This is a genomic window from Pseudomonas extremorientalis (genome assembly GCF_001870465.1).
Classification (GTDB): Bacteria; Pseudomonadota; Gammaproteobacteria; order Pseudomonadales; family Pseudomonadaceae; genus Aquipseudomonas; species Aquipseudomonas extremorientalis.
In genome coordinates, this window is the sequence record NZ_MDGK01000015.1 from 565,357 (window position 1) to 620,351 (window position 54,995).

At 62.3% G+C, this 54,995-nt stretch carries 58 protein-coding genes (1 of these 58 running past the window's edge); 34 read left to right on the forward strand and 24 right to left on the reverse strand.

The window, feature by feature from the left end; genetic code table 11:
* The first annotated feature begins 110 nt into the window (after nt 1-110).
* Entirely contained in the window at nt 111-1,013 is a 903-nt protein-coding gene (locus tag BFN10_RS06380) for a LysR family transcriptional regulator (protein ID WP_071489105.1), read from the forward strand.
* Here BFN10_RS06380 and BFN10_RS06385 read toward each other — a convergent pair.
* Together BFN10_RS06385 and tcuC are read right to left on the reverse strand one after the other, a co-directional pair.
* A complete protein-coding gene (locus tag BFN10_RS06385) occupies nt 1,005-1,763 on the reverse strand; it encodes a substrate-binding domain-containing protein (protein ID WP_071488950.1) in 759 nt (252 codons plus the stop codon). The genes BFN10_RS06380 and BFN10_RS06385 overlap by 9 nt on opposite strands.
* Complete coding sequence (gene tcuC / locus BFN10_RS06390) at nt 1,760-3,067, reverse strand: MFS transporter (RefSeq protein ID WP_071488951.1); 1,308 nt, start codon at nt 3,065-3,067, stop codon at nt 1,760-1,762. The genes BFN10_RS06385 and tcuC overlap by 4 nt, the downstream gene beginning before the upstream one ends.
* A gap of 197 nt (nt 3,068-3,264) precedes the next feature.
* Here tcuC and BFN10_RS29410 point away from each other — a divergent pair, with 197 nt between their 5' ends.
* From BFN10_RS29410 to BFN10_RS06430, 9 genes are all read left to right on the forward strand, one after another.
* Entirely contained in the window at nt 3,265-3,408 is a 144-nt protein-coding gene (locus tag BFN10_RS29410; RefSeq protein ID WP_165447906.1) for a hypothetical protein, read from the forward strand.
* Nucleotides 3,409-3,556: 148 nt separating this feature from the next.
* Nucleotides 3,557-4,279, forward strand: a complete 723-nt coding sequence (locus BFN10_RS06395; protein WP_058425125.1) for a GntR family transcriptional regulator — start codon at nt 3,557-3,559, stop codon at nt 4,277-4,279.
* A complete protein-coding gene (locus BFN10_RS06400) occupies nt 4,276-5,064 on the forward strand; it encodes an SDR family oxidoreductase (protein ID WP_071488952.1) in 789 nt (262 codons plus the stop codon). Before BFN10_RS06395 ends, BFN10_RS06400 begins: the two co-directional genes overlap by 4 nt.
* A gap of 67 nt (nt 5,065-5,131) precedes the next feature.
* Nucleotides 5,132-6,064, forward strand: a complete 933-nt coding sequence (kce, locus tag BFN10_RS06405) for a 3,5-dioxohexanoate:acetyl-CoA acetone transferase (protein WP_071488953.1) — start codon at nt 5,132-5,134, stop codon at nt 6,062-6,064.
* 65 nt (nt 6,065-6,129) lie between these two features.
* Complete coding sequence (locus BFN10_RS06410) at nt 6,130-7,008, forward strand: SMP-30/gluconolactonase/LRE family protein (RefSeq protein WP_071488954.1); 879 nt, start codon at nt 6,130-6,132, stop codon at nt 7,006-7,008.
* A 73-nt stretch (nt 7,009-7,081) separates the two neighbouring features.
* Nucleotides 7,082-8,404 (forward strand): MFS transporter, encoded by a 1,323-nt coding sequence (locus tag BFN10_RS06415; RefSeq protein WP_071488955.1) that lies wholly within the window; start codon nt 7,082-7,084, stop codon nt 8,402-8,404.
* Nucleotides 8,405-8,459: 55 nt separating this feature from the next.
* Nucleotides 8,460-9,776 carry an MFS transporter gene (locus BFN10_RS06420; RefSeq protein WP_071489106.1) on the forward strand — a complete coding sequence of 439 codons (1,317 nt, stop codon included), beginning with the start codon at nt 8,460-8,462 and terminating at the stop codon, nt 9,774-9,776.
* A gap of 57 nt (nt 9,777-9,833) precedes the next feature.
* Nucleotides 9,834-10,757, forward strand: a complete 924-nt coding sequence (locus tag BFN10_RS06425) for a LysR substrate-binding domain-containing protein (RefSeq protein WP_071488956.1) — start codon at nt 9,834-9,836, stop codon at nt 10,755-10,757.
* Nucleotides 10,758-10,812: 55 nt separating this feature from the next.
* Entirely contained in the window at nt 10,813-11,175 is a 363-nt protein-coding gene (locus tag BFN10_RS06430; protein WP_071488957.1) for a 5-carboxymethyl-2-hydroxymuconate Delta-isomerase, read from the forward strand.
* Between the two features lie 3 nt (nt 11,176-11,178).
* On the opposite strand, the gene BFN10_RS06435 is transcribed toward BFN10_RS06430, so the two are convergent.
* From BFN10_RS06435 to BFN10_RS06450, 4 genes are all read right to left on the reverse strand, one after another.
* Complete coding sequence (locus BFN10_RS06435; protein ID WP_071488958.1) at nt 11,179-12,114, reverse strand: LysR family transcriptional regulator; 936 nt, start codon at nt 12,112-12,114, stop codon at nt 11,179-11,181.
* Between the two features lie 137 nt (nt 12,115-12,251).
* The gene (locus BFN10_RS06440; protein WP_071488959.1) at nt 12,252-13,439 is read right to left on the reverse strand and encodes a cyanate transporter; all 1,188 of its coding nucleotides are present in this window, start codon (nt 13,437-13,439) and stop codon (nt 12,252-12,254) included.
* A 128-nt stretch (nt 13,440-13,567) separates the two neighbouring features.
* Nucleotides 13,568-15,010: an aldehyde dehydrogenase family protein gene (locus BFN10_RS06445; protein ID WP_071488960.1), complete on the reverse strand. Its 1,443-nt coding sequence runs from the start codon at nt 15,008-15,010 to the stop codon at nt 13,568-13,570.
* Nucleotides 15,007-16,632: a 5-guanidino-2-oxopentanoate decarboxylase gene (locus BFN10_RS06450; RefSeq protein ID WP_071488961.1), complete on the reverse strand. Its 1,626-nt coding sequence runs from the start codon at nt 16,630-16,632 to the stop codon at nt 15,007-15,009. Before BFN10_RS06450 ends, BFN10_RS06445 begins: the two co-directional genes overlap by 4 nt.
* Before the next feature lie 111 nt (nt 16,633-16,743).
* On the opposite strand from BFN10_RS06450, the gene BFN10_RS06455 reads away from it, so the two are divergent.
* Nucleotides 16,744-17,616, forward strand: a complete 873-nt coding sequence (locus tag BFN10_RS06455) for a LysR substrate-binding domain-containing protein (protein ID WP_071488962.1) — start codon at nt 16,744-16,746, stop codon at nt 17,614-17,616.
* 44 nt (nt 17,617-17,660) lie between these two features.
* Here BFN10_RS06455 and BFN10_RS06460 read toward each other — a convergent pair whose 3' ends face one another.
* Together BFN10_RS06460 and BFN10_RS06465 are read right to left on the reverse strand one after the other, a co-directional pair.
* Nucleotides 17,661-18,275 (reverse strand): NAD(P)-dependent oxidoreductase, encoded by a 615-nt coding sequence (locus BFN10_RS06460; RefSeq protein WP_071488963.1) that lies wholly within the window; start codon nt 18,273-18,275, stop codon nt 17,661-17,663.
* 34 nt (nt 18,276-18,309) lie between these two features.
* Nucleotides 18,310-19,176 (reverse strand): MBL fold metallo-hydrolase, encoded by an 867-nt coding sequence (locus BFN10_RS06465; protein ID WP_071488964.1) that lies wholly within the window; start codon nt 19,174-19,176, stop codon nt 18,310-18,312.
* A gap of 104 nt (nt 19,177-19,280) precedes the next feature.
* Here BFN10_RS06465 and BFN10_RS06470 point away from each other — a divergent pair, with 104 nt between their 5' ends.
* Both BFN10_RS06470 and BFN10_RS29415 read left to right on the forward strand, forming a co-directional pair.
* Nucleotides 19,281-20,186, forward strand: coding sequence for a LysR family transcriptional regulator (locus tag BFN10_RS06470; RefSeq protein ID WP_071488965.1), 906 nt, complete (start codon nt 19,281-19,283; stop codon nt 20,184-20,186).
* A gap of 98 nt (nt 20,187-20,284) precedes the next feature.
* Nucleotides 20,285-20,461 (forward strand): hypothetical protein, encoded by a 177-nt coding sequence (locus BFN10_RS29415; protein WP_165447907.1) that lies wholly within the window; start codon nt 20,285-20,287, stop codon nt 20,459-20,461.
* Here the strand turns inward: BFN10_RS29415 and BFN10_RS06475 are convergent.
* Nucleotides 20,454-21,332, reverse strand: coding sequence for a helix-turn-helix domain-containing protein (locus BFN10_RS06475; RefSeq protein ID WP_071488966.1), 879 nt, complete (start codon nt 21,330-21,332; stop codon nt 20,454-20,456). The genes BFN10_RS29415 and BFN10_RS06475 overlap by 8 nt on opposite strands.
* A gap of 189 nt (nt 21,333-21,521) precedes the next feature.
* Between BFN10_RS06475 and pobA the strand changes: the two genes are divergently transcribed.
* Together pobA and BFN10_RS06485 are read left to right on the forward strand one after the other, a co-directional pair.
* Nucleotides 21,522-22,706, forward strand: coding sequence for a 4-hydroxybenzoate 3-monooxygenase (gene pobA, locus BFN10_RS06480; protein WP_173668617.1), 1,185 nt, complete (start codon nt 21,522-21,524; stop codon nt 22,704-22,706).
* A gap of 66 nt (nt 22,707-22,772) precedes the next feature.
* Nucleotides 22,773-24,290, forward strand: coding sequence for an MDR family MFS transporter (locus BFN10_RS06485; protein WP_071488968.1), 1,518 nt, complete (start codon nt 22,773-22,775; stop codon nt 24,288-24,290).
* A gap of 15 nt (nt 24,291-24,305) precedes the next feature.
* Here BFN10_RS06485 and BFN10_RS06490 read toward each other — a convergent pair whose 3' ends face one another.
* From BFN10_RS06490 to BFN10_RS06500, 3 genes are read right to left on the reverse strand one after another with little or no spacing between them, the layout of a single operon-like run.
* The gene (locus BFN10_RS06490; RefSeq protein ID WP_071488969.1) at nt 24,306-25,145 is read right to left on the reverse strand and encodes a cache domain-containing protein; all 840 of its coding nucleotides are present in this window, start codon (nt 25,143-25,145) and stop codon (nt 24,306-24,308) included.
* Nucleotides 25,146-25,199: 54 nt separating this feature from the next.
* The gene (gene cynS, locus BFN10_RS06495) at nt 25,200-25,670 is read right to left on the reverse strand and encodes a cyanase (RefSeq protein ID WP_071488970.1); all 471 of its coding nucleotides are present in this window, start codon (nt 25,668-25,670) and stop codon (nt 25,200-25,202) included.
* Nucleotides 25,671-25,697: 27 nt separating this feature from the next.
* A complete protein-coding gene (locus tag BFN10_RS06500; RefSeq protein WP_071488971.1) occupies nt 25,698-26,327 on the reverse strand; it encodes a carbonic anhydrase in 630 nt (209 codons plus the stop codon).
* Nucleotides 26,328-26,438: 111 nt separating this feature from the next.
* On the opposite strand from BFN10_RS06500, the gene cynR reads away from it, so the two are divergent.
* Nucleotides 26,439-27,305, forward strand: a complete 867-nt coding sequence (gene cynR / locus BFN10_RS06505) for a transcriptional regulator CynR (protein ID WP_071488972.1) — start codon at nt 26,439-26,441, stop codon at nt 27,303-27,305.
* On the opposite strand, the gene BFN10_RS06510 is transcribed toward cynR, so the two are convergent.
* On the reverse strand, nt 27,280-28,050 hold the full coding sequence (locus BFN10_RS06510) for a transporter substrate-binding domain-containing protein (RefSeq protein WP_071488973.1): 771 nt from the start codon (nt 28,048-28,050) through the stop codon (nt 27,280-27,282). The genes cynR and BFN10_RS06510 overlap by 26 nt on opposite strands.
* A 344-nt stretch (nt 28,051-28,394) precedes the next feature.
* On the opposite strand from BFN10_RS06510, the gene BFN10_RS06515 reads away from it, so the two are divergent.
* From BFN10_RS06515 to BFN10_RS06540, 6 genes are all read left to right on the forward strand, one after another.
* Nucleotides 28,395-29,765 (forward strand): glutamine synthetase family protein, encoded by a 1,371-nt coding sequence (locus BFN10_RS06515; protein ID WP_071488974.1) that lies wholly within the window; start codon nt 28,395-28,397, stop codon nt 29,763-29,765.
* A 101-nt stretch (nt 29,766-29,866) separates the two neighbouring features.
* Entirely contained in the window at nt 29,867-30,466 is a 600-nt protein-coding gene (locus BFN10_RS06520) for a class I SAM-dependent methyltransferase (protein ID WP_071488975.1), read from the forward strand.
* Between the two features lie 122 nt (nt 30,467-30,588).
* Nucleotides 30,589-31,722 (forward strand): ribonuclease D, encoded by a 1,134-nt coding sequence (gene rnd / locus BFN10_RS06525; protein WP_071488976.1) that lies wholly within the window; start codon nt 30,589-30,591, stop codon nt 31,720-31,722.
* Nucleotides 31,719-32,012, forward strand: a complete 294-nt coding sequence (locus BFN10_RS06530; RefSeq protein WP_071488977.1) for a YcgL domain-containing protein — start codon at nt 31,719-31,721, stop codon at nt 32,010-32,012. The genes rnd and BFN10_RS06530 overlap by 4 nt, the downstream gene beginning before the upstream one ends.
* A 108-nt stretch (nt 32,013-32,120) precedes the next feature.
* Complete coding sequence (locus BFN10_RS06535) at nt 32,121-33,053, forward strand: D-2-hydroxyacid dehydrogenase (protein WP_071488978.1); 933 nt, start codon at nt 32,121-32,123, stop codon at nt 33,051-33,053.
* Between the two features lie 139 nt (nt 33,054-33,192).
* Entirely contained in the window at nt 33,193-36,213 is a 3,021-nt protein-coding gene (locus tag BFN10_RS06540) for an OspG family effector kinase (RefSeq protein ID WP_130898100.1), read from the forward strand.
* A 40-nt stretch (nt 36,214-36,253) separates the two neighbouring features.
* Here BFN10_RS06540 and BFN10_RS06545 read toward each other — a convergent pair whose 3' ends face one another.
* On the reverse strand, nt 36,254-36,838 hold the full coding sequence (locus BFN10_RS06545) for a nitroreductase family protein (protein WP_071488980.1): 585 nt from the start codon (nt 36,836-36,838) through the stop codon (nt 36,254-36,256).
* 154 nt (nt 36,839-36,992) lie between these two features.
* On the opposite strand from BFN10_RS06545, the gene BFN10_RS06550 reads away from it, so the two are divergent.
* Entirely contained in the window at nt 36,993-37,442 is a 450-nt protein-coding gene (locus tag BFN10_RS06550; protein WP_003172524.1) for a YcgN family cysteine cluster protein, read from the forward strand.
* Between the two features lie 13 nt (nt 37,443-37,455).
* On the forward strand, nt 37,456-38,676 hold the full coding sequence (locus tag BFN10_RS06555; RefSeq protein WP_071488981.1) for a hypothetical protein: 1,221 nt from the start codon (nt 37,456-37,458) through the stop codon (nt 38,674-38,676).
* Here BFN10_RS06555 and BFN10_RS06560 read toward each other — a convergent pair.
* From BFN10_RS06560 to BFN10_RS06570, 3 genes are all read right to left on the reverse strand, one after another.
* Nucleotides 38,673-39,023 carry a YgaP family membrane protein gene (locus tag BFN10_RS06560; RefSeq protein ID WP_071488982.1) on the reverse strand — a complete coding sequence of 117 codons (351 nt, stop codon included), beginning with the start codon at nt 39,021-39,023 and terminating at the stop codon, nt 38,673-38,675. The two genes, BFN10_RS06555 and BFN10_RS06560, sit on opposite strands and share 4 nt — an antisense overlap.
* A gap of 68 nt (nt 39,024-39,091) precedes the next feature.
* Nucleotides 39,092-39,559 (reverse strand): RNA methyltransferase, encoded by a 468-nt coding sequence (locus BFN10_RS06565; protein ID WP_003189607.1) that lies wholly within the window; start codon nt 39,557-39,559, stop codon nt 39,092-39,094.
* 170 nt (nt 39,560-39,729) lie between these two features.
* Nucleotides 39,730-40,104, reverse strand: a complete 375-nt coding sequence (locus BFN10_RS06570) for a YajD family HNH nuclease (RefSeq protein ID WP_025858458.1) — start codon at nt 40,102-40,104, stop codon at nt 39,730-39,732.
* Between the two features lie 98 nt (nt 40,105-40,202).
* Between BFN10_RS06570 and BFN10_RS06575 the strand changes: the two genes are divergently transcribed.
* The gene (locus BFN10_RS06575) at nt 40,203-41,123 is read left to right on the forward strand and encodes a ParB/Srx family N-terminal domain-containing protein (protein WP_071488983.1); all 921 of its coding nucleotides are present in this window, start codon (nt 40,203-40,205) and stop codon (nt 41,121-41,123) included.
* 4 nt (nt 41,124-41,127) lie between these two features.
* On the opposite strand, the gene BFN10_RS06580 is transcribed toward BFN10_RS06575, so the two are convergent.
* Complete coding sequence (locus tag BFN10_RS06580) at nt 41,128-41,808, reverse strand: spermidine synthase (RefSeq protein WP_071488984.1); 681 nt, start codon at nt 41,806-41,808, stop codon at nt 41,128-41,130.
* Nucleotides 41,809-41,886: 78 nt separating this feature from the next.
* On the opposite strand from BFN10_RS06580, the gene BFN10_RS06585 reads away from it, so the two are divergent.
* On the forward strand, nt 41,887-42,165 hold the full coding sequence (locus BFN10_RS06585) for a hypothetical protein (protein WP_071488985.1): 279 nt from the start codon (nt 41,887-41,889) through the stop codon (nt 42,163-42,165).
* On the opposite strand, the gene BFN10_RS06590 is transcribed toward BFN10_RS06585, so the two are convergent.
* Both BFN10_RS06590 and BFN10_RS06595 read right to left on the reverse strand, forming a co-directional pair.
* On the reverse strand, nt 42,162-42,635 hold the full coding sequence (locus BFN10_RS06590; RefSeq protein WP_071488986.1) for a cyclic nucleotide-binding domain-containing protein: 474 nt from the start codon (nt 42,633-42,635) through the stop codon (nt 42,162-42,164). The genes BFN10_RS06585 and BFN10_RS06590 overlap by 4 nt on opposite strands.
* 68 nt (nt 42,636-42,703) lie before the next feature.
* Nucleotides 42,704-44,746, reverse strand: coding sequence for a S9 family peptidase (locus tag BFN10_RS06595; RefSeq protein WP_071488987.1), 2,043 nt, complete (start codon nt 44,744-44,746; stop codon nt 42,704-42,706).
* A gap of 25 nt (nt 44,747-44,771) precedes the next feature.
* Between BFN10_RS06595 and BFN10_RS06600 the strand changes: the two genes are divergently transcribed.
* Genes BFN10_RS06600 through BFN10_RS06610 form a run of 3 tightly spaced genes read left to right on the forward strand, consistent with a single transcriptional unit; the run spans nt 44,772 to nt 46,669 of the window.
* Nucleotides 44,772-45,308, forward strand: coding sequence for a hypothetical protein (locus BFN10_RS06600; RefSeq protein ID WP_058425328.1), 537 nt, complete (start codon nt 44,772-44,774; stop codon nt 45,306-45,308).
* Nucleotides 45,309-45,338: 30 nt separating this feature from the next.
* On the forward strand, nt 45,339-46,115 hold the full coding sequence (locus tag BFN10_RS06605) for a class II glutamine amidotransferase (protein WP_071488988.1): 777 nt from the start codon (nt 45,339-45,341) through the stop codon (nt 46,113-46,115).
* Between the two features lie 11 nt (nt 46,116-46,126).
* The gene (locus BFN10_RS06610) at nt 46,127-46,669 is read left to right on the forward strand and encodes a DUF2937 family protein (RefSeq protein WP_071488989.1); all 543 of its coding nucleotides are present in this window, start codon (nt 46,127-46,129) and stop codon (nt 46,667-46,669) included.
* A 49-nt stretch (nt 46,670-46,718) separates the two neighbouring features.
* On the opposite strand, the gene BFN10_RS06615 is transcribed toward BFN10_RS06610, so the two are convergent.
* Entirely contained in the window at nt 46,719-47,642 is a 924-nt protein-coding gene (locus BFN10_RS06615; protein ID WP_071488990.1) for a LysR family transcriptional regulator, read from the reverse strand.
* Between the two features lie 176 nt (nt 47,643-47,818).
* Between BFN10_RS06615 and BFN10_RS06620 the strand changes: the two genes are divergently transcribed.
* Genes BFN10_RS06620 through BFN10_RS06630 form a run of 3 tightly spaced genes read left to right on the forward strand, consistent with a single transcriptional unit; the run spans nt 47,819 to nt 50,171 of the window.
* Nucleotides 47,819-48,559 (forward strand): 5-oxoprolinase subunit PxpA, encoded by a 741-nt coding sequence (locus BFN10_RS06620; RefSeq protein WP_071488991.1) that lies wholly within the window; start codon nt 47,819-47,821, stop codon nt 48,557-48,559.
* Nucleotides 48,556-49,260, forward strand: a complete 705-nt coding sequence (locus BFN10_RS06625; RefSeq protein ID WP_071488992.1) for a 5-oxoprolinase subunit B family protein — start codon at nt 48,556-48,558, stop codon at nt 49,258-49,260. The genes BFN10_RS06620 and BFN10_RS06625 overlap by 4 nt, the downstream gene beginning before the upstream one ends.
* Nucleotides 49,257-50,171 carry a 5-oxoprolinase subunit C family protein gene (locus BFN10_RS06630; RefSeq protein WP_071488993.1) on the forward strand — a complete coding sequence of 305 codons (915 nt, stop codon included), beginning with the start codon at nt 49,257-49,259 and terminating at the stop codon, nt 50,169-50,171. The genes BFN10_RS06625 and BFN10_RS06630 overlap by 4 nt, the downstream gene beginning before the upstream one ends.
* A 76-nt stretch (nt 50,172-50,247) precedes the next feature.
* Here the strand turns inward: BFN10_RS06630 and BFN10_RS06635 are convergent, their stop codons facing one another.
* The 3 genes from BFN10_RS06635 to BFN10_RS06645 all read right to left on the reverse strand — a co-directional run bounded on the left by BFN10_RS06635 (nt 50,248) and on the right by BFN10_RS06645 (nt 53,447).
* Nucleotides 50,248-51,426, reverse strand: a complete 1,179-nt coding sequence (locus tag BFN10_RS06635; RefSeq protein ID WP_071488994.1) for a vWA domain-containing protein — start codon at nt 51,424-51,426, stop codon at nt 50,248-50,250.
* Complete coding sequence (locus BFN10_RS06640) at nt 51,426-52,271, reverse strand: AAA family ATPase (RefSeq protein WP_003189627.1); 846 nt, start codon at nt 52,269-52,271, stop codon at nt 51,426-51,428. Before BFN10_RS06640 ends, BFN10_RS06635 begins: the two co-directional genes overlap by 1 nt.
* A gap of 99 nt (nt 52,272-52,370) precedes the next feature.
* On the reverse strand, nt 52,371-53,447 hold the full coding sequence (locus BFN10_RS06645) for a DUF748 domain-containing protein (protein WP_071488995.1): 1,077 nt from the start codon (nt 53,445-53,447) through the stop codon (nt 52,371-52,373).
* A 126-nt stretch (nt 53,448-53,573) separates the two neighbouring features.
* Between BFN10_RS06645 and cysK the strand changes: the two genes are divergently transcribed.
* Both cysK and BFN10_RS06655 read left to right on the forward strand, forming a co-directional pair.
* Nucleotides 53,574-54,548: a cysteine synthase A gene (gene cysK, locus BFN10_RS06650; protein ID WP_071488996.1), complete on the forward strand. Its 975-nt coding sequence runs from the start codon at nt 53,574-53,576 to the stop codon at nt 54,546-54,548.
* Between the two features lie 109 nt (nt 54,549-54,657).
* Nucleotides 54,658-54,995, forward strand: partial view of an aspartyl/asparaginyl beta-hydroxylase domain-containing protein gene (locus BFN10_RS06655; protein WP_071488997.1) — the 5' end (the start) only. The gene runs 601 nt beyond the window's last position; only the first 338 of its 939 coding nucleotides appear in the window; its start codon is at nt 54,658-54,660; its stop codon lies off the right edge, out of view.

A 54,995-nucleotide genomic window follows, 5' to 3' on the forward strand; every position in this document is an offset into this window, starting at 1 on the left:
TTGTTTAGCCAGTGAAGCGGGTCATTTAACGGCCTGCCGGTCACCCACATATGGCGACGCTGCGACTCGCGTACGATAATGCCCGCCACTTCGACCACATTGGCCCTCCCGTGATCATCAACTTCGACCTCAATGACCTCCAGGCCTTCCGCGCCGTGGTAGACAAGGGCAGTTTCCGTGGCGCCGCCGAGGCCATCCGCATCTCGCAACCGGCCCTCAGCCGGCGCATCGAAAAGCTCGAAACCGCCCTTGATGTGAAGCTGTTCGAACGCACCACCCGGCGGGTCAGCCTGACCATGGTTGGCCGTACGTTTTTGCCACAAGTCGAACGCATGCTTGACGACCTCGACGTGGCGCTGATGGGCATCAGCAACGTCGCGTCCACGCGCATGGGCAATGTCACTGTCGCCTGCGTGCCGTCCACCGCGTACTACTTCATGCCCCACGTGATCTCCGAATTCCGCAAGCTGTATCCGAAGATCCGCTTGCGGGTGCTGGATACCAGTGCCGGCGAGGTGTGCAGTGCGGTGGAGAGTGGCGAAGCGGATTTCGGCTTGAGTTTCAGCGGCAGCCTGGCCGAGGAAGTGGAATTCGAACTGTTGTTGCAGGAGCGCTACGTGCTGGCCTGTCGCCGCGATCACCCGCTGGCCCAGCGCGACAGCGTGAGCTGGGCCGAAGCCTGCGAACATGATTACATCACCCTGGACAAGACCTCCGGCAACCGCCTCCTGCTTGACCAGGCCTTGCGCGGCATACGGGTGAAAAAGCCGAGTGTCTGCGAGACGCACCACGTGACTACCATGATCGGCCTGGTGGAGGCGGGATTGGGCGTGGCGATGGTGCCATCGATTGCGATGCCGGCCCTGGAGCACACGGTCCTGGTCAGCGTGCCCCTGGTGGAGCCGCAGGTGATGCGCAACGTGGGCTTGATAAAACGCCGCGGGCGGACATTGCCGCCAGCGGCGCTGGAGTTGGAGCGGTTATTGCGGGAGATGCCGTTTCGCTCAGCGTGACACCGAGTCCAGGCCGGTGGATTGCACCACCGGTTGCGCCTGGGGTGAGGCCAGGAATTGCAACAACGCCTTGGCCTGCTCCGGGTGTTGCGCGTTGACTGGAATGCCGGCGGCAAAGCGCGTCACCGATTGCACATCTTCCGGGATCTTGCCGACGAAGGTCACACCTGGCACCGGCAACAATTCCGCCACCTGTTGCAGGCCGACTTCGTAGTCACCCTTGGCCACCTGTTCGGCCACCGGCTGGCGTTCGATCATGGTGCCTTTGGCGGGCATGCCGAGCTTCTTGAACAACTCTTTCTCGACGTATACACCGCTGGCGCTGTCCGAATAGGCGACCGACTTGGCTTTGCTCAGGGTGGCTTTCAATTCGGCATCGGTGCCGATGGCCGGTTTGACGGCGCCGGCTTTTACCACCAGGCCGATGCGCGAGTCTGCCAGTTCCACGCGGGAGGCCGGGTCGACCTTGCCCTGCTTGATCAAATCATCCAGGGCGTAGCCGACCATGATCACCACGTCAGCGGGTTCGCCTCGGGCCAGGCGGTTGGGAATCGCTTCCGGCGCCTTGCCCATCGACGGGCCGAGGATAGTGTCGAGGGTATCGCCGCTTTGCTTGGCATATTGCGGGCCAAGCAGTTTATAGGCGGCAGTGAAGCCACCCGATGTCATTACCTTCAACTGCTCGGCCTGGGCCGACAATGCCAGTGCGCCCATGGCCAGGGCCGTCAGGGTCTTGAGCAAAGCCTTCATTGTGCGGCCCCCTGCATCACTTGCCCACGGGCGTTGGCACGACGATACAGCGCGAGGGTCGAGCACAGCGCGCATGCTGCGGCGAACATCATCCAGTAGGCCGGCGAGGCCTTGTCTTCCGTGATGTGGATGAACCAGGTGGAGATCGCCGGGGTGAAACCGCCGAAGATCGCGGTGGCCAGGCTATAGGCCAGGGAGAAGCCCGCCACGCGCACTTCCACCGGCATGATTTCGGTGAGGGCCGGGATCATCGCGCCGTTGTACATGCCATAGAGGAAGGAGAACCACAGCAGGGTTTCCAGCATATGGGCGAAGCTTGGCGCGTTCACCACGTAGGACAGCGCTGGGTAAGCCGTGAGAACGGTCAGTACGGTCATCGCGATCAGCACAGGCTTGCGACCGAAACGATCGCTCAAGGTGCCGCCGATCGGCAGCCAGACAAAGTTCGAAACGGCTACCAGCAAGGTCACCAGCAGCGCATCGGACGTGCTCAATTGCAGCACGGTCTTGCCGAAAGTCGGCGCATACACGGTGATCAGGTAGAACGCGGTAGTGGTCATGGCTACCATCAGCATGCCGCCGATGACCACGGTCCAGTTTTTCACCAGGGTCGCCATCACTTCACGCATGGTCGGGCGATGTTTGCGGTTGGCGAACTCTTCGGTTTCCTGCAGGTTGCGGCGCAGGATGAAAATGAACGGGATGATCACACAGCCGAGGGCGAACGGAATGCGCCAGCCCCAATCGGCCACCACGGCCGGCTCCATCCACACGTTCAGGCCATAACCCAGTGCGGCGGCGACCACGATGGAGATCTGCTGGCTGCCGGATTGCCAGCTGGTGTAGAAGCCTTTGCGGCCTGGCGTGGCCATTTCGGACAGGTACACCGACACACCGCCCAGTTCCGCACCGGCCGAGAAGCCTTGCAGTAAACGACCGAGCAGCACCAGCAGCGGTGCCCACAAGCCAATGGTGTGATAGCCGGGCACCAGCACGATCAGCAGGGTGCCGCTGGCCATGATCGACAAGGTCACGATCAGCCCTTTGCGGCGACCGACGTCATCGATATAGGCACCCAAGATGACCGCGCCCAAAGGACGCATCAGAAACCCTGCGCCGAATACGGCGAAGGTCATCATTAATGACGCAAACTCATTAGCGGCAGGGAAGAAGGCGGCAGCGATGTAGGTGGCGTAGAAACCGAACAGAAAAAAGTCGAACTGTTCGAGGAAGTTGCCCGAAGTAACGCGAAATACCGCCCCCACTTTCGAACGGGTAGAGTCGGGCCGGGTAGGGCTAGTCATGGTTTTATGTCTCCAGCGTTCTTTTTGAATGTGCTTGTTTCGCTTAAGACCTGGAATAGTGGCTGACACATTTAGAAATGTTAAGTGACAATTTTGGATAGATTGATGTTCATTGGCTATCAATCGGTAATGCAGTCGGAAATGCGTTCGCTGTCTATCCTGAAGATGTGACCAATTCTTACGGATGGGAGGTGGCAATGACGGATCAACAGAAACGGCGGGACGAGCCGGAACGTGAGCAGCCCCAGCGGCGGGAGGAAGAAAAACCGCAGACCTGGAAACATCCCGATGATGGCACCGAGCTTTCAGAGCGGGATCAGGAGCGTCCGCTAAAACCCTGATATCAGGTTAAATGCGCTGCAACTGTGGGAGTGGGCAAGCCCACTCCCACAGTTGTATGTGCAACTCTCAAAACTAGGAAACTATTTGACATATTTGATTTGTGATCACATATTGAGGCCATAAGAACGACAACACAGGTTTTGCCTCATGACAGATGGTCCGCTCCTCCTGCCCACCCTGCGCCAGGTGTCCCGCGATACCTTGCAAGACCAGGTCTACCGCCAGATCCGCGAAGCGCTGATGAGTGGCCGTTTCCAGCCTGGCCAGAAACTCACCATCCGCGGCCTTGCCGAAGCCCTCGGTTCCAGCCCGATGCCGGTGCGCGAAGCCCTGCAACGCCTCAGTGCCGAAAACGCCTTTGAAGTCACCGAGACCTCTCGTCTGCGGGTGCGCTTGATGACGGTCGAACGCCTGCGTGAAATTCGTGATGCACGTGTCGCCCTCGAAGGGCTGCTGGCGGAAAAAGCCGTGCTGCGCCTGCAAAAGGCCGACCTCGACGAAATCACCGACCTCTGCCAGCAAATGCAGCACGCCGCCGACGAAGTCGACGTGTCGCGCTACCTGTGGACCAACTTTGCGTTTCACCGGCGCATCTACGCCGTGGCCCAGGCCGAGTTGACCATGGCCGCCGTGGAAAACTTCTGGCTGCACATGGGCCCGTGCTTTGCGCTGGTCGCCCCGGATAAAGCTCACCTGCAACGCTCGATGGAGGCGCACACGCGCATTGTCGAAGCCCTGGCGGCCCGCGATGGCGCCGGTGCACGCGCAGCGGTGACCGATGACATCATGCAGGCCGCCGATTCCCTGGCGCGCCTGCTCGTCAAGAACGACCGTTCGCGGTCGTCTGCTTCAGGAGGTAAACGTGCATGAGTGTCTTACAGCGGCTGCAGCCCTATCCTGGGTTACGTGTGTTGATTTCCGGCGGGGCTGCCGGCATTGGTGAAGTGCTGGCGGCGGCGTATCTGGAAGCCGGTGCCCAGGTGCATGTGTGTGACGTCAGCGAGCCGGCCCTGGCCGCGTTTCGCGACAAGTACCCGGGCACCGTCGCCACCCGCGCCGACGTCAGCGATGCCGTGCAGATCGAGGCGGTATTCAAGGTGCAGCGCGAGCACTTCGGCGGTCTCGATGTGCTGGTCAACAACGCCGGGATCGCCGGGCCTACCGGCGGCATCGATGCGATCAGCGACGCCGAGTGGCAGGCCACCATCAACATCAATCTCACCGCGCAATACCGCTTTGCCCACCATGCGGTGCCGATGCTCAAGGCGTCGTCCCACGGCCACCTGCTGCATATCGCCTCGGTGGCGGGACGCCTGGGCTACGCGTGGCGCACGCCGTACGCGGCGACCAAATGGGCGATTGTCGGCCTGATGAAATCCCTGGCCTCGGAGCTGGGCGAGAGCGATATCCGCGTCAACGCCTTGCTGCCCGGCATTGTCGAAGGCCCGCGCATGGACGGCGTGATCCGTGCCCGTGCCGAGCAGGTCGGCGTGCCCGAAGCCGAGATGCGCCAGGAATACCTCAACAAAATTTCCCTCAAACGCATGGTCACCGCCGAAGACGTGGCCGCCATGGCGTTGTTCCTCTGTTCGCCCGCCGCACGCAACGTGACCGGCCAGGCGATCAGCGTCGACGGTAACGTCGAGTACCTGTAAGCCACGCAAGAACATAGCGCGCTGCACCCAGGATTTTTTTCATAAGAATAAAAGTCGGAGAGTCGTCATGCCCAAAAATCGTCCTGTCATCATCACCTGCGCCGTTACCGGTGCGATTCATACGCCGTCGATGTCGCCGCATTTGCCGATCACTGCGCAGGAAATCGCCGACGCCGCCATCGGTGCCGCCGAAGCCGGCGCCGCGATTGTCCACCTGCATGCCCGCGATCCCAACGATGGCCGCCCAAGCCAGGACCCGGCGTTGTTCGCTGAATTCCTGCCGCAGATCAAGGCCGCCAGCGACGTGGTAATCAACATCACCACCGGCGGCGCGCCGACCATGGGCGTGGAAGAACGCCTGCAACCGGTGATGCAGTTCAAGCCGGAACTGGCCTCGCTGAACATGGGCTCGATGAACTTCGGCCTGTATGAAATGCTCAACCGCTTCACCGACTTCAAGCACGACTGGGAGCGGCCGTACCTGGAAGAAAGTGACGACCGGATCTTCCGCAACACCTTCCGTGACATCACCCATATCCTCAATTCCTGTGCCGAGAACCGCACGCGGTTCGAGATCGAGTGCTACGACATCGGCCACCTGTACACCGCCGCGCATTTCCTGGAACGCGGCCTGCTCAAGCCGCCGTTGTTTATCCAGTCAGTGTTCGGCTTGCGTGGCGGTATCGGTGGGCACCCCGAAGACCTGGCGCACATGCGGCGTACTGCCGACCGCTTGTTTGGCGACGACTATGTGTGGTCGATCCTCGGCGCCGGGCGTGGGCAGATTCCGCTGGCGACCATGGGCCTGTCCATGGGCAGCAATGCGCGTGTTGGTCTGGAGGATTCGCTGTGGGACGGCCCGGGCAAATTGGCCGCGTCCAACGCCGACCAGGTGCGACGTATCCGTACGGTGATCGAGGCGCTCGGCCATCGCGTCGCCACGCCGGATGAAGCGCGGGAAATCCTCGGGCTCAAGGGGCGCGATCAGGTCAATTTCTAACCCAACCAACTGCCGCGTCACGGCGCGGCCTGCATCCCGCACAACAACAATAAGGGGATCACACCATGCGTATCGAAGTGCTCGTCGACGTCAAGACCACCCTGGGCGAAGGCCCGGTGTGGGACGTCGAACAACAACGCTTGTATTGGATCGACAGCGCCGACGGCCGCATCCTGCGCTGCACCGACGACGGCCGCGAACTGCGTGCCTGGGAGGTCGGCCAGAAAATCGGCTCCATGGCCCTGCGCCATAACGGTGAGTCGGCGATTGTCGCCCTGCAAAACGGCGTACACACCCTCGACCTCAACAGCGGTGAGCTCAACCTGGTCATCGACCCGGAACCGCACCTGCCGGATAACCGCCTTAACGACGGCAAGGTCGACCGTCAGGGCCGCTTCATCTTCGGCTCCATGGACACCTTGGAGGACAACGCCAGCGCCAGGCTTTACCGCCTGGACGCCGACCTGAGCCTGCACAGCCTGGACGAAGGCATCATCGTGTCCAACGGCCCGTGCTGGAGCCCGTCCGGTGACACTTTCTATTTCTGCGACACCTGGTCCGGCGAGATCTGGGCCTACGACTATGACCTGGCCACCGGCAATGTGAGCAACCGCCGCACCTTCGCCAGGGTCGACACCTCGGGCGGCGGCGCTGCCGACGGCTGCACGGTGGATGCCGAGGGCTGCCTGTGGCAAGCCTTGGTCTATGCCGGAAAACTGGTGCGTTACACTCCCGACGGCCACGTCGACCGCATCATCCCGATGCCGGTGAAAAAGGTCACCAGCCTGACCTTTGGCGGGCCGAACCTGGACACCCTGTTTGTGACTTCCATGGCCAAGCCGCCGCTGCCGCGTTTTCCGGAGGACGGCCAGCAGCGCGGAGCGCTGTTCGCCATTACCGGGTTGGGCGTGCAAGGAATAGCCGAGCGACGGTTCGCCAGCTAGCGCGTGTGTGTGACAAGGCATATTCCTTCGCAACCTTGTGTCAGTGCGCGCCCTCGCGCGCCTGGAGAGGCCCATGGCAACTATCAAAAAAGCGTCGCTGCGCAGCATTCACCGGCATTCCTGGGTGTCGCTGCTGGTCTGTTGGATGATCTGGATTCTCAACGCCTACGACCGTGAGATCGTGTTGCGCCTGGGGCCGACCATCTCCAAGCACTTCGATTTATCCGCCGACCAATGGGGCACCGTGGCCACGGTGGTCATGCTGGCCCTGGCGTTGCTGGATATACCCGGCTCCATGTGGAGCGACCGCTACGGCGGCGGCTGGAAACGTGCACGTTTCCAGGTGCCGCTGGTGCTGGGCTACACGGCGATCTCGTTTCTGTCCGGCTTCAAGGCCCTGAGCGGCAACCTTGCCACCTTCATTGCCCTGCGCGTCGGGGTCAACCTCGGCGCCGGCTGGGGTGAGCCGGTGGGGGTGAGCAACACCGCCGAATGGTGGCCGGTGGAGCGACGCGGCTTCGCCCTGGGTGCGCACCATACGGGCTATCCGATTGGTGCGATGCTCAGCGGTATCGTCGCCAGTTTCGTCATCACCGTGTTTGGCGAGGACAACTGGCGCTACGTGTTCTTCTTCGCCTTCGTGGTGGCGTTGCCACTGATGATTTTCTGGGCGCGTTATTCCACCGCCGAACGCATCACCGCGTTGTACGTCGACATCGCCGCCAAGGGCATGACGCCACCGGACAACGCGCCGGCCAGTTCGGTGAAGGGCGAGGCCTGGCGCACTTTCGTCGCCACCTTGCGCAACCGCAATATCGCCCTCACGGCGGGCAATACGATGCTCACCCAAGTGGTGTACATGGGCGTCAACATCGTGTTGCCGGCCTACCTCTACAACATCGCCGGACTGTCACTGGCCGAGTCGGCGGGGATGAGCGTGGTGTTCACCCTCACCGGCATTCTCGGGCAACTGGTGTGGCCGTCGCTGTCGGACATCATCGGCCGACGCACCACCCTGATCATCTGCGGGGTGTGGATGGCGGCGAGTGTCGGCGCGTTCTACTTCGCCAACACCCTGACCCTGATCATCGTCGTGCAACTGTTGTTCGGCCTGGTGGCCAACGCGGTGTGGCCGATCTACTACGCGGTGGCCTGCGACTCGGCCGAGCCGTCGGCGACGTCCACCGCCAACGGCATCATCACCACCGCGATGTTTATCGGCGGCGGCGTGGCGCCGGTGCTGATGGGCAGCCTGATCGCCATGGGCGGCGGCTGGACCACGCTGCACGGCTACACCGTGTGTTTCTTCGTGATGGCCGGCTGTGCCCTCGGCGGCGCGCTGCTGCAACTGTTTTCCCATCGCCCCCAGGCGTTGGCCCTGCAACTCGACTCCTAGAACAACACCGATGCGCCCCCCAGCCCGCCTGGCGGGGCGCCAAGAGGAACTGCCGATGACTACCGCCACCGCCGCCCGCACCCCGCAGGCGTTGAACAAACTGATGTTCGTCAAACTGATGCCCTTGCTGATCATCGCCTACATCCTGAGCTTCCTGGACCGCACCAACATCGCCCTGGCCAAGCATCACCTGGACGTCGACCTGGGCATTTCCGCCGCCGCCTATGGCTTGGGCGCGGGGCTGTTTTTCCTGACGTATGCGCTGTCGGAAATCCCCAGCAACCTGATCATGCACAAGGTCGGCGCGCGGTTCTGGATCGCGCGGATCATGGTGACCTGGGGCCTGATCTCGGCGGCCATGGCCTTTGTGCAGGGCGAAACCTCGTTCTACGTGTTGCGCCTGTTGCTGGGCATCGCCGAAGCGGGGCTGTTTCCTGGGGTCATGCTGTACCTGACCTACTGGTTCAACCGTGAGCAACGGGCGCGGGCCACCGGGTATTTCCTGCTCGGCGTGTGCTTTGCCAACATCATCGGTGGCCCGGTGGGGGCGGCCCTGATGCGCATGGACGGCCTGCTCGGCTGGCACGGCTGGCAGTGGATGTTCCTGCTCGAAGGCTTGCCAGCCGTGGCGTTTGCCTGGGTGGTATGGCGCAAACTGCCGGATCGCCCGAGCAAGGCGTCGTGGTTGTCGGCCGAGGAGGCGCGCGGTATCGAACAGCGCATTGCCCGGGAAACCGAAGAGGGCGCGGGCGAGGGCGGTCACTCGTTGAAAAACTGGCTGACCCCGCAAATCCTGCTGGCGATTTTCGTGTACTTCTGTCACCAGATCACCCTCTACACCGTGATCTTTTTCCTGCCGAGCATCATCAGCAAGTATGGCGAACTGAGCACCATGAACGTCGGCCTGCTGACTTCATTACCGTGGATCGCGGCGGCACTCGGTGCCTTGCTGATTCCGCGTTTCGCCACGACGCCCGGACGCTGCCGGCGGTTGCTGGTCACAGGGCTGCTGACCATGGCGCTGGGCCTGGGCATCGCGTCGATATCGGGGCCGGTGTTCAGCCTGCTCGGTTTTTGCCTGTCGGCGGTGATGTTCTTCGTGGTGCAGTCGATCATTTTTCTGTACCCGGCTTCCCGTCTCAAGGGCGTTGCGCTGGCCGGCGGGCTGGGATTTGTCAACGCCTGCGGGCTGTTGGGCGGTTTTGTCGGGCCGTCGGCGATGGGTGCGATCGAGATGAGCACCGGCAATGCAATGAACGGCTTGAAAGTCATTGCGCTGGTGCTGGTGGTGGCGGCCGTGGCGGCCCTGCGCTTGCGCATGGGGCACGAACCTGAGCGTGGTGCGCAGGCCAGCGAAGCGTCCTACACGTAGACGCCGGCTACGGGGCTTTCTAAACTGCGGCTTGTCTTGGGAAAAGGGCAGGCGCCGATGAATCGCAATGAACTACGCAAAGCCGACATCAACCTGATGGTGGTGTTCGAAGCGTTGATGCTGGAGCGCAACGTGACGCGGGTGGCGGAGAAGCTGTTTCTCGGCCAGCCGACCATCAGCTCGGCCCTCAACCGCTTGCGTACCTTGTTCAACGACCCGCTGTTCATCCGCGTCGGCCACCGCATGGAGCCCACCGCGCGGGCCGAGGAGATCATCCAGCACCTGTCGCCGGCCCTGGATTCGTTGTCATCGGCCTTGAGCCTGACCCACGATTTCGACCCGTCGATCAGCACCATGACCTTTCGCATCGGCCTCTCCGATGACGTGGAGTTCGGCCTGTTGCCGCCCTTGCTGCGCGCCTTGCGCCAGGAAGCGCCGCAAGTGGTATTCGTGGTACAGCATGTGGACTACTGGCGCATTCCCGACCTGCTGGCCTCCGGCGATATCACCGTCGGCATCACCCAGACCCGTGGCCTGCCGGCGAATGCCAAGCGCAAGCTGCTGCGCCATATCCGTCCGCGTATCCTGCGCGCCGATGCGTCTGAAACGCCGCTGACCCTCGATGAATATTGCTCACGGCCCCACGTGCTGGTGTCCCACACCGCCAACGTGTCGGGGTTTGCCGATGAGTGGCTGGCGGAGATCGGACGCAAACGCCATGTGGTGCTGTCGGTGCCGCAATACAGCGCGCTGCCGGCCTTGCTCGCCGGCACTGACCTGATCGCCAGCCTGCCGGACTACACCGCCGAGGCCATGGCAGTGTCGGGCCACCTGTTCTGTGAGCCGTTCCCGTTCGAAACGCCAACCCTGGATTTGTCGATGGTCTGGCTCAGCCACGTGGACACCGACCCGGCTGAACGCTGGGTACGTTCGCGGCTCGAAGCGTTTATGAGCGACAGAGGGCTGGCCAGCAAAGCCTGATGCTTTTATCCGTGGTATATCTAGGAATCTTCCTACCAAAGACTCGGAGCCATCCATGCCACACCTGCACCTGGAATACACCGCCAACCTGACGGGCCTTGCTGTCGAGAAGACCCTGTTGCGGCTCAACAACGTGCTGATGGCGTCCGGGCAGTTCGGTTCCGAGTTCGACATCAAAAGTCGTGCGGTCAAGGTCGAGACGTTCCAGGTGGGCACCTCCCTCGACGCACGCGGGTTTATCGCGGTGAAGCTGTCGCTGCTCAGCGGGCGCCCACCCCAGGTCAAGAAGCAGCTGTCGGACAGCCTGCTGGCAGCCCTGCAGGACATGGGTGATTGGCCGGAGGGTATCCAGGTTCAACTCAGCGTCCAACTGGTCGACATGGATCGCGACTGTTACAGCAAAGTCGCCATCGGCTGAGGTTTACAACAAACCCTGATCCGCGCACACCTTCACCACCTGCTCACGAAACCAGGTATTGGCGCTGTCCTGTTCGCTGGTTTCGTTCCACTGCATCTCCAGGGTGAATCCCGGCAACCCATTGGGCACTTCGCAGTGGCCGAACGTCGTGGCGGGGGCCAGCAACTTTTGTACGCGACGCGGCAGGGTGACGATGAAGTCGGTGCCGGTGATCATCTTCAACGCTGCGCTGTAGCTGTTGGCGCGGGCGATCACCTGGCGCTTGTGGGCCTGGCGCGCCAGCCAGCCGTCGATCATGTTGGTGTCGGAGGTCCACGGCGTGGGGAACACGTGGCGCCGTTCGACGAAGGACTGCAGGCTGAACGCCGGTTCCCGTGGCGCCGAGCGCTTATCGAACACGCACACCAGGTCGTCTTCGAGCAGCATCTGGGTACGCAAGTCCTTGTGGGCGCGGTGGAAGTTGGGGCCGAAACAGATCACCAGGTCGAGGCGACCTTCGCGCAGGTCGTCGGCGGGGATGTCGGTTTCCAGCTTTTGCACGTTGACGATCACCGGCAGGTCGGCACGGTCGAAGTGCTTCAACAGGCGTGGCAGGATCAACTGTTCGAAGTATTCCGGCGCGCACACGTTGAAGGTCACGGCCTTCTGGGTCGGGTCGAAGGCCTGGCCACCGGCGTGGCACAGGTTGATGCTTTCGAGGATCTTCTGCACATGCCCGTACATGGTGGTGGCCTTGTACGTTGGGCGCATGCCCGCCCGGGTGTTGATGAACAACTCGTCTTCAAAGCTGGTGCGCAGCTTCTTCAGGCTGTAGCTCACGGTGGACTGGCTGACAAACAGCGTTTCGGACACCTCGGTAACACTGCTCTGGTCGTAGACGGCGATAAACACCATCAAGTCCTGCATATCGAGCTTTCTGAGCAAGTTACTGTTTAGCATCGGTTTCGTCCGTAAACCCTTTGTACCGAACTCAGTACAAGACAGCACAAAAGCTTAACGGAACGAACGTGCCATTAGAAAGCTCTGTAGGGCGTTTCTATGTTTGGCGTGAGACAAATACTGTTTGCAATACGACGTCAGCGGATATGTCGTGCGTAATGCCTGGGGTTGAAGCGCGTGACGATCAGCAGCATCACCCCGATCACCGCTGTCAGCGACCACCAGGCCCATTCGAAGCTGCCCAGTTGATCGCGGATCATCCCGGCGATCAGCGGCGACAGCCCGGCGATCAGGTAGCCGATACCCTGCACAAAGGCGGTGAGACCACCGGCGCGGCGCGGGTTGTCCAAATGGTCGAGGGACAGGATCAGGCTCATCGGGAACAGGCCGCCAATGCCCAGGCCCAGCAGGCACGGCCACAACAGGCTCAGGTGGTGCGGGCTGAGAATCAGGCCGCAGAAACCGAGGATGATCAGCACCAGCAGCACCGCCACCACACCGCGTTTATCCTGGCGGCGGTTAGCGATGGCGGGAGTGACCAGGCCGGACACCACTTCCATGGCCGTCAAGAAGCCCAGCAGCAGGCCGGCATTCTGCTCGCTCCAGCCTTGCTCCACGTAGTACGGCGCGAGCCACGCCAGTACGCAGGTGTAGGACGCGGTACCCAGGCCGAAAAACACCGCCAGCAACCAGGCCCGGCCATTGCCGAAAAACGACGCCTGTTGAGCTGTGCCGGCTTGCGGCAACGGTGGCAGTACCGAGCGTTGCGCGTACCAGAACACCAACGCCAGCACTGCCAACACCGCCCAGATTGACAGGCCGATGCGCCAACTGCCGGTCTGCACTTGCACGAACGGCGAGAACGACGCCGCCAGTGCTGCGCCGCCCATGATCGCGGTGACGTACACACCCATGAACAGCGCAACATTGTCACTGAACCGCGACTTGATCAGCGCCGGCATCAACGCCTGGATCATCGCGATCCCCACGCCGGCCGCGATGGCGCTGACGATCAACTCCAGCGCCGAATCGAGGAACAACCGCGACAGCGTGGCCACGCCGATCACCAGCAGGGACACCACGATGCTGCGGTGCTCGCCAAAGCGTTTGGCCAGGCCCATGCCGAAGAACATCGCCAAGCCCATGGCCATCACCGGCAACATGGTCAGCAACGCGGCGCTGCTGAAACTCAGCGACACATCGCCGCGAATCGATGACAACAACGGGCCGACCGCCGCCATCGACGGACGCAGGTTAAGGGCGACCAGCACGACGCTGGTCATCAACCAGAGGGCGGTGGTGGGTTTTGCGTGAACGGTTTCCATGGGAGGCCCTTGAGTGATCAAGGGCGAATCAGGCCATGGGTGGGAGCAGGGGGCAAATGAGAAAGTCGCTAGGTCTATCTAAAAATTGCGCTGGTCAAAATGTGAGAGGTGGCAAGCCCCCTCCCACATTAGATAGACCGGATCACATGCTTGATCTCCTGGAAAGCCGCCAACCCCCACGGTCCCAGCTCGCGGCCGATGCTGCTCTGCTTGTAACCGCCCCACGCGGTCTGCGGGAAGATCACTTGCGGCGCGTTGATCCACACCAGCCCGGCCTGCAAGGCATTCGCCACACGCTCGGCGGTTTCGGCATGGCCGCTGACCACACTCGCCACCAGGCCGAAGTCGCTGTCGTTGGCCAGGGCGATGGCTTCTGCCTCAGAGGTAAAACGCCGGACACAGAGCACCGGGCCGAAGATCTCTGCGTTCCACAACGCACTGTCCAGCGGCACGTCGGTGAACACCGTGGGGCGAATGAAAAAGCCCTTGGGCAAGTCCGCCGGGCGTTCACCGCCGCACAGCAAACGGGCGCCGTCCGCGATTGCGCGCTGGATATGCCCCAGCACTCGCTGATACTGGGTACGGTTGATCAGCGCACCCATTTCCACGTCATCGGCAAACGGGTCCGCCACGCGAATCGCTTCGGCCCGCGCCTGCACACGCACCAGGAATTCATCGGCGAGCGTGTCAGCCACCAACACGCGACTGGTGGCTGAACACATCTGCCCGGCGTTGAAAAAACCGCCACCACAGGCCAGTTCCACCGCCAGGTCCAGGTCGGCATCCGCCATTACCAGCAGCGAAGACTTGCCGCCCAGTTCCAGGCTCACGCCCTTGATGGTTTCGGCCGCGCGCTGCATCACCTGCACGCCAACGGCGTTGCTGCCGGTAAAGGAAATCTTCGCTACTCGACGGTCCGCCGCCAACGGCGCGCCGACATCCAGGCCTGTGCCGCACACCAGGTTGAACACGCCAGCGGGCAAGCCTGCCTCGGCGATAATCCGCGCCAACTGCAACTCGGCCAACGGCGTGACTTCCGAGGGCTTGAGCACCACGCAGCAACCGGCCGCCAGGGCCGGGGCGAGTTTCCAGGCGGTGGTCACCATCGGGAAATTCCACGGCACGATCAGCCCCACCACGCCGCAGGGCTCACGACGCAGGCGTGCGCTGAAGTCATCGCCGGGCAACGCCACCGGCTGGTTCTGAGCGGCGTCCATTTCTTCGGCCACGCTGGCGTAGTACTCGAACGTGGCGATCACATCGTCCACATCAATTGCGGCTTCAAACAGTGGCTTGCCGTTGTTGCTCGATTGCAGGTGCATCAGCTGTTCGCGCTGCTCGCTCACGCCCTGGGCGATCTTGCGCAGCAGGGCGGCGCGATCACGGCCGGTGCTGTTCGACCACTCGCTGAAGGCCGCGCTGGCGGCGTCGACCGCCCGGGTCACCGCCGTCGCATCGCCGACGCTGACCCGGGCCAATACCGCCTCGGTGGCCGGGTTGATCACCTCGAGTACGGCTCGGCCGGCTCGCCACGCGCCGCCGATGTAGATCCCGTTCGACACCGCGCTCATACCGCCACCTCTTTCATCCACAGGCCCTGGTGGATTTCGATCAGCGTCGGCCCTTGGCGATCAGCGGCGCTGCGCAGTGCCGTCCGCAGATGCGCGATGCCCTGGATGCTTTCAGCGGCACAGCCCAACGCCTTGGCTACGCCGATAAAGTCCGGCGTATAGATGTCCACACCCACCGGCTCGATGGCGCGGTTGACCATGTATTTCTTGATCTCTTCATAGCCCTGGTTATTCCACAGCAGCACGATGATCGGCGTGCGCGCCTCCACGGCGCTGGCCAGTTCCGGCAGGCTGAATTGCAGGCCGCCGTCACCGATCAGGCACACCACCGGTTGCCCGTCGCCACGCCCCAGCCACGCCCCGATAGCGGCGGGCAGGGCGTAGCCCAGGGTGCCGTAGCCGGTGGACGAGTTGAACCAGCGGCGCGGGTGGTCGAGGTTCAGGGTCAGGTTGCCGCTGTACACCGGTTGGGTCGAGTCGCCGACCAGCACGGCGTTGGGCAACTCCTCCAGGACGGTGTCGAGGAACCGGGTTTGTGCGCGGGTGGCGGCGTCCCAGCCGGGGTTCAGTTCGGCCCACAAGCGTGCAACACGCGCCGCGCCCCACGCGCAATTGCGGGGCGGCAAGGGTTTGCTGTTCAACTCGAGCAGCAGCGCTTCGGCGGCGATTTGTGCATCGGCCACCAAGGCAACCTGCGGCGGATAGTTGCGCACGGTCTGGTCCGGGTCGATGTCGATTCGCAGCAACGCACCGGGAATCCCGAAGCCGCCGGCGAAGGTGACGTCGTAGTCGGTTTCCGCCAGCTCGGTGCCGATGGCCAACACCACGTCCGCTTCTGCGACCAAGGCGCGGGTGGCGACCAGGGTCTGGGTCGAGCCGATCAACAGCGGATGGTTGGCAGGCAGCATGCCCTTGGCATTGATCGTCAGGGCCACCGGCGCGCCGAGGGCCTCGGCCAGTTGCGTGAGTTCTGCGGCTGCATCGATGGCGCCGCCACCGGCCAGGATCAAAGGCTGCCTGGCGGCTGCGAGCAACTGGCTCATCTGCTTGATCGCCGATGGCGCGGCACCGGCGCGCGCCACGCTGACCGGTTGACTGCCCAGCAGTGCGTCGGCCTTTTCTACCAGTACATCCAACGGGATTTCGATATGCACCGGGCGTGGTCGTCCGGCCTGGAACAACGCAAAGGCACGCGCCAACACGCCGGGCAACTCGGCCGCCGACATCAGCGTATGGGAGAATGCCGCCACGCCGGCGATCATCGCGCCCTGGTTCGGCAGCTCATGCAGCTTGCCGCGCCCGCCGCCCAATTGGCTGCGCGACTGTACGCTGGAGATCACCAGCATCGGGATCGAGTCAGCGTAGGCCTGGCCCATGGCGGTGGTGATATTGGTCATGCCGGGGCCGGTGATGATGAAGCACACGCCGGGCTTGCCGCTGGTGCGCGCATAACCGTCGGCCATGAAGCCGGCGCCCTGTTCGTGGCGCGGGGTGACGTGACGGATGCTGGAACGGGCCAGGCCGCGATACAACTCCACGGTATGCACGCCGGGGATGCCAAACACCTGGTCCACGCCATAGCCTTCCAGGAGGTTGACCAATACTTCGCCGCAGGTCGCCATAAACGTCGCTCTTGTTGTTGAGATAAGGCGTTATTGGACCGGCTGGCCGGTAGCGGCAACAATCGATAAAAAGTCATACTAGCCATGTCCTCACGTCATGGCTGCGCCCCGATGAAACGCCTCCCGCCGCTGCCCGCGTTGCACACCTTCTGGGTCACGGCCCAATGCTGCAACTTCACCCGCGCCGCCGAGCAACTGCACATCACCCAGGGTGCCGTGAGTCGGCAGGTTGCCGGGCTGGAAAGCCACCTGGGCTACGCGCTGTTCCAACGCCAGGCGCGGGGCTTGAGCCTGACCGAGGAGGGCCGCGAATGGTCGTTGCGCGCGCAGCAGGTGTTTGGTCTGATCGGCGAGGCGGTGGAGCAGATCGGCAGTCGCCGCCAGGTCCTGCAGCTCAAGGCCTCCACCTGTGTGATGCGCTGGCTGTTGCCGCGCTTGATGCAGTGGCAGAAGGAGCGTCCGGATGTGCCGGTAGCGCTCACTACCACCGTGGCCTACACCGTGGACTTTCGCCGCGAGCAATTCGATGCGGCGGTGATCTATGCGCCCATCGCCGAGCAGTCGGCCGAGGCGCGGCATCTGTTCGATGAACAACTCACCCCGGTCTGCACGCCCGCGCTGCTCGGTGTGCTGCACAGCCCGGCAGACTTGCAGCAACAGGTGCTGCTGCACCCCACGCGGGATGAACGGGACTGGGCGTTGTGGCTGAAAGCGGCGAAGACGCGACTGAGTAACCTGAGCCAGGGGCATCATTTTGAGACGCTGGATTTGGCGATGACGGTGGCGTCGCAAGGCTCCGGTGTGGCGATAGGCGACCGCGCGTTGATTGGCGACGATTTGAAGGCCGGGCGGTTGGCGACGCCGTTTGAGCTGCGGGTGCCGACGGGGATGGGCTATTACCTGGTGTATCCACCGGGCACCGAGCCTTCGGCGGGGCTTGAGGCGTTGATGAACTGGCTGGTCATCAACGCCAGAATCTCCTGACGCTCACATTTCAAATGTGGGAGGGGGCAAGCCCCTCCCACATGTCAGTAGCCGACGGTGAAACGCTGACGCGAGTGCTTCGGCGATTCGACTTCGTCGATCAAGGCGATGGCGTAGTCGGCAAAGCTGATCCAGCTGCGACCTTCACTGCTCACCAGCAGATCGTCCTGGCCCACGCGGAATTGACCGGTGCGCTCGGTCTCGACGAACTCCGCCGAAGGCGACAGGAACGTCCAGTCCAGTTCCTTTTCCTGACGCAGCGTGTCGAGAAACGCGGCACCTGCACTGGCTTCGGCTTTGTACTCAGCCGGGAAACCTGCGCTGTCGATCACCCGACCGCCACCCGGCAACAACAGCGAACCGGCACCGCCCACCACCAGCAGGCGTTTCACCCCGGCTTTCTTTACCGGCCCGATCACGGCGCTGGCCGGTAGGGTGGCGAAGTGCGCGGCGCTGATCACCACGTCACTGCCGCTGATGGCCTGTTGCAGGGCCTCTGCGTCCAGGGCATCAACCTGCTTGACGGTGACGCCAGGGCGCGCCGCCAGTGTGTCGGTGTTACGTGCAATGGCCACAACGCTATGCCCGCGACGCAGGGCTTCTTCCAGCAGTTGGCTACCGGCACGGCCGGTGGCCCCAATGATTGCGATCTTGCTCATGACGTTCTCCAGTACGGTTAAGGTTTGAAACGGTTCACCACTTCATTTCGCCCTTGGCGACTTTGGCGCTGAGTTCCAGCGAGCTTTCGTCGGCGAGGGTCGGGTAACGCTGTTTCATGGCCGCGATCAGGGCCGCGGAATCCTTGGCCTTGGCGGTTTCGGCGTCGAAGGCCTTGATGTAGTCGGCGGTAAATTTCACGGATTGAACAGACGGCGTACCCAGGTAATGGCCCGGGATCACGGTGCGCGGTTGCAGGTCTTCAATGCGTTGCAGGGTGGCCAGCCAGTCTTTGTGGGACTGCGCGCTCTGGGTGTCGGCCATCCACACATGAATGTTTTCGGCGACGACCACGCCACCGACCACGGCCTTGATCGAAGGGATCCACACAAAACTGCGATCCGGCTGTGGGCCGTCCAGGCCGATTACCTCCAGTTGCTGGCCTTCCAGGCTCAAGCTGTGGCCTTCGAGGACCTGCGGCACGATAGTTTTGGCTGGCTTGTCCGCAGCCATTTTCGGGCCCCAGAACTCAAGCTTGCCGGCGACGGTGGCCTTGATGTGATCGACCACCGGTTGCGGCGCCAGCACCTTGGCGTCGGGGAAGGCGGTGGTGAGGGTGTCGAGGCCGAAGTAGTAGTCCGGGTCGCCGTGGCTGATGTAGATGGTGGTCAGGTGTTTGCCGCTGGCGCGGATCTTCTGCACCAGTTGTTCGGCCTGGCCTTTGCCGAACTGGGCGTCGACCAGGATCGCATCCCTTGCGCCGCTGACCAGCACCGAGGTGACCGGGAAGATCGCGGCGTCGCCAGGGTTGTACACGTCCAGCTTCAGCTCGGCGGCGGCCGCGTGGGCGGCGAAGGCCAGGGCGGCGGTGGCCAGGGTCAGGCGCTTGAGGGTTGGGAACATCGGGCAGCTCCAGCATCGGTAAAGGATGCACAGAGCTTAGTTGCACAAAACTAGACTAAAAATGCGATGCTGGGACATAGTTTGTTTCTGAAATCGGGCAAATCATGGACCGTCTCCAAGCAATGCGCGTGTTTGTCACCGTGGTGGACCTGGGCAGTCAGTCCGCCGCCGCCGATCATCTGGACCTGTCGCGCCCGGTGGTGTCGCGCTACCTGGCCGAGCTGGAAGACTGGGTCGGCGCACGCCTGCTGCACCGCACCACGCGCAAGCTCAGCCTTACGGCGGCCGGCGGCGAAACCTTGCCGCGCTGCCGACAATTGCTGGACCTGTGCTGCGATATGCAAGCCGCCGTCAGCGAGCCGGATGACGCGCCCCGTGGCCTGCTGCGCCTGAGCGTCAGCACCTCGTTCGGCCAGGCGCAATTGGCCGCAGCCATCGCCGAGTACGTCAAGCGTTACCCGTTGGTAACCGTCGATCTGCAAATGCTCGACCGCACGGTGAACCTGGTGGATGAGCGCATCGACCTGGCCATCCGCACCAGTAACGACCTGGACCCCAATCTCATTGCGCGCCGCCTGACCCTGTGTCGCTCGGTGGTGTGCGCCTCGCCGGCGTACCTGCTGGAGCATCCAGCCCCGCAGAAAGTCGAAGACCTGGCCGGGCACAACTGCCTCACCCATTCCTATTTCGGCAAGAGCCTGTGGCATTTCGAAGAGCGGGGCGAGCAGGTCTCGGTGCCCATCACCGGCAACATCACGTCCAACGAGGCCAGCACCTTGTTGCGCGTGACGCTGGCCGGGGCCGGCGTGTCGATGCTGCCTACTTACCAGGCCGGCGATTACCTCCGCCGTGGCGAACTGGTGCGCCTGCTGCCCGACGCCGAGCCCCGGCAGATGAACATCTACGCGGTGTATGCGTCGCGCAAGCACATGCCGTCGGCACTGCGCAGCCTGTTGGATTTTCTGGTGCTGAGGTTTCCGGAGGAGCCTGCGTGGGACGTCGGTCTGTAGGGCGACATAAACCTGTTGAATGTCGCCCGATAATGGCAACTCGCCCTGGTTGACCTATGCTTTAAACAGCACCGTTTAGATCCGCAGAGGTCTGTGCCATGAGCATTAAAACCAGAAAATACCTGATGATTGTCACCCTGTGCGCCATCGCCAGCGCGCTTTACGGGACCGCTGCCTACCGTGTTGAACTGACCCGCATGCAGCCGACTTTTGCGATCAGCTGCCATCAGGACCAATGCGTGCCGCATACCGGCAGTTTCAGTGCGCTCAGGTAATCGGCTGTTGAGCCTTGAGTTGCTCGCGAAACGCCTTGGGTGAGAACCCGACCCGTCGGCGGAACAGCCGCGAGAAGTTGGTCGGGTCGGAAAAACCCAGCACTTCCGACATTTCATTGATGGTCATGCTGGTGTAGGTCAGCAGGCGCTTGGCCTCCAGCAATTGGCGGTCGTGCATGATCTGCAGCGCAGGCTGACCCCCCAGTTCCCGGCATGTGCCGTTGAGGTGTGACACCGAGATGCCCAGCTTGTGGGCCAGATCCTCGATCTTCGGGTGTTCGCGGTAATGCTGCTCGACCAGTTGGGTGAAGCGGCGGAAGTATTCACGCCCCCTCGGCGCCCGTGGGTGGCGCTTCTGGATGGCCTGGCGGCTGATCCACACCAGCAGCACGCTGACCAGCGCGTGCATCATCATGTCCCTGGCCGGTTGTGCGTCGGCGTATTCATCCTGCAAGCGGGCGAACTGGCTGTTCAGGTAATCACTGTCCTTGCCCGCCGGGTAACTGCCCAGGGACTGCAGACCGTCCACCGTCGCCCCCAGTTGTGTCTGCAGGTGGCTGACCAGCGGCGCCGCGAGGGTTACCACGTAGCCTTCGACATCCTCGGGAAACCGAAAACCGTGCACGCACAGCGGCGGCAGGACTTGCAGCGTCGCTTCGTTCAGCGTGGTGCGCTGCCCTTCGATTTCCAATTGTGCCTGACCTTTGTGCACATACAGCAACTGGCACAGATCCGCGTGCCGGTGGGGCTGGATTTCCCACTGGTATTCCCGACTGCGCCGGGAAATGGTTTCGCAGTGCAACAAATCGGGCGTCGGCCATTGCTGGTGTTCCCCGTAAAGCTTGAAGACCGGAATCGCGGTTTTGGTCATGGTTTCAATCCGATACTCAGGAGAGTGGTGCGGTAATCGCCCCGATTGGCAAAAAGCGCAGGCTTTGGCTCAGTTTTCACCTTCTTATGCCGGCCACTCAAGTGAAAAATGTCAGCAACAAGACCAATGACAACTCTTTCACTCAATCCGTTCGAGTGGAACTTGCGGGCCATAAAAATAATGAAAACGCTGAAAACCCAAGTCGCCATTATTGGCGCCGGTCCCTCCGGACTGTTGCTCGGCCAACTGCTGCACAACGCCGGTATCCAGACTCTGATCCTGGAACGCCAGAGCGCCGATTACGTACAAGGCCGCATCCGTGCCGGGGTGCTGGAACAAGGCATGGTCGACCTGCTGCGGCAGGCGGGCGTCAGCCAGCGCATGGACAACGAAGGCCTGGTGCATGAGGGCTTCGAGCTGGCGCTCAATGGCCAGTTGACCCACATCGACCTCAAGGCGCTGACCGGCGGCCAGACGGTCATGATCTACGGCCAGACCGAAGTCACCCGCGACCTGATGGCCGCCCGTGCTGCCGCGGGCGCCATCACCCTGTATGAAGCCCATGACGTGCAACCGCACGACCTCAAAAGTGATCGACCCTGGCTGACTTTCGAACATCAGGGCGAAGCCTTTCGCCTGGAGTGCGACTATATCGCCGGTTGCGATGGTTACCACGGTGTTGCGCGCCAATCGATCCCGGCTGAATCACTGAACGTCTTCGAACGGGTCTACCCTTTCGGCTGGCTCGGTATCCTCGCCGATACGCCGCCGGTTCACCCTGAACTGGTGTACGCCAAACATCCGCGTGGCTTCGCCTTGTGCAGCATGCGATCGCCGACGCGCAGCCGTTATTACCTGCAAGTGCCGGTGGAAGAGCCGCTTGATGAATGGTCCGATGCGCGCTTCTGGGACGAACTGAAAACCCGTCTGCCCAGCCACCTCGCAGCCGACCTGGTGAGCGGTCCGTCGATCGAGAAGAGCATCGCGCCGCTGCGCAGCTTTGTGGTGGAGCCGATGCAGTACGGGCGTCTGTTCCTGCTCGGCGATGCCGCGCATATCGTGCCGCCCACCGGGGCCAAGGGCTTGAATCTGGCGGCCAGTGACGTGAGCACCCTCTATCGGATTCTGCTCAAGGTCTACGGTGAAGGCCGGGTGGATTTGCTGGAGCGCTATTCGGCCATCTGCCTGCGGCGGGTGTGGAAGGCCGAGCGGTTTTCCTGGTGGATGACCTCGATGCTGCATCAGTTTCCCAAGGCGGATGGCTTCAGCCAGCGCATCGCCGAGAGTGAACTCGATTACTTCATCCACTCCGAGGCCGGGCGCAAGACCATCGCCGAAAATTACGTCGGGCTTCCTTACGAAGCTATCGAATAGCCTGCTATCGTATCGAGCATTCCCGCGGGCCGCCTTTCCCCGCGGGCCCTGCTCGAAGGTCTTGCCGTGACGCACCTCAATCAGCCCGTTCCGCCGCTGCCCGCCGTGCGCAGCATCCTCGCCTCACTGATGATGGCGATCTTCCTGGGGGCCTTGGACCAGACGATTGTCGCCGTGTCCATGCCCGCGATCTCCGCTCGATTCCATGACGTCAACCTGCTGGCCTGGGTCATCTCCGGCTACATGGTGGCGATGACCGTGGCGGTGCCGATCTACGGCAAGCTGGGCGACCTGTACGGGCGGCGGCCAATGATGCTGATCGGCATGGGCCTGTTTACCCTGGCCTCGCTGTTCTGCGGCATGGCGCAAAGCATGGAGCAACTGGTGCTGGCGCGGATCCTCCAGGGCATCGGCGCGGGCGGCATGATCTCGGTGAGCCAGGCGATCATCGGTGACATCATCCCGCCCCGCGAACGCGGGCGCTACCAGGGCTATTTCAGCAGCATGTACGCGGTGGCCAGCGTCGCCGGGCCTGTGCTCGGCGGCTACATGACCGAGTACCTGTCGTGGCGCTGGGTATTCCTGATCAACCTGCCATTGGGCGCCGGCGCCTGGTACGTGGCCCATCGCACGCTGGTGGGGCTGCCGGTGCCGCAGCGCAAGCCGATCATCGATTACCTCGGCACGTTGCTGATGATCATCGGCCTGACCGCTTTGTTGCTGGGCATTACCGAAATCGGCCAGGGCCATCATTGGCGCGACGATCAGGTGCTCGGCTTGCTGGCGTGTGCGCTAGTGGCGTTAACCGTGTTTGTCTGGCATGAGCGGCGCGCCCGGGAGCCGTTGTTGCCGATGCATCTGTTCGCCAACCGCAGCGCGGTGTTGTGCTGGTGCACGATTTTCTTCACCAGCTTCCAGGCGATTTCCCTGACGGTGCTGATGCCGCTGCGCTTTCAGACGGTGACCGGCTCAGGCGCTGACAGCGCGGCCCTGCACCTGCTGCCCCTGGCGATGGGCTTGCCGATGGGCGCCTATTTTGCCGGGCGCATGACCTCGGTGACCGGTCGTTATAAACCGATGATCCTCAGTGGCGCCTTGCTGAGCCCCTTTGCGATTCTTGGCATGGCCTTGAGCGCGCCCCAGGCGGTGGGGCTGACGGCGATGTTCATGTTGCTGTGCGGGATCGCGGCCGGCATGCAATTCCCCACTTCGCTGGTGGGCACGCAGAACTCGGTGGAACAACGCGACATCGGCGTCGCCACCAGCACCACCAACCTGTTCCGTTCCCTGGGCGGGGCGGTAGGGGTGGCGTGCATGTCGGCGCTGTTGCTGGCGCTGCTGCAGGACTCCAGCTTCGCCCACCTGGCCAGCGGTGCGCTGGTGGCCGAGGGCAGTTCCGGCAACGTGCTGCTCGACGGCCTCAACGCCGCCCCCGGCCCGGCGCAGGACGCCCTGCGCGGGGAACTGGCGGTGACCTTCCGGCATTTGTTGATGGTGAGCGCAGCGGTGTCGCTGCTGGGGCTCGCGGCCGCAATCGCAATGCCCAACCGGGTACTGCGCGGCCGTGAAGACAACGCTAAATAACCGGCAGGACACCATTCACGGGCTGTAGTAACCCACCGCCACCATGAAATGCCCGGCCTTGCGCACATACGCATGCTTGTTCTCGACCTTGTCGGTCACCGGGTTTTTCCAGCGGTACTTGTATTCGCCCTGGTCCTGCTCGGTCATCAGCTTCAGGATCGGCTCGCCCACCGGCTTGCCGTCGGGGTCCTTGATCTTGCTGAAGTCGGTGTTGATCAGGCGCAGGTTGGTGCCATGGGCCACATAGCGCTGGGTATCGAGGTCGACCACGAACACGTAGAGGTCATCCTGCAGGAAACCGCCCTGCAAGGAATTGATGGCCTTGAGCGTGCCGGCTTCATCCTTGAGCAGTGCGTTCACCGCCTTGTTGCGCAGGGCCCGGGCCTGTTCCGGAGTGGCCCGGGGCAGGTAGTAACCCACCGCCAGGATGCGTTCGCCCACGCGTTGATAAAACACGTGCTTGTGCTCGACCTTGCCGTCGTTCCAGTTCTGCCAGCGGTAATCGGCCTGTTGGATGCCCTGGCCTTCCGGCACCTTGAGCGCGTCCTTGAATGACTGGCGCAACTCCGGCCCGAGCACCTCGGACACGTCGCGGCCGATCAAGGCGGAAGAGGGCCCGCCACTGGCCAGCAGCACGCCCCGGGTGTCGACCACGAACACATAGCGGTCATGGTCGACAAACTCGCCCTGGCGACTGAAGGCGGCAAACGCCTTGTCGCCATTGCCCTGGTAGTAAGCCAAGGCTTTTTCCAGCAGCGCCTTGGCGGCCTGGGCGTCCTCATCCTGAGCCGTTGCGGCGTGCACCTGGCTGAAACACAACAGCAGCAGCCAGGTGGTTCGAAGCAGTGCCTTCATTACCCGTCCCTCGATCTTGTTGGTGTGACAAGAGCGTAGACGGTCGCGGGCCACTCAGAAGGGTTTGGTCGGCAGGTACTTGCCATCCAGGGTGATCACAGCGCGCGAGCCGCCGTCCGGGTCCTCGACCTTCTTGATGTCCAGCTTGAAATTGATCGCACTGATGATGCCGTCACCGAATTGCTCGTGGACCAGCGCCTTGAGGGTCGAGCCGTAGACCTGGAGCATTTCGTAGAAGCGATACATTGTCGGGTCCGTCGGCACGCCGCCGGGGAAGCTGCCGCGCAGGGGCACGCTTTGCAGCAGGCGGCTGGCGTCCTGGTCCAGGCCGAGTTTGTCGCACACTACATCAGCGGCCTCCTTGGGCAACGGGTGCTGGCCGAGCAGGGCGGCGGTGACAAATGCCAGGCTCAGCCCGGTGCCGTCGGTGAGGTCCTGCCAGGACAGGTTCTTGCGCGCCTTGAGTTCGATCACGGTATCGGCCAGGGCCAGGCGTGGGGTTTGGGCGAAGTGGGATTGCAACATGGTGGTGTCCTCTTTGGTTGGAATAGGTCAGGCAGCGTGAATCTGATCCAGCAGCGACACAAAGCCACCGCTGCGTTCGTCCAGGGCGTCGATGGCACCGGTCTCGATGTCGTACACCCAGCCATGCAGGTTCAGCCGGCCTTGCCCGAGCGCCAGGGCGACCGAAGGGTGGGTCTTGAGGTTGGCCAGTTGCGCGATCACGTTTTCGCGCACCAATGAACTCAGGCGGGCGGCGTCCGAGGCATGCTCGCGGGCGGCGTTGATCAGCCTGGCCGACTCGGCGTGGCGCAGCCAGTTGGCCACGGCCGGCAGGTGGTCCAGGCATTTGCAGGTGGAGATCGCGGTCATGGCGCCGCAGTCGGAATGGCCGCAGATCACGATGTCGCGCACCCCCAGCACCGCCACTGCGTATTCGACCGTGGCCGACACACCGCCAGGCTCCGGGCCGTAGGACGGCACGATGTTGCCGGCGTTGCGGATCACGAACAGATCGCCGGGTTCCTGCTGGGTCAGCAGTTCCGGGACCACCCGGCTGTCGGAACAGGACACGAACAACGTGCCGGGGTTCTGGGTGGTGGCCAGGTGTTTGAACAGGTCGCTGCGTTGGCCAAAGGCTTCTGACTGGAACTTGCGAAAGCCGTTGATGAGGTCTTGCATGGGGTTCTCCTTGCGTCGCTGATGGGGCAAGGATGGAAGTTTTCAGCTATAGCGTCCAAGACCGGCTTATTATGGTTTCCATAAGTCATGCCTATAGCTGGAGGGCCGCCGATGCTGTTGCGCCATATCCGTTACCTGCTGGCCGTTGCCGAGTACCGTAATTTCACCCGCGCTGCCGAGGCGCTGCACGTGTCGCAGCCGACCTTGTCGCAACAGATCAAACAGCTGGAAGACACCCTCGGCGCGCCGTTGCTGGACCGCTCCGGGCGCAGTGTCAGCCTCACCGATGCCGGCGCCGCCTATGCGCGCTTTGCGCGCCTGGCCCTGCAGGACCTGCAGGCCGGCACGCGGGCCATGCATGACGTGCAGGACTTGAGCCGGGGCAGCCTGCGCCTGGCGATGACGCCGACCTTCACCGCGTACCTGATCGGCCCTTTGTTGGCGCGGTTCAACGCCCTGTATCCGGGAATCACCCTGAGCATCGAAGAATTGACCCAGGATCGCATGGAAACCGCGCTCACCGAGGACCTGCTGGATATCGGCATCGGTTTTACCGGCGAGCATCTGCCGGACATCGAGTGCGAAGGGCTGTTTGCCGAAGCGTTGAGCGTGGTGGTGGGGGCCGGCCATCCAGGGGGGGAAGACCGGCAGTGGCTGGAGCAGCCGATGGTATTGCTCAACTCAGGCTTTGCGACGCGGCGCTACATCGATGGCTATTGCCGCGAGCAAGGGGTAAAGCCGTTGATTGCGATGGAGGCCAACTCCATCAGTGCGATCATCGAAATCGTGCGCAACACCCACCTGGCAACCATCCTGCCCAGCGCGATTGCCCAGGCCCAGCCGGAGTTGCGCGCGGTCGCCCTTGAACCTGCGTTACCGCAACGCAATGTGGCACTGCTCAGTCGCCGGGGCGCCTATCGCAGCGCCGCGTGCCGGGCCTTTGTCGCGTTGATCAAGGCGCCGCCAGCCACTGGTTGACGATGCCGTCGTACACGCCGGTGGCGACGCTCAGGTGCAGCCACTGGTCGACGTAGCTCTTCCACGCCACGTCATCGCGGGGCAGCAGGAAGGCTTTCTCGCTGTATTGCATCTGCCGTTCCGGGTTGACCGCGCACAGCCCGGGCTTGAGCTTTTGCTGGTAACGCGCTTCGCTGGCGTCGGTGATCATCACGTCGGCCTTGCCGGCCAGCAGTTCGTCAAAGATGGTCACGTTGTCGTGCAAACGGATTTGCGCCTGGCCCAGATGGGCACGGGCAAACACTTCGTTGGTGCCGCCCGCCGGTTCGATCACGCGCACATTCGGCTGGTTGATCTGCTCGACACTCTGGTAACGCTGCACGTCGGCACAGCGCACCAGGGGGATCTTGCCGTCGACGCCGAGGGCCTGGCTGAAGAAGGCTTTTTTCTGGCGCTCCAGGGACACCGAAATGCCGCCCACGGCGATGTCGCAGCGCTGGGCGAGGAAGTCCGGCATCAGGCTTTTCCAGGTGGTGGGCACCCAGTGGATCTTGGCGTTGAGGCTCTTGGCCAGGGATTCGGCCATGGCAATGTCGATGCCTTCATAGGTGCCGTCGGCGCGCAGCGAGGTGTAGGGCTTGTAGTCACCGGTGGTGCAGACGGTGAGTGTGCCGCGCTCGAGCACCTGGTCAAGGCGCGAGGGCGCGGTGTCGGCCACGGCGCTGGTGGCCAGGCCGAGTACACACAGGGCGAAAAGAGCTTTCATGCGGTCGAGTCCTTGGGCATGGTCGGGGCGGCCATTATTTCCAGCGTGGGGCAGGGTGGCAAGGCACGCTGAATGTTTAGCCAAGTTGCAACCAAACTCCGTCAACCCTGAATTTAATTGCCCTGTGCCGGCGTGTGACGCTGGTAGTTATCTCTTGCACTGTGATCCCCGCATGGACGGCTCCTCCGACACTCACTCCGCGAAACTGCCGTCCGCCCTCGCGTTCTGGGCCCTGTTCCACTGCCGGCACGCCCGCCCACCAGATACCGCATTCCTACGTTGATCCATCCCGTTCGATGGCGTGCACCTGCGCGCCTGCCCGACCCCTACGTATGAGAATGCCCATGAGTGTTTTTGCCTGCCTGCAGGAAGCCCAGTCTTTCCTTGAACAACACCCGGACATCGAGATGTTCGAGCTGTTTATCCTCGACAACAATGGCGTGCCACGCGGCAAGTGGCTGCACCGCGACGAACTGCTGGCGGTGTACGAGAGCGGGCGGCCTTTGCCCAGCACCATCCTCGGCCTGACCATCAACGGCGACGACGTGGAAAACTCCGGGCTGGTCTGGGAGGTGGGCGATATCGACTGCCGCGCCTACCCGATCAGCGGCAGTCTGCAGCGCATGCCGTGGCGGCTGATCCCCACTGCGGCGGTGCAAGTCAGCATGCACCCCACCGAAGGCCTGCCTGCCACCGTGGCCGACCCACGGCACCTGCTGGCCAAGGTGATCGACGGGCTCAAGGCCGACGGTTACTACCCGGTGATGGCGGCCGAGTTGGAGTTCTACCTGCTTGACCAGAAGCCTGACGCCAATGGCCATCCGCAACCGGCACGCGATGTGGACGGCGGGCGACCGCGCTCGACCCAGGTCTATGGCCTGCGCGAACTGGAGCAGATCGAGCCATTCCTGGCCGACCTCTACAGCGCCTGCAAGCTGCAAGGTATTCCGGCGCGCACCGCCATTTCCGAATACGCGCCGGGCCAGGTGGAGATCACCCTGGAACATCGCACCGATGCCCTGCAAGCCATGGACGAAGCGGTGCGCTACAAACGCCTGGTCAAGGGCGTGGCGCATAGACACGGGATGACCGCGTGCTTCATGGCCAAGCCGTTCGACGACCTGGCTGGCACCGGTATGCACATGCACGTGAGCCTGGCGGACGCCGAGGGCCATAACCTGTTCGCCAGCGAGGCCGCTGATGGCACGCCGCTGTTGCGCCAGGCAGTGGGCGGCATGCTCAGTACCTTGCTCGACTCATTGCTGATGTTCTGTCCCAACGCCAACTCCTACCGGCGTTTCCAGACCAACAGCTACGCGCCGCTGGCCGCCACCTGGGGGGTGGACAACCGCACCGTCAGCCTGCGGGTGCCGGGCGGGCCGGCCAATTCGCGGCATATCGAACACCGTATCTGCGGTGCCGACGCCAATCCCTACCTGGCTGCCGCCGCGATCCTGGCCGGGATCCATCGCGGCATCCGTGAGCAACGTGACCCCGGCGCCCCGGTGGAAGGCAACGGCTATGCCCAGGCCAAGGCGCTGCTGCCCACCGACTGGCTCACCACCCTGCGCGCACTGGAGGCTTCCAGTTGGGCACGGGAAGCGTTTGGCAGTGAGTTCCTTGGCGTGTACCTGGCGGTAAAACGCGCCGAATACCGCCAGTTCATGGGCGAGGTCGGGGAGCAAGACTGGCGGTGGTATTTGCATCAGGCATGATCGATTGGGTGGCAATCACGGTTTCGACCTTTTTTTCACGTTGCGCTGGTTAAGCTGCGAATCAAGGTCGTTCACAGCCGTTTCACCCATATGAGCCCGCGATGTCGCCACACACGCCTTCCTCCATCGAGATTGAATACGCCGAGCGCTGCGGCCGTGAGCACGCCAGGGTCTGCGGCGACACGCGCCCGCCCGGGCTGACGCAGCGCCTGGCGGCCTGGCGCAGTGAGTGGTTGGTGCGTCAGGCCTTGAAAGTTGCGGGTGAGCCGGGCCTGATCCTCGACCTGGCCTGCGGGTCGGGGCGCTTCTGGCCGGTGCTGGCCGAACACGTCAACCGGGTTATCCTGGCGTCGGACAACTCTCAGGACATGCTCGACCACGCGCTTACCCACCATCCGGCGGCATTGCTCAAGCGGGTCAAGACATTCCAGGGGTCGGCGTTTTCCATCGGTTTGTCGGCGAATGCGGTGGACTGCATTTTCTGCCTGGAATTGTTTCGCCATGTGCCCGGCAGTGAAGGGCGCCAGGCGTTGCTGCGCGAGTTTCATCGGGTCAGCCGCGACTCGGTGATTGTCTCTGTGCCTTCTCGTACCAGCGTTGAGGACGAGTTCCGCCAGGCCGGTTTCAAGGTCCTGAGCCATCACGAGTTCATGCCGGGCTCCAACCTGTGGCGGGTCTACGTTCTTCGTAAGAGAGGATAACTCCCGCCTGTCGGACTATTCTTCATCTCCTGTCTGAGTTTTCATGGTCGGCTGTGCACTGCGGATGCTCGCTAGCCCCTTTCGCGATATATACTGCGCGCCATTCTTCAAGGGAGAGCCGTGTGGCCATCGATATTCACTGGATCTGCGACAACGATAGCCTCGGCCAGCATTGCGCCGAATGGCAGCAGTTGCCATTCGTCGCCCTCGACACCGAATTCATGCGGGTCGACACCTTTTACCCCATTGCCGGGCTGATCCAGATCGGTGATGGCGTGCGCGCTTACCTGATCGATCCCCTGACCATCGACAACTGGCAACCCCTGGCTGCGCTGCTGGAGAACCCGGCGGTGATCAAGGTGCTGCATGCCTGCAGCGAAGACCTCGAAGTGTTGCTGCGCCTGACCGGCAGCCTGCCCGCGCCGTTGTTCGACACCCAATTGGCGGCGGCTTACCTGAACCTCGGTTTCTCCATGGGCTACTCGCGCCTGGTGCAAGCCGTGCTGGACATCGAGCTGCCCAAGGGCGAGACCCGTTCGGACTGGCTGCAGCGGCCGTTGTCCGAGACCCAGATCAGCTACGCCGCCGAAGACGCGGTGCATTTGGCCGAGGTCTATACGCGGCTGCGTCCGCAACTGTCCGACGACAAGTACGCCTGGGTCCTGGAAGACGGTGCCGAGCTGGTCGCCAACCTGCGCCGCGAAGTCGACCCGTACGAGGTGTACCGCGACGCCAAGCTGGCGTGGAAACTGTCCCGCGCCCAGCTCGCCGTGCTGCGTGAACTGTGCGCCTGGCGCGAGCAGCAAGCCCGCGCGCGTGACTTGCCGCGCAACCGCATCATTCGCGAACACTCGCTGTGGCCCCTGGCCAAATCCCAGCCGGATAACCTCGCCGCCCTGGGCAAGATCGAAGACATGCACCCGCGTACCGTGCGTCAGGACGGCCAGTTCCTGCTGGACCTGATCAAGCGTGCCGGCAGCGTGCCCATGGACCAATGGCCGCCCGCCGTTGCCGAGCCTTTGCCGGTGGATGCCGCCGCACTGATCAAGCAACTGCGCGCCCTTGGCCAGGCTGAGGCCGAACGCCTGGACATGGCGCCGGAACTGATGCTGCGCAAGAAAACCCTCGAAGCCCTGGTCAAGAGTGGCTACCCCGATGGGCCTTACCAATTGCCAGACTCGCTGCGTGGCTGGCGCCGCGAGTTGATGGGCCAGGCGCTGCTCGACAGCCTGGCCACCGCCGGAGAACAGCCTTGAAACGTATTTGCTCCATCTACCGCAGCTCCAAACGCACCGGTATGTACCTCTATGTGCTCAAGAGCGATGCCCTTGAACGTGTGCCTGAAGCGCTGATCACGATTTTCGGCAAGCCGGCCCACGCGTTTGACCTGGTGCTGACGCCCGAGCGCAAGCTGCAACAGGAAGACATCGTGCAAGTCCTGGAAAACCTCGACAAACAGGGCTACCACCTGCAAATGCCACCGGCCGAGGACGAGTACATCGAACACTTGCCCGAAGAGCTGCTGCGCCGCAACGACCCGATGTGATCGACCGGTGCCCCCATCCGGGGCACTCGCTTCAATGGAATCGTATAAGTGGGCGGTGGCCGTAAGGATGCGGGCGGCCGTCCGTACTGTTTTTGAAAGGTTTTATGCATGCGTGTTCTGATTGCTGAACAGGATCACCCGCTCTACGCCCAATTGCTCGGCGAAGCGGCACCGGACCTTGAAGTGCTGACCAGCGGCGACTCGGCCGAGTTGTCGCGCCTGGCCGCCGATTGCCCGGTATGGCTGGGCCAGCCGGACCTGTTGGCGACGCTGCTGCGCCAGGGCCATCACCCGCAATGGCTGCAATCGACCTGGGCCGGTATCACCCCGCTGCTGGCCGAGGGCCTGCCGCGGGATTATCGACTGACCCGTGCCGTGGGTATCTTTGGCCAGGTCATGGCTGAATTCGTGCTCACCTACATGCTCGGCCACGAGCGCGAAGTACTGGCGCGCCTGGTGAGCCAGGTCGAGCGCAAATGGGACAACCGCATGGGCCAGAGTCTGGCCGGGCGCAAGGCGTTGATTGTCGGCACCGGCGATATCGGCCAGAGTGTTGCCGAGTTTCTCGTGCCGTTTGGCGTGAAACTGTACGGTATCGCCAGTACTGCACGTGAGCAGGCGCCGTTTATCGAGGTGGCCGGGCTCGACCAGTTGGGTCGTCTGGTGGGCGAGGTGGACTACGTGATCAACCTGCTGCCCAACACGCCGAGCACCCACGACCTGTACGACGCGTCGCTGTTCAAGCAATTCAAGCCGACCGGGCTGTTTATCAACGTCGGACGCGGGGTGGCGGTGGTGGATGCCGACCTGGTCGAAGCCTTGAAGGAAGGGCACCTGGCCGGTGCGGTGATCGATGTGTGCCGCCAGGAGCCGTTGCCGCAGCGTCATCCGTTCTGGACCGCCTGGGGGCTGTTGCTGACCGGGCACAGTTCCGCGCCGACCTCGCCGGAATTGATGGTGGAACTGTTTGTGCAAAACCTGCGGGCGTACCAGGCCAAGAACGCATTACGTGGGGAAGTGGATTTCGACCGCGGTTACTGATCACGCTTCACCGTCCCGCTGGAACCGTTTTGCCAGGTTCCAGCACCAAGAGTGACTTCTTGGCCACGGACAGCTGAACATCATGACCGCTATCGACGCTGCTCACCGCGTTTCTGCCCCGCTTGTTCAAGCGGGCAATGTGAATACTCCCCTCCCGGCCGTCACCGGTCCAAGTGAAACAGCTGCGGCCGCACCGGCACCTGCTCCCGTACTGGGTAATTTCGGCGGGGCGCTCTCCTGGCCGGTTCCGCTGACTGAATCGCAGCGGCAAGCCATCCTCGACCTGATGCCGGACAGTCGCATAGGCGTGCTGGGGGATTTGCTCAGCGGTAGCGCGGTGACCAACACCGACTTGAAAACCCTGGAACTTGCCCTGCAAAAACTGCTGGCTTCGCCCAAAGCTCAGGCACTGAAGCAGGTCATCCAGAGTGAACTCGGCGGTTTGCCGACAGACGCGAGCAACCAGGATTACGTGATCGCCGCTCTCCAGCTAGGGCTGGATCCGCTGAACTCGATCCACGGATTTATCCAGGGGCAAAGCGGCTACCGGGGGCAGCCAGCTTCAGTGGTGATCGAAGGCGTGGGTGCCCATCTGGTCGAACAAGGACGGGCAACGCCTCAAACCGCGACATTTGCGGCGCGCTTGCTCCTTGCCTTGAGGGCTCCCGAGTTTCTGGTCAAGGGCATCCCCGCCAATGTGACTTACGGCAGCCTCATCTGGGTGCAACTGGCGATGGCGGTCGCCAGGGTCGAAGCCGATTCGCCTGGGGCCACGCCCACTATGAGTTATACCGAAGTCCTGGCGAAGGCCGGACAGACCGGTTCTGACCGTTTGGATAGCCAGCATGTGCAGCGTAAGGCGTTGACCGACTGGGCAGCGGCCAGTGGCGTGCTCGATGGCTCATCGACGTTGACCGACAGTGACCTGGAACGCGCGCGCATCGCCTACAACAGCCAATTGAGCACGCTGATGAAAGCCAGCGCCGCCGTGCAGACCGAGATTCCCAGTCGCCGGGCGATGGCCCTGGCCCGACTCCAGGAATGCTTCCCCGGTGTGGACCCGAGTGTGTTCGAGATCCGTGATATCCAGAAAGCCTGGCTGAGGCCGGGACGTCCTGGGCTCTTTCCGGGCATGCATTCCATGCTCGATATCGTGATGGAGGGTGCGCCGCTGGGCCACGAAGAGCATTGGATCTCCAAGAATCCCCGCATCCCGGTCAAACGGTTCTGCCACCTGTATGAAGGCGGTACCTTCAAGGTGGCCGAGGATTTCAAGCGCCAGTATGACCTGGCTATCCAAGCCCATGAAGACGGGCACAAGGGCCTGGCCAGTTACCTCGTTTCCACCTTGCCGCAGGAAGACAGGAACAACTTCAAGCACGGCAAGCTCGAATTCTTCCATACCAACGAATACACCATGGCCATGGATTTCCTTACCCCGCTGGCCCTCAAGACGCGCGGGCATACCCTGCATGTCAAGACAACGCGGGGTGGGGAGGTCAACGTCTATGAGATTGATACGCGCAGCGGCACGATACAAAAACAGAATTACTTGAGGGGGCGCTATACGGAGCCTTACACCGCCAGGAACATGGAGTCCAGGACCGCGAACGTCGTCAGTAAAACCGTGCTCTTTGACACCTTGAGTCCGGCACAAGGGACCAGTGGCAGCCGATTCGATGCCATCGGCGAAGTGTTCGCCAGGTCCCTGGACTTGAAAAACGAAGACGTGTTGGCGTATGCCAGAGGTGTCACCTCCTACGATGAAAACCGCGCCACCAACCAGGCTGTCGGGGAGTTCTTCTTGAACCTGATCCCGTTCAGGTCGGCCATCGTCAACTTCATCAAGGGTAACTATGGTGAGGGAGCCTTTGATCTGGCGCTGGATGTGGTCGGTCTGTTGACCTTGGGGGCCGGCAAGGCCGCGCAGGCCGGCAAAGCCTTTTCCAAGGGGGTGACCAGCATTCGCGGACTGTCGAAAGCGCTGCGTTTTGTTGGCCTGACAGCCATTGAAACCTTTAACCCGGCGGCGGGGCTTGGGGATCTGGTGGTGGGAAGCGGCTGGCTGTTGTACAAGGGCGGCCGCCTGGGATTACGGGGCCTCAATAAGCTTACGGGGCGCAGCGCAAGCTATGACGTGCTGAAGGCCGCGAGCCAACAGCATGGCGTGGCCGCCACCGGGACATTCAAGGTGGCCGGCCAGACAGTGGAAGGCGGCGCGGTGCTCAAGGACGGCAAGTGGTATAGCTTTGATGCGGACCGGATGCAGGCCTATGGCAGCCCGCTGGAAGACTTCGCCGCCAAAGCGCGCGCTGTGGACGGTGCTATTGCCACCGTTGAAGTTGCGCCTGGCCGTGAGCTGAGCAACACGCTGTTTCGCGAGTACAGGGTGTCTGAATCCAACCTTGCCGGGCGCACACGCAACAGCCAGGGCGTGTATAGGGCGGCGGATGGGCACACCGCGCATATCCGGCATATCGACAGCAGTGGCCAGGCGGCGGTCTATGAAGTGCGTGAAGTCACCCGCACGCCTGAAGGCGTGGTCCAGGCGCGCATCTACAGTGCCAATCGGCAGACCCCGCTGCTGGTGCAGCATGTGCAGGGCGACCAGTGGATGCGCTTGGGGGCAAGGGGTGGGAACCCGCCCAGCGTTGCATCAGACCTGGGGCGGATGATGGGCGGGGGCTCCGAGAGCCGTCTTTATGAAAGTCTCGACGGCATTCATGTCTATAAGGAAACCCGGGAGCCGGGTCATGTAAAAGTGCCTGATTACTTCGAGCGGCAAGCGGCTTGCCTGAATGAGTATCACGGCGAAGGGTTTGCCATGACGCTGTTCGAAAACGGCCGCGGCTATATAAAAATGAAAAAGATCGACGGAGTCGCGCTGGATGCCATTGCGCCGCGCAGTTTGCCGAAAAAAGCACAGCAGGCACTCGATCAGATGTTGGCGGACCTGCAGAAGAAAGAGATGTTTCCCAACGATGTGCAGTTGTCCAACTTCATGTATTCGGCGAAGGAAAACAAAGTCTACCCGGTGGATTTCGACTTTCCGCCCAAGGATGTCCTGCACTTTGATGAGTCGACGTTTGCGATACACCGGGATGACTTCCTGCGTGACGCCGACAAGCTCAGGGCGCAGTTCCGTCAGATGATCGCGTAGATCGCACAACTGCCCCCTCGGGGGCAGTGTTCACCGGGCGCTACAGGCTGAAGTCACCTTCGGACACCAACTCGCTCAGTGGCTTGCGTGGGCTTGGCGCTTCACGGCTTTGCAGGTACTCGGGCAAAGTCGATTTGTCCCCCAGCTTGCCAACCGCCACGGCGGCATGCAGCGCATAGCCCTCCGGGATCTTCAGCTCTTTGCGGGTCAGTTCCTGATCGAAGCCGGCCATGCCGTGGGTGTGCCAACCGCTGAGGCTGGCCTGCAGCGCCAGGTGGCCCCAGGCGGAACCGGTGTCGAAGGTGTGCCACAGCGCCGGGGTTTCCTCCGTGGCGCCGGGGGCGGTGAAGTCGGTTTTCGAGGCGATGATCACCAGGGCCGACGCATGTTGCGCCCAGCCACGGTTGAATTCATTCAGCAAACCCAGGAAGCGCTCCCAGTCCGGCGTGTCGCGGCGCGCATAGAGAAAACGCCAGGGTTGCGAGTTGTAGGCGGAAGGGGCCCAGCGTGCGGCTTCGAAGAAGCTCAGCAGGGTTTCCTTGGAGATGCTCTCGCCGGTGAAGGCGCGAGGCGACCAGCGGTCGGTGAACTGGGTGTGGATCGGATAGTCGGCAACACGTGTCATGGAGCAGTTCCTGATCGTCAATTCGGCCCTCAAAGCTACTGCGCAGCCACTAGACTGACAAGTGCTGTAACACCGCCAGTCGTAAGCGCTTGGATCCCGCAGCCGTGGGCACTAGACTGGCGGCCTTTTCACCTGCCGATACTGATGTAGAGCCATGGCCGCCAAAGTCGAACCTTTCTGGATACGCAAAACCCTCGAACACCTCGACCAGGAGGAGTGGGAGTCGTTGTGCGACGGCTGTGGCCTGTGCTGCCTGCAAAAGCTTGAAGATGAAGACGACAACAGCGTCTATTACACGCGTATCGCCTGCAAACTGCTCGATCTCAAGACCTGCCAGTGCACCGACTACCCCAACCGTCGTGCATCGGTGCCCGATTGCATCCAGCTCACCCCGGGCCAGGCCGACCAGTTCAAATGGCTGCCACCCACCTGCGGTTACCGCCTGGTCAGCGAGCGCAAGGACTTGCCGTTGTGGCACCACTTGGTGTGCGGCGACCGTGATGCCGTGCACCATGAACGCATTTCCCAGTCCGGGCGCATGCTCAGCGAAGGCAGCGTGCCCGAGGACGACTGGGAGGATTACCTGATTTTCCGCGCTGGCTGAAAGGGGAGTGTGTATGAGGGTGCGAACCAAGCTGGCGGCGAGCCTGGTGTTGTTGGTACTGAGTCAGCCTGGATGGTGCGCGAAAAAAGTCGACCTGGATTATCACGTCAAACTGCTGCCCCAGAGCGATCAGGCCGAGGTACGCCTGAGCCTGTCCCAGGGCTCGGCGGTGCGCAGCCTGAACTTCGACCTGGGTCGCGACGGCGACTACAGCGACTTCAAGGCCGACGGCCAGTGGAGCGTCAAGGAACACCGTGGCCTGTGGCAACCCAGCGCCGACAAGGCCAGCCTGACCTACCGCGTGCGCCTCACCCACGCGCGCAAGCCGGGTATCTATGAAGCGCGGATGACACCAAGCTGGGCGCTGTTTCGCGGCGATGACCTGGTGCCGACGGCGCGGCTCGACCAGCAGGACGGCGTCGAGTTGGTCTCGCGCCTGGTGTTTGAACTGCCGCCCGGCTGGAAAAGCGTCGAAACCGCCTGGCCCCGAATCGGCAAGAACAAGTTCCGCATCGACAATGTGTCGCGCCTGTTCGACCGGCCCACCGGCTGGATGCTTGCCGGCAACCTTGGCAGTCGTCGCGTACGCCTGGGCGAAACCGACGTCACCGTGGCTTCGCCCAAGGGCCAGGCCATGCGCCGTATGGATGTGCTGACGTTGCTGACCTTCGTCTGGCCGCAGGTGGAAACGGCGTTCCCGCGTCACCCGGCCAAGCTGCTGGTGGTCGGCGCCAGCGACCCGATGCGTCGTGGTGCGTTTTCGGCGCATGATTCGATCTACCTCAACAGCCACACGCCGCTGGTCAGCGAAAACGGCGGCAGCCCGCTGATTCGTGAAGTGGTGCAGGCGGTAGGGCGTTTCAACGATCACGACACCAGTGATTGGATCAGCGAGGGCTTGGGCGAGTATTACGCCATCGAGCTGCTGCGCCGCGCCGGCGGCATCACCGATGAGCGTTACCAGGCGATACAGGCGCGCTTGGCGAAGGAAGGCAAGGACGTGACCAGCCTGCGTGGCGAGCACGTCAGCGGCGCGACAGTGTCACGGGCGGTGGTGCTGCTGCAGGAACTGGATCGCGAGATCCGCGTGAAGACTCATAACAAGCGGTCGCTGGATGACCTGACGCAAGCGGTGATGCGGGCCAGCCGCATCACCACGGCGGAGTTTGTGCAGTTGGCTGAAAGCATCATCGGCGAGTCGTCGGTGGTGCTGGACAGTAAGCTGCTACGTTAGACGCTGGTTTTGGTGGCCTTCTCGGCCGCCACTTCGGCCTTGGTCTTCAAGTTCTTCAACTCTGCGCCGGCGCGCTCGATCTTCGTACGCACGGTGTTCATTTCCTGGCGGCCCTGCTCCAGCTTGTCTTTGAGCGAACTGTGCCCGGTGAAACCTCGGGCCAGCGCCACGCCGCCAATCGCCACCTGGATCAGGCCGAAAATCCCGCCCCGGCGCAGGCCTTTGCCCACCATCATCACACCACCGGCCACCGAGCCGATGCGCTCCCAACCGTGCACGTTCTGCCTTGGCTGAGTCTCGAAGGGGGTGTGTTCGATGATAGGTCGCAAGGTTTTGCTGTCGCTCATGATCTGTCTCCAACAAGGGCTATTGATAATTAGCTGACTGCCCGCAGACGCCGGATGTTCCCGAAATATCAGTACTTGGGGCCTGAACGGGTGTTGTTGCCCTTGGCCAGGCGGTCGTAAAGGACCACGTTGACCGTGGCGGCGAGGTTCATGCAACCGGTGGTCGGGATGTAGACCACGTCTTCGCACCAGTCGCGGATCTCTTTATCCAGCGAGCCGTCTTCGGGGCCGAAAATGTACAGCGCACGGTCGGGGTGGGTGTACTCAGGCAGCGGGCGGGCGCCTTCCACCAGCTCCACGGCGACAGGGATGCAACCCAGGGGCAGAATCTTTTTCAGGTCATCGATGCCGATCAGCGGAATGTCGTGATGGACCTTCTTGGTGTCGGTGATGAAGTCCCGGGCGCGCTCGTAGCGCACGCCGGTGTAGAACACCGAGGCCACGCCGTAGCAACCGGCGGCGCGCATGACCGAGCCGACGTTTTCGGGGGATTTGGGGTTGTACAGACCGATGCAGCTGTAGCGTTTATTGCCCACGGGGAAGGGTGCCTTGGAGAAAAACGGCGATTATACGGCCTTGGGGGGATGTGTTGCTTGGACGATCGCCATCGGGGGCACGCCCCCTCCCACACTAGGCCTGCGTACGCCGGTCAGAATGTGAGAGGGGGCTTGCCCCCGATGAGGCCGGTGCTAACAACAATGGACTATCAGTCGTCTTTCTTCATCAACCCCGCCAACGCCGCAAACGGGTTATGCGTGGCCTTGGCAATCGTCGGGCTGCTGGTGGAGCCTTCGCCGAAGTACTGCTGGTCGGTGTAGCGCGAGTGTTCGTTGTCGTGGCAGTACAGGCACAGCAATTCCCAGTTGGAACCGTCCTGGGGATTGTCATCATGATTGTGGTTGCGGTGGTGTACCGTCAGTTCGCTCAGGCGCTTGCCCGAGAACTCACGGGCGCAGCGGCCGCACACGTGGGGGTACATCTTCAACGCTTTGTCGCGGTAGCCCATTTCCCGATCGCGCTGGGCATCGGCAAGGATGCGGTCCAGCTTGGCGGTGTGGGAGGGCGGGTTGGTCGAGCTCATCATGGCTCCTGGCTATTTGGTGGTTCACGGATAGGGTTGATTCTAGCCGCTCGCGACGTAAATAACCGCTTCACTTTGCTCATAAGGATCTGAAACTCATGCGTCTGCATTCATGGACTGTTGCACTGTTGTTGTGTGGGGCAGTTGCCCACGCCCAAGCGTTCTCCACGCCAAAACCCGGACAAGTGATCGAGGTGGCCCTCGAACAACTGCACCCGACCCAGGCCGTGGTGGGCTTCGACCAGATTTACTACAGCCTGGGGCTGTTTGCGGACAAACCCGCCAAGGTCTTCGATGAATACTGCGAGACCAACGGCCAGGGCGAAGCCGACAAGGTGCCCAAGGGCGCGGACTTGCACCAGCCGTCGAGTTTTACCTGCCAGGACCCGGTCGGCACCCATCCCGACGACATGAAAACCGTGGTAGTCGGCCCCGGCGGCCAGTTGTACCTGACCGATGGTCACCATAGCTTCACCACCTTGTGGGAAGTCCCTGGTGGCGGCCCTCGCTTGAACATGTGGGTCAAGGTCACGGATGACTTCAGCAACAGCCCGGACATGAAGAGCTTCTGGCTGCGCATGCAAGCGGCGCGCAAGGTCTGGCTCAAGGACAACCAGGGCCAGACCCTGCCGCCCGAGCAGTTGCCGGCACATCTGGGTTTCAAGAACCTGCAGGACGACACGTTCCGCAGCCTGGTGTATTTCACCCGCAAGGCCGCCTATGGCAAACCTGAGGCTGGCGAGGTCGCACCGGAGTTCCTGGAGTTCTACTGGGGCAATTGGCTGCGCACTCAAATTGACTTGGGCAAGTACAACCTGAACAAGAAGGGCGGTTACAAGGACGCCATCGAAGCCGTCGCCAAGCGCATGGTCAGCCTGGCGCCCGGCTCACAGGTCGGCGACAGCGGTTTTACCGCCCATCAACTGGGCGGCATGACCAGGCTCGATCGTAACGAACTGGAAAAGACCTTCGACAAAAAAGTGCCGTACGTGATCGATTACCGCAATTCCCTGCGCTAGCCGATCACACCTTCTGTGCAATCCAGATGGTGTGCCGCGTGCCCTTGTTGCCATGGGCAAACACCTGGACTTCCTCGGCCTTGAAACCGGCCTTGCGCAGTTTGTCGCTGAACAGCTTGTCGGCGCTCGCCGACCACACGGCCAGCACGCCCTTGGGGCGCAGGGCCTTGGCGCAGGCGGCCAGGCCACCGGCGGAGTAAAGCCAGCTGTTGGCCTTTTGCGTAAGGCCTTCGGGGCCGTTGTCCACGTCCAGCATGATCGCGTCAAAACCCTGGGGCTCGGCCTGCAGCACCTTGGCGACATCCTCCAGGCGGATCACCGTGCGTGGGTCCAGCAGTGGCCGGCCGGATTTTTCTCCCAGCGGCCCACGGTTCCATTCCACGACTCCCGGCACCAGTTCTGCCACGACCACCTCGGCGGTCTTGCCCAGGTGTTTGAGCGCCGAAGCCAGGGTGAACCCCATGCCCAGGCCACCGATCAGCACCCGCGAATCCGGACGCCCGGCAACTTTGCGGCAGGGAATTTCCGCCAGCGCATCTTCGGAACCGTGCATGCGCGTGTTCATCAATTGGCCGCCGTCACCGCCCTGGATCTTGATGACAAAATCTTCACCGTATTCGAACAGGCACAAGGCACCGCCGTTGTCGGGGATCGGGGTGGTGTCGAGCAGAACGAAACGTTTCATGGAAATCTCATTGGGAAGGGCATTCTTGCGCGGTTGGGAGTAGCCTTGTGACATTCCGGTCAGGCCATGGAGCCATCGATGAAGTGCAGCATTCTAACGGTCATTGTGTTGAGCGCGCTCGCCTGTGGTGCGACGCAGGCTCAGGAGTTGCAAACCGTACCGGTCGCGCCCGCCCCGACGCCAGGCGCGCCGGGTACCCCGACGCCGACGTTGTACCCGCAAGTCACCCCGCCTGCCGTGCCCAAGACCAACGGTTCGCCACCACTGGTGCCTATCGTGCTGCCCACGCCGCCGAAGGACCAGACGGTGCCCGGCCTGTTGCAGAACGACAGCAAGCCGAAGTCGCCGGGCGGTTAGAACTGCTGGGACAGTAACTGCCCGTCGGCCATGCGCAGGCGCTTGGACAAGGCGATGGCTATCGCGCGGATGATCTTGGCGGCGATCCTGGGCGCTTCGTTGAGCATCTTTTCCAGGGAATCCCGGCCCAGGTTCAGCAGTACGCAGTCACTGGCCGCCACGCAACTGGCGGAACGCCGCTCGCCGTCAAGTACCGCCATTTCACCAAAGGCCCGGCCGCTGCGCAGGGTAGCGATGGTCAGGCGCTGGCCGTCATGATTGGTTTTCTGCACCGCCACCTGGCCACTGTGGATGATGCACATGAAGGTGCCGGCGTCCCCTTCGAGGAAGATCGCTTCGTCACGGGCAATGCTGCTGATGTTGAAGTAGCCGGCAGCGACGTAAAAGTCTTCCGGCAACAGCGGGTCGAACAGGCCGCAATCCATGAGCATATCGCGGATTTCGGTATTCATTAATGTCGGTAGTGCCATGGCTGCAATCTTGATCCATCAATCAGTAGGCGGTCCTGTGGTCAGACAGGACCGCCCGGCTAAGTTCCTTAAACCAGCCCCAGCGCCTTGAACACAAATCCATATTCGAGCGCTACGTCACGTAATCCCTGGTAACGACCGCTCATGCCACCGTGGCCGGCGCCCAGTTCGGTCTTGAGCAGCAGCAGGTTGTCGTCGGTCTTGGTGTCGCGCAACTTGGCGACCCATTTGGCGGCCTCCCAGTATTGCACGCGGCTGTCGTTGTAGCCGGCGATCACCAGCAGGTGCGGGTAGGCCTGGGCGCTGACGTTTTCGTAAGGCGCGTAGGCCTTGATGCGCTCATATACTTCGGGCTCTTGCGGATTGCCCCACTCGTCGTACTCGGTGATGGTCAGCGGCAGCTCGGGGTCGAGCATGGTGTTGAGCACGTCGACGAACGGCACTTCGGCAATCGCCGCCTGGAACAGCGCCGGGCGCTGGTTGAGCACGGCGCCGATCAACAGGCCGCCGGCGCTGCCGCCGCTGATCACCAGTTGCCTGGACGTTGTCAGGCCCTCGGCGATCAAGTGTTCGGCACAGGCGATAAAGTCGCTGAAGGTGTTTTGCTTGTGTTCCTGCTTGCCGTTGCGATACCAGGCCTCGCCCAGCTCGCCACCACCGCGCACGTGGGCGATGGCAAACGCTACGCCCCGGTCCAGCAGGCTCAGGCGGGCGTGGGAGAACCAAGGGTCGAGGCTCGAACCGTAGGCGCCGTAGCCGTACAGGTACAGCGGTGTGGGCTTGCCGAGCTGGTCGCGCTTGACCACCAGGCTGATCGGCACCCGGGTGCCGTCCGCGGAGGTGGCCCACAGGCGCTGGCTCACGTAGTCGTCGGCGTTGAACACGCCCAGTACCGGGGTTTCCTTGAGCACCTGTTGTGCACCGTTGGCCAGTTCCAACTGGCGGACCTGGGCCGGGCGGTTCAGGGCTTCGTAGCGCAGGCGGATTTTGTCGCTGACAAACTCCAGGCTGTTCTGTACGTAGAGGCTATAGGCTGCGTCGGGCAATTCCACGCGATACACCGGCAAACCTTCCGGGTGCACCTCGATCACCGGCAGGCCGCCGATGCGCAGGCTCAGGGTCATGGCGCTGGTGTTGAGACTGACGCCGTCGAGCATCACGTCATCACGATGAGGGATCAGGTTCTGCCATTCGCCTTCGGTCGGCACGTCGCCAATGTCGGTGGCCACGAACAGCGCGTAGTTGATGCCATCCCGGTTGCTGCGGATAAACCAGGTCCACGCGCCATTCAGCTGACCGTGATCGACATCGTACTCATGGTCCTCGACCCGTGGTGCCAGGCAGGTGAACGCCAGGTGCGGTTGGTCGGCGTCCAGCGCCCAGACTTCGCTGGTGGTCTTGCTGCCCAGCGACAGCAGCAACTGGCGTTCGGAGCTGGAACGGTAGCAATGCAGGAAGAAACGCCCGTCGGGCTCGTGGAACACTTCCTGCGCCGCCGTGCCATCCAGGCGATAGCGATAGAGTTTGTGCGGGCGGTGCGTGTCGTCCAGTTCGCCGAAGAACAGCGTCAGGCTGTCATTGGCCCAGGTCATGCTGCCGTCGCAGTCTTCAAACTCCAGCTCGCTGACCTTGCCGGTGGCCAGTTCCTTCACGTACAGGGTGTAGATCTCTTCGCCACTGGTATCGAGGCTGTAGGCCAGGCGCTGGTGGTCGGGGCTGATGCTGAACGCGCCGAGGGAGAAGAAACCGCCATTGGCCAGTACGTTCGGGTCCAGCAACAGCTCTTCGCTGCTGTCATCCACCTGGTTGCTGTCATCCGCCGGGCGGCGGCAGCGGTAGTGGCGGGCGTACTCGTCACCGGCGGTGGTGCGGGTGTAATACAAGTACGGCCCCCACGGCGAGGGCAGGGACAGGTCGGTTTCGAGGATGCGGCCCTTGATCTCTTCGAACAGGCTGTCGCGCAGCGCCTTCTGGTCGGCGAGTTGCGCTTCCTGCCAGGCATTCTCGGCCTTGAGGTAATCGAGCACCTCGGCGCTGTCACGCTCTTGCAGCCAGGCGTACGGATCGGGGCCTTGGGCCTTGCGGGCAATCGGAGCAGTCGATACAGGCATAGGATTGATCTCTATCTGGCAGACGGTGGCAGGCATTGCAGCCGCGACACGCAAAAGCCGTTATCATAGCCGCCTGTTTGCCAACCTTGCCATGGACACCATGACCGAGAACGACTATCTGACCGCTTGGGGCCTTTACGCCTTCGCCGCTTTGGGCTGCCTGTTGGTGTGGTGGCGCATGACCCGCTGGATCTGGCGCTGGTTGCGCGAGCCGCTGCAATTGCTGATGGCGGTGCTGCTGTTGAGCCCGACCATCGTCGACCCGGTCAAGACCCAGTTCGCGCCGGCGGTGGCCATCACCGCCCTCGATCTGGTGCTCAAGGTCGGCAATAACGCCTGGCGGGCCATCTCCGATCTGTTCATGTACACCATGATCGCCTTTGGCGTGTACCTGGTGTTCGTGTTGATCCGCTGGCCCATCGAGCGTGCCGCCAAGGCCCGTCGCGAGCGCAAGGCCGCCGCCGATGCGGCCCTGGCCGCCGAGCCGGATCAAGATGAAGACGACGTGCCCTTCCGCCGTCCTGCACCCGTGAGCGGTATGCGCGTCGAACCGCGCCTTTAACGTCGTCCGCCCTGCAGCGAGAGCCCTGGCATGTGTGAATTATTGGGCATGAGTGCCAACGTCCCCACCGACATCGTGTTCAGCTTTACCGGGCTGATGCAGCGCGGTGGGCGCACCGGCCCCCACCGTGACGGTTGGGGCATCGCGTTCTACGAAGGCCGTGGCCTGCGTCTGTTCCAGGACCCGGCCGCCAGCAGTGAGTCGGAAGTCGCGCTGCTGGTGCAGCGTTATCCCATCAAAAGCGAAGTGGTCATCGGCCATATCCGCCAGGCCAATGTCGGCAAGGTCAGCCTGGCCAATACCCACCCGTTCGTGCGCGAACTGTGGGGCCGCAACTGGTGCTTCGCCCATAACGGCCAGTTGGCGGACTTCAATCCCCGCGCCACGTTCTACCGCCCGGTGGGCGACACCGACAGTGAAGCGGCCTTCTGCGACCTGCTCAACCGCGTGCGTGAAGCCTTCCCCGAGCCGGTGGACATCGAAAAAGTGCTGCCGGACCTGATCGCCGCCTGTGCCGAATACCGCAGCAAGGGCGTGTTCAACTGCCTGCTCAGCGATGGTGACTGGCTGTTCTGCTACTGTTCGACCAAATTGGCACAGATCACAAGGCGTGCGCCGTTCGGCCCGGCGCGCCTGAAAGATGTCGACGTGATCGTCGACTTTCAGGCCGAAACCACACCTAACGATGTGGTGACGGTGATTGCCACCGAACCTTTGACCGACAACGAAAACTGGACCCGCTACGAACCGGGCCAATGGAGCCTGTGGCGACGCGGTGAATGCGTCAGCCAGGGCATTACCGAGTAAGGATATCGCCCATGTTGCTCAGTTATCTGCGGTTGGTGCTGTTTGCGATTGGTCTGCTGATCGGCGTGCAAGTCCCGGGGTTTATCAACGACTATGCCAAGCGCGTCGAAGCGCACCTGATCGAGGCCCAGACCGGCCTCAGCGGGTTTGAAAACACCGCACGCCAGTTCTTCAACGGCGATTTGAAAGCGTTGGTGGCGCATTACCGCGCCAGTGATGACCCGGTGTTCCAGAGCGATGCCAACAGCCTGGGCGCCATGCTTGACCGCCAGGTGGCGTTGGACAAGCAATTCCAGGCCATGCAAGGCCCGTGGTACATCCGCGCCCTGCAGGTGGCGGTGGCGGCCGACCCGGATATCCGCCTGGAAACCTGGAACGGCTACAGCTACCAGATCCTGCTGACGCCCGAGGCCATGGGCTGGGGGCTGGGCGGGGCGATGCTGCTGTCGTTTGGCCTGGAATGCCTGTTCCGTCTGATCGACTGGGTGGTGCTGGGCGGCAAGCGCCTGCGCCAGAGCCGGCCGATCGAAGAGCGCGACCTCAAGGGCCTCTGAGACAAAATGTGGGGGGCTTGCCCCCTCCCACAGTTTTAATCCTGTGTCTTCAGTGAGGTTGTGTGCTCAGTAGCATCCGCTCTACGCCAACCTCTTCGGCATACCGTGCCACCACCTTCTGGCACAGCCCCACAATCTCTTCCACCAACTCCACCCCCACGCGCCACGACACCACCACCTGCAAGTTCGGCAGCTTCTGCGCCATCGGCAACATCACCAACTCCCCACGCGCCAGTTCCTCGCTGACCAGCACCGGCGGCAGTGCGCCGATGCCGAAGCCATCGCGCAGCAGGCGGGTGATGGCCGACACCGAGTTCACACAGTTCATGCGTGGCGCGGCCACGCCGTTGGCTTGCATCAGGCTGATCACGTCCTGGTGCGGGTGGGAGTTTTTCGAGTAGGTGATGATGCGCTCCTGGGCCAGTTCGGCGAGGGAAGCGTAGTCGCGGTTGTAGATCGACTGGCTGGCGACGATCCAGGCCATGGGGTGGCTGGCCAGTTCCAGGCTGCGCACGGTTTCCAGGCGCAGCAGGTCGGTTTGCAGAATCAGGTCGAGGAAGCCTTTTTGCAACTGATCGCTGAGGTTCAGTGCAGTATCGGCGACCAATTCGATTTCCACGAGGGGGAAGTGGTCCATCAATTCCGCCACCAAGGGGCTGAGCCAAGTATGGATCACCGTGTCCATCGCACCGATGCGGATGCGCCCGACCTTGCTGCTGGTGGTCTCCAGGGACTGCTTCAGGCCCTGCATGGTCAACATCATCTGCTCGGCGTAATCCAGCACCTTCAAGCCTTCCGGGGTCAGGCTCACGCCCCGTGAGTCACGCAGAAACAACTTCACCCCCAACTCGCTTTCCAGCACCGCGATGCGGCTGGAGATCGAGGCCTGGGTAGTGAACAGCTTCTCGGCGGTCAGGCGAAAACTCTTGAGCTTGGCCACCCAGACGAAGGTTTCGAGGAACTTCAAATTCATGGGATCAACTTTTTCTTATGCATGGATCGGTTTTTATTAGTTGGACGCCGCACCGGGCCAGCGCCAAAAATCGAGCCATTCCACGATAAGCGCCGTTGGGGTATCAGGACAAGTTGCGAGTTCTGCGTAAAAAATCCCACACTACAAGAAAACAACGCCTACAGGAGCGACAGTCCGTGAGCCGTCTTTTACTCAATTGCGACATCGGCGAAAGCTTTGGCAACTGGACCATGGGGCTGGACGCCGAGGTCATGCCGTTCATCGATTGCGCCAACGTGGCCTGCGGTTTCCATGCCGGTGACCCGAGCATCATGCGCAAGACCGTCAGCCTGGCGCTCAAGCATGGCGTGCAAATCGGTGCACACCCGGCGTACCAGGACCTGCAAGGCTTTGGCCGTCGCTCCATGGCTTATACCCCGCAGGAAATCCAGGACCTGTTGCACTACCAGATCGGTGCGCTCGATGGTCTCTGCCGTGCCCAGGGCGGGCGGGTCAGCTACGTCAAGCCCCATGGTGCGATGTACAACGACATGATGACCAACCCCGTGCAATTGCGCGCGGTGATCCAGGCCGTGGCGGCGTACGGCGAACTGCCGCTGATGCTGCTCGCCACCCGTGACAACAGCGCGGCCCAGGCCTTGGGCGCCGAATACGGTGTCACCCTGTGGTTCGAAGCCTTCGCCGACCGCGCCTATGACAACAAAGGGCACCTGGTGTCGCGGCAGTTGCCGGGCGCCGTGCACCATGATTCCGACACCATCGTGCAGCAGGCCCTGACCCTTGCCCGTGGTGAGGCGCTGATTGCCAGCGACGGCAGCCCGCTGCTCCTGCAAGCCAATACCCTGTGCGTGCACGGCGACAACGCGAGCTCGGTCGCGGCCGTACAGCGCATCCGCGAGGCATTGAAGCCAGCATGAAGCCACGGATTGAAGTGGTCGCCATCGACTGCCTGATGGTGCGCCTGTTTGATGCTATCGCCGAAACCAACATGCCGTGGATGCTCGCCGCTACCCAGCGCCTGCGCAGTGGCTTCGGCGCGGCGCTGGTGGACCTGGTGCCGTCCTATACCACTTTGATGGTGCATTACGACCTCGGCGCCGTGAACCCGGCCCAGGCGCGGGCACTGATCGAGCAGGCCCTTGCCGGCCTGCAACCGCAAGCCCAGGGCGGCGGCCAGTGCCATGTGCTGCCGGTGTGGTACGACTTGAGCGTCGGCCCGGAATTGACCTTGCTCAGCCAGCGCAGCGGTTTGGCTATCGACGAAGTGATCCGCCGCCACAGTGCCCACGAGTACCAGGTGTTTGCCCTCGGTTTCGCGCCCGGCTTCGCCTTTATGGGGCTGGTGGATGAAGTTCTTGCCACGCCGCGTCTGAATACCCCACGCAAACGCGTGGCGGCCGGTAGCGTCGGCATCGCCGAACGACAAACCGCCGCCTACCCGATGGTGTCGCCGGGCGGCTGGAACCTGATCGGCCGCACGCCGGCCAGGCTCTTCGACCGCGGGCGCGACGGCTACAGCCTGATGCAGCCCGGCGACACGGTGCGCTTCGAAGCGGTCGAGCGTGCTGAATTCATCAAGTTGGGGGGCGATGATACGCCGTTGGAGGCGCAGGCATGAGTCGCTTACTGATCGAGGCCAGCACGCCGTTGTGCCTGTTGCAGGACGCTGGTCGCTTTGGCGTACGCCACCTGGGCGTGACCCAGGGCGGGGCGCTGGACTGGGTGTCAATGTCCTGGGCGAACTGGCTGCTGGGCAATGCACTGGACGCGCCGGTGGTGGAAATCACCCTGGGCGGTTTCACCGTGCAGGCCGAGGATTATTGCCTGCTGGCCCTGGCCGGTGCAGACCTGGGCGCGTACATCGATGAACGTGCCATCAGCCCGGGCCGCAGTTTTATCCTGCAAAAGGGCCAGCGTTTGCGCTTCACCCAGCCGTTCAGCGGTGCGCGGGCCTATCTTGCGGCTCCGGGCGGCTTTGATGCGCCGGCTGTGCTCGGCAGTTGCGCCACGGTTGTGCGTGAAGAGTTGGGCGGGGTGGACGGTTTCGGCAAGGCGTTGGCCGAAGGAGGGCGCTTGGTCTACTCCGGTACAGGTGGTGCAATGAAGGTGCTGAGTGCACCGGATTTGCAACCCGGTAAACCGTTGGATGTGATCGTTGGTGCACAGATTGGCCAATTCAGCGGCCAGAGCCTATTCGACGCCTTCAACACCGCATGGGCCCTCGACAGCCGCGCCGACCGCATGGGTATGCGCCTGCTGGGCGCGCCGTTGCAATACCAGGGACCGTCGCTGATTTCCGAAGGCATTCCGCTGGGCGCGATCCAGGTTCCGCCGGATGGGCAGCCGATCGTGTTACTCAATGATCGACAGACCATCGGTGGCTATCCGCGCCTGGGTGCATTGACGCCGTTGTCGCTGGCGCGGCTGGCGCAATGCTTGCCGGGGGAGACGGTGCGGTTGGCGCCGGTCGTACAACAGACAGCCCACCAGCAGCACATCGACTTTATGAAGCGGTTCACCACGACCTGAAAAACACTGAGGTCAAAATGTGGGAGGGGGCAAGCCCCCTCCCACATTGGATCTCCTACAGTATTAGGGGAGGCGTTTATTTGGAGAGGAAGCGCATCCCTTCTTCAAGCCCGCGCAAGGTCAGCGGATACATCTGATCTTCCACCAACTCCCGCACAATCCCCGTTGACGCCGTATACCCCCAAGTGTCCTTGGGATACGGGTTGATCCAGATCAGCTTCTTGTACTTGGCCATGAAGCGCTGCATCCACACATACCCAGGCTCCTCGTTCCAATGCTCGACGCTGCCGCCGGCCTGGGTGATCTCATACGGTGCCATCGAGGCATCGCCGATAAAGATCACTTTGTAATCCGCGCCGTATTTGTGCAGCAGGTCCTGGGTCGAGGTGCGTTCCGAGGTGCGGCGCTGGTTGTTCTTCCACACTGATTCGTACACGAAGTTGTGGAAGTAGAAGTACTCCAGGTGCTTGAACTCGGTCTTGCACGCAGAGAACAGTTCTTCGCAGATCTTCACATGGGCGTCCATCGAACCGCCGATATCGAACAGCAACAGCAGCTTGATGGTGTTGCGCCGCTCCGGGCGCATCTGGATATTCAGCAAGCCGGCGTCGCGGGCGGTGTGGTCGATGGTGCCGTCGATATCCAGCTCTTCCGCCGCGCCCTGGCGCGCAAATTTGCGCAGGCGGCGCAGGGCGACCTTGATGTTGCGCGTGCCCAGTTCCACTTGGTCATCGAGGTTCTTGTACTCGCGCTGGTCCCACACCTTGACGGCCTTGCCCTGGCGCTTGCCAGCATCGCCGACGCGAATGCCTTCGGGGTTATAGCCGCCGGAACCAAACGGGCTGGTGCCACCGGTGCCGATCCACTTGTTGCCGCCGGCATGGCGCTCTTTCTGTTCTTCCAGGCGCTTCTTGAATTCCTCGATCAGCTTGTCGAGGCCGCCGAGGGACTGGATCTGCGCACGTTCCTCATCGGTCAGCGAGCGTTCGAACTCCTTGCGCAGCCACTCTTCGGGGATCAACGCCTGCAGGTGGTCGTCGAGCTTTTCCAGGCCGTTGAAATAGGCACCGAAGGCCCGGTCGAACTTGTCGAAATGCCGTTCATCCTTGACCAGGATCGCCCGGGCCAGGTAGTAGAACTCGTCCATGTCGGCAAAGGTCACGCGCTGCTTCAGCGCATTGATAAGGTCAAGCAGCTCGCGCACCGACACCGGCACCTTGGCCGCGCGCATCTCGTTGAACAGGTTGAGCAACATCAGCGATTACCGCGACGGCTCATGAACGCCAGACGTTCCAGCAACTGCACGTCTTGCTCGTTCTTCACCAACGCACCGGCCAGCGGCGGGATGGCCTTGGTCGGGTCGCGCTCGCGCAGCACCGCTTCGCCGATGTTGTCGGCCATCAGCAGCTTGAGCCAGTCGACCAGTTCGGAGGTGGAGGGCTTTTTCTTCAGGCCGGGCACTTTGCGCACGTCGAAGAACACGTCGAGCGCTTCGCTGACCAGGTCTTTCTTGATGTCCGGGTAGTGCACATCCACGATCTTCTGCAGGGTGGTGCGGTCGGGGAAAGCGATGTAGTGGAAGAAGCAGCGGCGCAGGAACGCGTCCGGCAGTTCTTTTTCGTTGTTGGAGGTAATGATGATGATCGGGCGTTTCTTGGCCTTGATGGTCTCGTCGATTTCGTAGACGTAGAACTCCATCTTGTCGAGTTCTTGCAGCAAGTCGTTGGGGAACTCGATGTCGGCCTTGTCGATTTCGTCGATCAGCAGGATCACCCGCTCTTCGGATTCGAAGGCCTCCCAGAGCTTGCCCTTCTTCAGGTAGTTGCGCACGTCGTGCACCTTGTCCACGCCCAGTTGCGAGTCGCGCAGACGGCTTACCGCGTCGTACTCGTACAGGCCCTGATGGGCCTTGGTGGTGGACTTGATGTGCCAGGTAATCAGCCTGGCACCGAAGGACTCGGCCAGTTGCTCGGCGAGCATGGTCTTGCCGGTGCCCGGTTCGCCCTTGACCAGCAGCGGCCGTTCCAGGGTGATGGCGGCGTTGACGGCCAGTTTCAGGTCATCGGTAGCCACATAGGCCTGGGTGCCTTCGAACTTCATCGGTGCTTCCTCGCATTCATCAATGCCGGGACTATACCGCGCAGCCCCGGCGACTGTGAACGCAGGTGGAATATTCAGTCTCTGAATGACCGGTCACATTCAATCCGCCGAAGGTTTGGGCTGTTCATACCGCGCATTGAACGCCTGGATAAACCCATTGCGCAAAATCGCCAAAAACGCCGAGAACGCGCTGACATTCTGCTGGTGCACGCTGCCACTGAGTTCGACACGGGTGGCAAACTGGTTTTTGTGCTGGTTTTTCAGCACGGTTTCGCTGGCGCCGACCACGGCTTCCCAGATCGAGCGGAAGATGTTCTTGTCTTTGTTTTCCACGTCCTGCTGCCAGTCGAACACTTCGACATCGCGCAGCAGCGGCTTGATATAGCCGGTCAACTGGCCGTTATCCGCCTGGGCTTCGATCACCACATCACCGGTGCCGGCCTTGAAGTCGAACTTGCCATAGGCCGAGGCGAAGTCATTCATGCGCTTGAGCTGCAGGTCCTTGGCGCGGAAGCGGAATTCGAAGTTTTCAAAGTTGCTCAGCGGGTCGAAAGTGGCGCTGGCTTCCAGCGGCGCCTGGCCCTGGAGCAGGGCCTTGCCGTCGAAGCGGGCATCGCGCTTGCCCTTGACGTCGACCACGTTGGTCAGGTTATAGAAGCTGGCGTTGACCGACGTTGCATTGAGATTGACCGGTGGTTTGGAGCTGAAGTTGTGGAAGGCAATCTTGCCCTCTTCGATGCGCACTTCATCGAGGGTGATGGGCGCCAGCTTGCTCAACTGCTCGCGCCAGTCAGTGCCTTTACCGGTCTGGGAGGCCTGCTTGTTGGCGCCGCCGTCGACGAAGTTCACCTCAGGGTTGATGAACAGCACCTTGGCCACTACCGCATGGTCGTACCACAACGAGTGCCAGCTCACTGCCAGGTCGATCAGCGGCGCCTTGACGAACGGTACTGGCACCTTGCCGTCGACCTTGATGATCTCCAAACCGTTGATCTTGTAGGCGCCACGCCACAGGGCCAGGTCGACGTCGGTGACGTGGCCGCGATAGTCGCCCATGTCAGCGAGCTTGTCATTCAGGTAGTTGCGCACCAGATAGGGCAGGGCAATGCTCAAGGCGACCAGTACCACCAGTACTCCGGCAACGGTCCATAGTGGCCAGCTGTAGCGACGTTTCATGGGAGGGATCCTCTGTCCGTATAGGGGATGGACTCTTGCGATGGGCGCAACGTTCCTCCGACTGGACGCTTTGCAGCACGAGGCATACCCTTGTTGCCTTCCTGAATACCGCCAATAGGACCCGTCATGAGCCGCATCTTTGCAGACAACGCGCACTCCATCGGTAATACGCCCCTGGTGCAGATCAACCGGATCGCACCGCGTGGCGTGACCATCCTGGCCAAGATCGAAGGACGTAACCCGGGCTACTCGGTGAAGTGCCGCATTGGCGCCAACATGATCTGGGACGCCGAAAGCACCGGCAAACTCAAGCCGGGCATGACCATCGTCGAACCCACCTCCGGCAACACCGGCATCGGCCTGGCATTTGTCGCCGCTGCCCGTGGCTACAAGTTGCTGCTGACCATGCCGGCATCCATGAGCATCGAGCGTCGCAAGGTGCTCAAGGCCCTCGGCGCTGAATTGGTGCTGACCGAGCCGGCCAAGGGCATGAAGGGTGCAATCGAAAAGGCCGGCGAAATCGTCGCCAGCGATCCGGCCACCTACTTTATGCCGGCTCAGTTCGAAAACCCGGCGAATCCGGCGATCCACGAGAAAACCACCGGTCCGGAAATCTGGAATGACACCGATGGCGCCGTGGACGTGCTGGTGGCGGGCGTGGGCACCGGTGGCACCATCACCGGCGTGTCGCGCTACATCAAGAACATTGCGGGCAAGCCGATCCTGTCGGTGGCGGTCGAGCCGATGGTCTCCCCGGTGATCACCCAGGCCCTGGCCGGTGAAGAGATCAAGCCCAGCCCGCACAAGATCCAGGGCATCGGCGCCGGGTTTGTGCCGAAGAACCTTGACCTGTCGATGGTTGACCGTGTGGAGCTGGTGACCGACGACGAATCCAAGGCCATGGCCCTGCGCCTGATGCAGGAGGAGGGGATTCTGTGCGGTATCTCCTGCGGCGCGGCGATGGCCGTGGCCGTGCGCCTGGCCGAGAAGCCGGAAATGCAGGGCAAGACCATCGTGGTGATCCTGCCGGACTCCGGTGAGCGTTACCTGTCGAGCATGCTGTTCAGCGATTTGTTTACCGAGCAGGAAAACCAGGCTTGATGTATGTCAGCGCCAATACCTTAGGCCTTCTGCATACTGGCCCAACTGTTTATCATGGCCGGCTGCTACGTCTGCTGTTGGCCAGGCGCTTATTTCCAGGAGTTGCTGCATGACCTTTTCTTTGGCCGCCAAGCTGTCGGTGCTGGCGTTGTTTATCGGCAGCACGCTGTATGTGCACCTGCGCGGCAAGGCGCGTTTGCCGATGTTGCGCCAGTTCGTCAACCATTCGGCGCTGTTCGCCCCGTATAACGCCTTGATGTACCTGTTCTCGGCCGTGCCGTCCAAGCCGTACCTGGATCGCAGCAAGTTCCCGGAACTGGACGTGCTCAAGGACAACTGGGAAGTGATTCGCGAAGAGGCCATGCACCTGTTCGACGAGGGCTACATCCGCGCCGCCGAAAAGAACAACGACGCCGGTTTTGGCTCGTTTTTCAAGAAGGGCTGGAA

Excerpts from the sequence above, each read along its gene's own strand:
- BFN10_RS06385 (WP_071488950.1), bottom strand. The coding sequence starts at position 1,763 with ATGAAGGCTTTGCTCAAGACCCTGACGGCCCTGGCCATGGGCGCACTG.
- tcuC (WP_071488951.1), bottom strand. The coding sequence starts at position 3,067 with ATGACTAGCCCTACCCGGCCCGACTCTACCCGTTCGAAAGTGGGGGCG.
- BFN10_RS29410 (WP_165447906.1), top strand. The coding sequence starts at position 3,265 with ATGACGGATCAACAGAAACGGCGGGACGAGCCGGAACGTGAGCAGCCC.
- BFN10_RS06395 (WP_058425125.1), top strand. The coding sequence starts at position 3,557 with ATGACAGATGGTCCGCTCCTCCTGCCCACCCTGCGCCAGGTGTCCCGC.
- BFN10_RS06400 (WP_071488952.1), top strand. The coding sequence starts at position 4,276 with ATGAGTGTCTTACAGCGGCTGCAGCCCTATCCTGGGTTACGTGTGTTG.
- kce (WP_071488953.1), top strand. The coding sequence starts at position 5,132 with ATGCCCAAAAATCGTCCTGTCATCATCACCTGCGCCGTTACCGGTGCG.
- BFN10_RS06410 (WP_071488954.1), top strand. The coding sequence starts at position 6,130 with ATGCGTATCGAAGTGCTCGTCGACGTCAAGACCACCCTGGGCGAAGGC.
- BFN10_RS06415 (WP_071488955.1), top strand. The coding sequence starts at position 7,082 with ATGGCAACTATCAAAAAAGCGTCGCTGCGCAGCATTCACCGGCATTCC.
- BFN10_RS06420 (WP_071489106.1), top strand. The coding sequence starts at position 8,460 with ATGACTACCGCCACCGCCGCCCGCACCCCGCAGGCGTTGAACAAACTG.
- BFN10_RS06425 (WP_071488956.1), top strand. The coding sequence starts at position 9,834 with ATGAATCGCAATGAACTACGCAAAGCCGACATCAACCTGATGGTGGTG.
- BFN10_RS06430 (WP_071488957.1), top strand. The coding sequence starts at position 10,813 with ATGCCACACCTGCACCTGGAATACACCGCCAACCTGACGGGCCTTGCT.
- BFN10_RS06435 (WP_071488958.1), bottom strand. The coding sequence starts at position 12,114 with ATGCTAAACAGTAACTTGCTCAGAAAGCTCGATATGCAGGACTTGATG.
- BFN10_RS06440 (WP_071488959.1), bottom strand. The coding sequence starts at position 13,439 with ATGGAAACCGTTCACGCAAAACCCACCACCGCCCTCTGGTTGATGACC.
- BFN10_RS06445 (WP_071488960.1), bottom strand. The coding sequence starts at position 15,010 with ATGAGCGCGGTGTCGAACGGGATCTACATCGGCGGCGCGTGGCGAGCC.
- BFN10_RS06450 (WP_071488961.1), bottom strand. The coding sequence starts at position 16,632 with ATGGCGACCTGCGGCGAAGTATTGGTCAACCTCCTGGAAGGCTATGGC.
- BFN10_RS06455 (WP_071488962.1), top strand. The coding sequence starts at position 16,744 with ATGAAACGCCTCCCGCCGCTGCCCGCGTTGCACACCTTCTGGGTCACG.
- BFN10_RS06460 (WP_071488963.1), bottom strand. The coding sequence starts at position 18,275 with ATGAGCAAGATCGCAATCATTGGGGCCACCGGCCGTGCCGGTAGCCAA.
- BFN10_RS06465 (WP_071488964.1), bottom strand. The coding sequence starts at position 19,176 with ATGTTCCCAACCCTCAAGCGCCTGACCCTGGCCACCGCCGCCCTGGCC.
- BFN10_RS06470 (WP_071488965.1), top strand. The coding sequence starts at position 19,281 with ATGGACCGTCTCCAAGCAATGCGCGTGTTTGTCACCGTGGTGGACCTG.
- BFN10_RS29415 (WP_165447907.1), top strand. The coding sequence starts at position 20,285 with ATGAGCATTAAAACCAGAAAATACCTGATGATTGTCACCCTGTGCGCC.
- BFN10_RS06475 (WP_071488966.1), bottom strand. The coding sequence starts at position 21,332 with ATGACCAAAACCGCGATTCCGGTCTTCAAGCTTTACGGGGAACACCAG.
- BFN10_RS06490 (WP_071488969.1), bottom strand. The coding sequence starts at position 25,145 with ATGAAGGCACTGCTTCGAACCACCTGGCTGCTGCTGTTGTGTTTCAGC.
- cynS (WP_071488970.1), bottom strand. The coding sequence starts at position 25,670 with ATGTTGCAATCCCACTTCGCCCAAACCCCACGCCTGGCCCTGGCCGAT.
- BFN10_RS06500 (WP_071488971.1), bottom strand. The coding sequence starts at position 26,327 with ATGCAAGACCTCATCAACGGCTTTCGCAAGTTCCAGTCAGAAGCCTTT.
- cynR (WP_071488972.1), top strand. The coding sequence starts at position 26,439 with ATGCTGTTGCGCCATATCCGTTACCTGCTGGCCGTTGCCGAGTACCGT.
- BFN10_RS06510 (WP_071488973.1), bottom strand. The coding sequence starts at position 28,050 with ATGAAAGCTCTTTTCGCCCTGTGTGTACTCGGCCTGGCCACCAGCGCC.
- BFN10_RS06515 (WP_071488974.1), top strand. The coding sequence starts at position 28,395 with ATGAGTGTTTTTGCCTGCCTGCAGGAAGCCCAGTCTTTCCTTGAACAA.
- BFN10_RS06520 (WP_071488975.1), top strand. The coding sequence starts at position 29,867 with ATGTCGCCACACACGCCTTCCTCCATCGAGATTGAATACGCCGAGCGC.
- BFN10_RS06535 (WP_071488978.1), top strand. The coding sequence starts at position 32,121 with ATGCGTGTTCTGATTGCTGAACAGGATCACCCGCTCTACGCCCAATTG.
- BFN10_RS06545 (WP_071488980.1), bottom strand. The coding sequence starts at position 36,838 with ATGACACGTGTTGCCGACTATCCGATCCACACCCAGTTCACCGACCGC.
- BFN10_RS06550 (WP_003172524.1), top strand. The coding sequence starts at position 36,993 with ATGGCCGCCAAAGTCGAACCTTTCTGGATACGCAAAACCCTCGAACAC.
- BFN10_RS06555 (WP_071488981.1), top strand. The coding sequence starts at position 37,456 with ATGAGGGTGCGAACCAAGCTGGCGGCGAGCCTGGTGTTGTTGGTACTG.
- BFN10_RS06560 (WP_071488982.1), bottom strand. The coding sequence starts at position 39,023 with ATGAGCGACAGCAAAACCTTGCGACCTATCATCGAACACACCCCCTTC.
- BFN10_RS06570 (WP_025858458.1), bottom strand. The coding sequence starts at position 40,104 with ATGAGCTCGACCAACCCGCCCTCCCACACCGCCAAGCTGGACCGCATC.
- BFN10_RS06575 (WP_071488983.1), top strand. The coding sequence starts at position 40,203 with ATGCGTCTGCATTCATGGACTGTTGCACTGTTGTTGTGTGGGGCAGTT.
- BFN10_RS06580 (WP_071488984.1), bottom strand. The coding sequence starts at position 41,808 with ATGAAACGTTTCGTTCTGCTCGACACCACCCCGATCCCCGACAACGGC.
- BFN10_RS06585 (WP_071488985.1), top strand. The coding sequence starts at position 41,887 with ATGAAGTGCAGCATTCTAACGGTCATTGTGTTGAGCGCGCTCGCCTGT.
- BFN10_RS06590 (WP_071488986.1), bottom strand. The coding sequence starts at position 42,635 with ATGGCACTACCGACATTAATGAATACCGAAATCCGCGATATGCTCATG.
- BFN10_RS06595 (WP_071488987.1), bottom strand. The coding sequence starts at position 44,746 with ATGCCTGTATCGACTGCTCCGATTGCCCGCAAGGCCCAAGGCCCCGAT.
- BFN10_RS06605 (WP_071488988.1), top strand. The coding sequence starts at position 45,339 with ATGTGTGAATTATTGGGCATGAGTGCCAACGTCCCCACCGACATCGTG.
- BFN10_RS06610 (WP_071488989.1), top strand. The coding sequence starts at position 46,127 with ATGTTGCTCAGTTATCTGCGGTTGGTGCTGTTTGCGATTGGTCTGCTG.
- BFN10_RS06615 (WP_071488990.1), bottom strand. The coding sequence starts at position 47,642 with ATGAATTTGAAGTTCCTCGAAACCTTCGTCTGGGTGGCCAAGCTCAAG.
- BFN10_RS06625 (WP_071488992.1), top strand. The coding sequence starts at position 48,556 with ATGAAGCCACGGATTGAAGTGGTCGCCATCGACTGCCTGATGGTGCGC.
- BFN10_RS06630 (WP_071488993.1), top strand. The coding sequence starts at position 49,257 with ATGAGTCGCTTACTGATCGAGGCCAGCACGCCGTTGTGCCTGTTGCAG.
- BFN10_RS06635 (WP_071488994.1), bottom strand. The coding sequence starts at position 51,426 with ATGTTGCTCAACCTGTTCAACGAGATGCGCGCGGCCAAGGTGCCGGTG.
- BFN10_RS06640 (WP_003189627.1), bottom strand. The coding sequence starts at position 52,271 with ATGAAGTTCGAAGGCACCCAGGCCTATGTGGCTACCGATGACCTGAAA.
- BFN10_RS06645 (WP_071488995.1), bottom strand. The coding sequence starts at position 53,447 with ATGAAACGTCGCTACAGCTGGCCACTATGGACCGTTGCCGGAGTACTG.
- cysK (WP_071488996.1), top strand. The coding sequence starts at position 53,574 with ATGAGCCGCATCTTTGCAGACAACGCGCACTCCATCGGTAATACGCCC.